This window comes from Nocardia sp. NPDC055321, from assembly GCF_053645575.1.
Map to the genome: position 1 here is coordinate 1 of NZ_JBSHMS010000002.1, position 56851 is coordinate 56851.

Annotated in this window: 52 protein-coding genes, 4 tRNA genes and 1 pseudogene (1 of these 57 cut by a window edge); 27 read left to right on the top strand and 30 right to left on the bottom strand. The window is 69.4% G+C overall.

All coding sequences use genetic code 11. The features are described from left to right. Positions 1-180: 180 nt before the first annotated feature. The 4 genes from ACWIGI_RS02620 to ACWIGI_RS02635 form a co-directional block, all read right to left on the bottom strand. Positions 181-2142 carry an ABC transporter ATP-binding protein gene (locus ACWIGI_RS02620; protein ID WP_454200602.1) on the bottom strand — a complete coding sequence of 654 codons (1962 nt, stop codon included), beginning with the start codon at positions 2140-2142 and terminating at the stop codon, positions 181-183. Continuing rightward, positions 2139-3872 (bottom strand): ABC transporter ATP-binding protein, encoded by a 1734-nt coding sequence (locus tag ACWIGI_RS02625; protein WP_454200603.1) that lies wholly within the window; start codon positions 3870-3872, stop codon positions 2139-2141. The genes ACWIGI_RS02620 and ACWIGI_RS02625 overlap by 4 nt, the downstream gene beginning before the upstream one ends. Before the next feature lie 62 nt (positions 3873-3934). Then, the gene (locus ACWIGI_RS02630) at positions 3935-4450 is read right to left on the bottom strand and encodes an RrF2 family transcriptional regulator (protein ID WP_454200604.1); all 516 of its coding nucleotides are present in this window, start codon (positions 4448-4450) and stop codon (positions 3935-3937) included. Positions 4451-4484: 34 nt separating this feature from the next. After that, a complete protein-coding gene (locus tag ACWIGI_RS02635) occupies positions 4485-5069 on the bottom strand; it encodes a TetR/AcrR family transcriptional regulator (protein WP_454200605.1) in 585 nt (194 codons plus the stop codon). Between the two features lie 202 nt (positions 5070-5271). Here ACWIGI_RS02635 and ACWIGI_RS02640 point away from each other — a divergent pair, with 202 nt between their 5' ends. Next, positions 5272-7578: an MMPL family transporter gene (locus ACWIGI_RS02640; protein ID WP_454200606.1), complete on the top strand. Its 2307-nt coding sequence runs from the start codon at positions 5272-5274 to the stop codon at positions 7576-7578. 82 nt (positions 7579-7660) lie between these two features. On the opposite strand, the gene acpM is transcribed toward ACWIGI_RS02640, so the two are convergent. Further along, positions 7661-7972, bottom strand: coding sequence for a meromycolate extension acyl carrier protein AcpM (acpM, locus tag ACWIGI_RS02645; protein WP_454200607.1), 312 nt, complete (start codon positions 7970-7972; stop codon positions 7661-7663). 71 nt (positions 7973-8043) lie between these two features. Here acpM and ACWIGI_RS02650 point away from each other — a divergent pair, with 71 nt between their 5' ends. Next, positions 8044-8964: a MerR family transcriptional regulator gene (locus ACWIGI_RS02650; RefSeq protein ID WP_454200608.1), complete on the top strand. Its 921-nt coding sequence runs from the start codon at positions 8044-8046 to the stop codon at positions 8962-8964. A gap of 37 nt (positions 8965-9001) precedes the next feature. On the opposite strand, the gene ACWIGI_RS02655 is transcribed toward ACWIGI_RS02650, so the two are convergent. The 4 genes from ACWIGI_RS02655 to ACWIGI_RS02670 all read right to left on the bottom strand — a co-directional run bounded on the left by ACWIGI_RS02655 (position 9002) and on the right by ACWIGI_RS02670 (position 10933). Next, the gene (locus ACWIGI_RS02655) at positions 9002-9541 is read right to left on the bottom strand and encodes a hypothetical protein (protein WP_454200609.1); all 540 of its coding nucleotides are present in this window, start codon (positions 9539-9541) and stop codon (positions 9002-9004) included. 246 nt (positions 9542-9787) lie between these two features. Continuing rightward, positions 9788-9875, bottom strand: a tRNA-Ser gene (locus ACWIGI_RS02660). Positions 9876-9929: 54 nt separating this feature from the next. Further along, complete coding sequence (locus tag ACWIGI_RS02665) at positions 9930-10385, bottom strand: nucleoside deaminase (RefSeq protein ID WP_454200610.1); 456 nt, start codon at positions 10383-10385, stop codon at positions 9930-9932. Positions 10386-10393: 8 nt separating this feature from the next. After that, positions 10394-10933, bottom strand: a complete 540-nt coding sequence (locus ACWIGI_RS02670) for a tRNA adenosine deaminase-associated protein (protein ID WP_454200611.1) — start codon at positions 10931-10933, stop codon at positions 10394-10396. A 58-nt stretch (positions 10934-10991) separates the two neighbouring features. On the opposite strand from ACWIGI_RS02670, the gene ACWIGI_RS02675 reads away from it, so the two are divergent. Continuing rightward, the gene (locus tag ACWIGI_RS02675) at positions 10992-11939 is read left to right on the top strand and encodes a prephenate dehydrogenase (protein ID WP_454200612.1); all 948 of its coding nucleotides are present in this window, start codon (positions 10992-10994) and stop codon (positions 11937-11939) included. A gap of 16 nt (positions 11940-11955) precedes the next feature. Here ACWIGI_RS02675 and ACWIGI_RS02680 read toward each other — a convergent pair whose 3' ends face one another. Continuing rightward, on the bottom strand, positions 11956-12558 hold the full coding sequence (locus ACWIGI_RS02680) for a putative glycolipid-binding domain-containing protein (RefSeq protein ID WP_454200613.1): 603 nt from the start codon (positions 12556-12558) through the stop codon (positions 11956-11958). A 166-nt stretch (positions 12559-12724) separates the two neighbouring features. Between ACWIGI_RS02680 and ACWIGI_RS02685 the strand changes: the two genes are divergently transcribed. The 4 genes from ACWIGI_RS02685 (at position 12725) to ACWIGI_RS02700 (ending at position 15967) form a co-directional block, all read left to right on the top strand. After that, positions 12725-13867, top strand: a complete 1143-nt coding sequence (locus ACWIGI_RS02685) for a DNA cytosine methyltransferase (RefSeq protein WP_454201009.1) — start codon at positions 12725-12727, stop codon at positions 13865-13867. A gap of 135 nt (positions 13868-14002) precedes the next feature. Next, positions 14003-14488, top strand: a complete 486-nt coding sequence (locus ACWIGI_RS02690; protein ID WP_454200614.1) for a very short patch repair endonuclease — start codon at positions 14003-14005, stop codon at positions 14486-14488. 22 nt (positions 14489-14510) lie between these two features. Next, positions 14511-15254: a DUF998 domain-containing protein gene (locus ACWIGI_RS02695; RefSeq protein WP_454200615.1), complete on the top strand. Its 744-nt coding sequence runs from the start codon at positions 14511-14513 to the stop codon at positions 15252-15254. Further along, positions 15251-15967: a maleylpyruvate isomerase family mycothiol-dependent enzyme gene (locus ACWIGI_RS02700; RefSeq protein ID WP_454200616.1), complete on the top strand. Its 717-nt coding sequence runs from the start codon at positions 15251-15253 to the stop codon at positions 15965-15967. The genes ACWIGI_RS02695 and ACWIGI_RS02700 overlap by 4 nt, the downstream gene beginning before the upstream one ends. Before the next feature lie 141 nt (positions 15968-16108). On the opposite strand, the gene ACWIGI_RS02705 is transcribed toward ACWIGI_RS02700, so the two are convergent. From ACWIGI_RS02705 to ACWIGI_RS02715, 3 genes are all read right to left on the bottom strand, one after another. Beyond that, positions 16109-16181 (bottom strand) — tRNA-Arg (locus ACWIGI_RS02705). Between the two features lie 40 nt (positions 16182-16221). Next, positions 16222-16311, bottom strand: a tRNA-Ser gene (locus ACWIGI_RS02710). Positions 16312-16399: 88 nt separating this feature from the next. Next, positions 16400-17131, bottom strand: coding sequence for a dienelactone hydrolase family protein (locus tag ACWIGI_RS02715; RefSeq protein ID WP_454200617.1), 732 nt, complete (start codon positions 17129-17131; stop codon positions 16400-16402). 215 nt (positions 17132-17346) lie between these two features. Here ACWIGI_RS02715 and hisC point away from each other — a divergent pair, with 215 nt between their 5' ends. Further along, positions 17347-18420, top strand: coding sequence for a histidinol-phosphate transaminase (gene hisC / locus ACWIGI_RS02720; RefSeq protein WP_454200618.1), 1074 nt, complete (start codon positions 17347-17349; stop codon positions 18418-18420). Positions 18421-18468: 48 nt separating this feature from the next. On the opposite strand, the gene ACWIGI_RS02725 is transcribed toward hisC, so the two are convergent. From ACWIGI_RS02725 to ACWIGI_RS02750, 6 genes are all read right to left on the bottom strand, one after another. After that, a complete protein-coding gene (locus ACWIGI_RS02725; RefSeq protein WP_454200619.1) occupies positions 18469-19527 on the bottom strand; it encodes an alpha/beta hydrolase in 1059 nt (352 codons plus the stop codon). 22 nt (positions 19528-19549) lie between these two features. Then, positions 19550-20599: a HoxN/HupN/NixA family nickel/cobalt transporter gene (locus tag ACWIGI_RS02730; RefSeq protein WP_454200620.1), complete on the bottom strand. Its 1050-nt coding sequence runs from the start codon at positions 20597-20599 to the stop codon at positions 19550-19552. A 135-nt stretch (positions 20600-20734) separates the two neighbouring features. After that, a tRNA-Ser gene (locus tag ACWIGI_RS02735) sits at positions 20735-20819 on the bottom strand. 78 nt (positions 20820-20897) lie between these two features. Then, positions 20898-21308 (bottom strand): MarR family winged helix-turn-helix transcriptional regulator, encoded by a 411-nt coding sequence (locus ACWIGI_RS02740; RefSeq protein WP_454201010.1) that lies wholly within the window; start codon positions 21306-21308, stop codon positions 20898-20900. 162 nt (positions 21309-21470) lie between these two features. Beyond that, on the bottom strand, positions 21471-22649 hold the full coding sequence (locus ACWIGI_RS02745; RefSeq protein WP_454200621.1) for an alpha-hydroxy-acid oxidizing protein: 1179 nt from the start codon (positions 22647-22649) through the stop codon (positions 21471-21473). An 83-nt stretch (positions 22650-22732) separates the two neighbouring features. Further along, the gene (locus ACWIGI_RS02750) at positions 22733-22870 is read right to left on the bottom strand and encodes a hypothetical protein (RefSeq protein WP_379008043.1); all 138 of its coding nucleotides are present in this window, start codon (positions 22868-22870) and stop codon (positions 22733-22735) included. Positions 22871-23027: 157 nt separating this feature from the next. On the opposite strand from ACWIGI_RS02750, the gene ACWIGI_RS02755 reads away from it, so the two are divergent. Further along, the gene (locus tag ACWIGI_RS02755; RefSeq protein WP_454200622.1) at positions 23028-24014 is read left to right on the top strand and encodes an NAD(P)H-quinone oxidoreductase; all 987 of its coding nucleotides are present in this window, start codon (positions 23028-23030) and stop codon (positions 24012-24014) included. 10 nt (positions 24015-24024) lie between these two features. On the opposite strand, the gene ACWIGI_RS02760 is transcribed toward ACWIGI_RS02755, so the two are convergent. Beyond that, complete coding sequence (locus ACWIGI_RS02760; protein WP_454200623.1) at positions 24025-25230, bottom strand: cysteine desulfurase-like protein; 1206 nt, start codon at positions 25228-25230, stop codon at positions 24025-24027. Positions 25231-25337: 107 nt separating this feature from the next. Here ACWIGI_RS02760 and ACWIGI_RS02765 point away from each other — a divergent pair, with 107 nt between their 5' ends. The 7 genes and pseudogenes from ACWIGI_RS02765 to ACWIGI_RS02795 all read left to right on the top strand — a co-directional run bounded on the left by ACWIGI_RS02765 (position 25338) and on the right by ACWIGI_RS02795 (position 32420). Then, positions 25338-25931 (top strand): bacterial proteasome activator family protein, encoded by a 594-nt coding sequence (locus ACWIGI_RS02765; protein ID WP_454200624.1) that lies wholly within the window; start codon positions 25338-25340, stop codon positions 25929-25931. 232 nt (positions 25932-26163) lie between these two features. Then, complete coding sequence (gene wzm / locus ACWIGI_RS02770; protein WP_454200625.1) at positions 26164-26988, top strand: galactan export ABC transporter permease subunit Wzm/RfbD; 825 nt, start codon at positions 26164-26166, stop codon at positions 26986-26988. A gap of 7 nt (positions 26989-26995) precedes the next feature. Next, the gene (wzt, locus tag ACWIGI_RS02775) at positions 26996-27811 is read left to right on the top strand and encodes a galactan export ABC transporter ATP-binding subunit Wzt/RfbE (RefSeq protein ID WP_454200626.1); all 816 of its coding nucleotides are present in this window, start codon (positions 26996-26998) and stop codon (positions 27809-27811) included. Then, positions 27808-28722, top strand: a pseudogene (glfT1, locus tag ACWIGI_RS02780) (galactofuranosyltransferase GlfT1); the annotation flags it as partial. The gene wzt and the pseudogene glfT1, both read left to right, overlap by 4 nt. Before the next feature lie 328 nt (positions 28723-29050). Further along, positions 29051-30193: a ribosome small subunit-dependent GTPase A gene (gene rsgA / locus ACWIGI_RS02785; RefSeq protein ID WP_454200627.1), complete on the top strand. Its 1143-nt coding sequence runs from the start codon at positions 29051-29053 to the stop codon at positions 30191-30193. Between the two features lie 356 nt (positions 30194-30549). After that, positions 30550-31776: a sensor histidine kinase gene (locus tag ACWIGI_RS02790; protein WP_454200628.1), complete on the top strand. Its 1227-nt coding sequence runs from the start codon at positions 30550-30552 to the stop codon at positions 31774-31776. Beyond that, complete coding sequence (locus tag ACWIGI_RS02795; protein WP_454200629.1) at positions 31764-32420, top strand: response regulator; 657 nt, start codon at positions 31764-31766, stop codon at positions 32418-32420. The genes ACWIGI_RS02790 and ACWIGI_RS02795 overlap by 13 nt, the downstream gene beginning before the upstream one ends. 43 nt (positions 32421-32463) lie before the next feature. Here the strand turns inward: ACWIGI_RS02795 and ACWIGI_RS02800 are convergent, their stop codons facing one another. Both ACWIGI_RS02800 and ACWIGI_RS02805 read right to left on the bottom strand, forming a co-directional pair. After that, positions 32464-33996, bottom strand: coding sequence for an alpha/beta hydrolase (locus ACWIGI_RS02800; protein ID WP_454200630.1), 1533 nt, complete (start codon positions 33994-33996; stop codon positions 32464-32466). 87 nt (positions 33997-34083) lie between these two features. Further along, positions 34084-35265 (bottom strand): serine hydrolase domain-containing protein, encoded by a 1182-nt coding sequence (locus ACWIGI_RS02805; protein ID WP_454200631.1) that lies wholly within the window; start codon positions 35263-35265, stop codon positions 34084-34086. Between the two features lie 272 nt (positions 35266-35537). On the opposite strand from ACWIGI_RS02805, the gene ACWIGI_RS02810 reads away from it, so the two are divergent. Next, on the top strand, positions 35538-36386 hold the full coding sequence (locus ACWIGI_RS02810; protein ID WP_454200632.1) for an SDR family oxidoreductase: 849 nt from the start codon (positions 35538-35540) through the stop codon (positions 36384-36386). Between the two features lie 96 nt (positions 36387-36482). Here the strand turns inward: ACWIGI_RS02810 and ACWIGI_RS02815 are convergent, their stop codons facing one another. Both ACWIGI_RS02815 and ACWIGI_RS02820 read right to left on the bottom strand, forming a co-directional pair. Next, positions 36483-38387 carry a glycosyltransferase gene (locus ACWIGI_RS02815; RefSeq protein WP_454200633.1) on the bottom strand — a complete coding sequence of 635 codons (1905 nt, stop codon included), beginning with the start codon at positions 38385-38387 and terminating at the stop codon, positions 36483-36485. 178 nt (positions 38388-38565) lie between these two features. Continuing rightward, positions 38566-39099 carry a GtrA family protein gene (locus tag ACWIGI_RS02820; protein ID WP_454200634.1) on the bottom strand — a complete coding sequence of 178 codons (534 nt, stop codon included), beginning with the start codon at positions 39097-39099 and terminating at the stop codon, positions 38566-38568. Positions 39100-39178: 79 nt separating this feature from the next. On the opposite strand from ACWIGI_RS02820, the gene ACWIGI_RS02825 reads away from it, so the two are divergent. The 3 genes from ACWIGI_RS02825 to ACWIGI_RS02835 all read left to right on the top strand — a co-directional run bounded on the left by ACWIGI_RS02825 (position 39179) and on the right by ACWIGI_RS02835 (position 43014). After that, positions 39179-40159, top strand: coding sequence for a glycosyltransferase (locus ACWIGI_RS02825; protein WP_454200635.1), 981 nt, complete (start codon positions 39179-39181; stop codon positions 40157-40159). A gap of 122 nt (positions 40160-40281) precedes the next feature. Beyond that, the gene (locus tag ACWIGI_RS02830; protein ID WP_454200636.1) at positions 40282-41874 is read left to right on the top strand and encodes a DUF2142 domain-containing protein; all 1593 of its coding nucleotides are present in this window, start codon (positions 40282-40284) and stop codon (positions 41872-41874) included. A gap of 63 nt (positions 41875-41937) precedes the next feature. Further along, on the top strand, positions 41938-43014 hold the full coding sequence (locus tag ACWIGI_RS02835; protein WP_454200637.1) for a hypothetical protein: 1077 nt from the start codon (positions 41938-41940) through the stop codon (positions 43012-43014). Between the two features lie 12 nt (positions 43015-43026). Here ACWIGI_RS02835 and rfbB read toward each other — a convergent pair whose 3' ends face one another. Continuing rightward, on the bottom strand, positions 43027-44031 hold the full coding sequence (rfbB, locus tag ACWIGI_RS02840) for a dTDP-glucose 4,6-dehydratase (RefSeq protein ID WP_454200638.1): 1005 nt from the start codon (positions 44029-44031) through the stop codon (positions 43027-43029). Positions 44032-44465: 434 nt separating this feature from the next. On the opposite strand from rfbB, the gene ACWIGI_RS02845 reads away from it, so the two are divergent. Continuing rightward, positions 44466-45164 (top strand): hypothetical protein, encoded by a 699-nt coding sequence (locus ACWIGI_RS02845; RefSeq protein WP_454200639.1) that lies wholly within the window; start codon positions 44466-44468, stop codon positions 45162-45164. A gap of 118 nt (positions 45165-45282) precedes the next feature. On the opposite strand, the gene ACWIGI_RS02850 is transcribed toward ACWIGI_RS02845, so the two are convergent. Continuing rightward, on the bottom strand, positions 45283-46272 hold the full coding sequence (locus ACWIGI_RS02850; RefSeq protein WP_454200640.1) for an alpha/beta hydrolase: 990 nt from the start codon (positions 46270-46272) through the stop codon (positions 45283-45285). Positions 46273-46529: 257 nt separating this feature from the next. On the opposite strand from ACWIGI_RS02850, the gene rfbA reads away from it, so the two are divergent. Beyond that, a complete protein-coding gene (gene rfbA, locus ACWIGI_RS02855; RefSeq protein WP_454200641.1) occupies positions 46530-47429 on the top strand; it encodes a glucose-1-phosphate thymidylyltransferase RfbA in 900 nt (299 codons plus the stop codon). A gap of 2 nt (positions 47430-47431) precedes the next feature. Continuing rightward, the gene (locus ACWIGI_RS02860) at positions 47432-47992 is read left to right on the top strand and encodes a dTDP-4-dehydrorhamnose 3,5-epimerase family protein (protein WP_454200642.1); all 561 of its coding nucleotides are present in this window, start codon (positions 47432-47434) and stop codon (positions 47990-47992) included. Positions 47993-48104: 112 nt separating this feature from the next. Here the strand turns inward: ACWIGI_RS02860 and ACWIGI_RS02865 are convergent, their stop codons facing one another. Then, the gene (locus ACWIGI_RS02865; RefSeq protein WP_454201011.1) at positions 48105-49514 is read right to left on the bottom strand and encodes an MFS transporter; all 1410 of its coding nucleotides are present in this window, start codon (positions 49512-49514) and stop codon (positions 48105-48107) included. 165 nt (positions 49515-49679) lie between these two features. Between ACWIGI_RS02865 and ACWIGI_RS02870 the strand changes: the two genes are divergently transcribed. Beyond that, positions 49680-50078 carry a MarR family winged helix-turn-helix transcriptional regulator gene (locus ACWIGI_RS02870; RefSeq protein ID WP_454200643.1) on the top strand — a complete coding sequence of 133 codons (399 nt, stop codon included), beginning with the start codon at positions 49680-49682 and terminating at the stop codon, positions 50076-50078. 7 nt (positions 50079-50085) lie between these two features. Here ACWIGI_RS02870 and ACWIGI_RS02875 read toward each other — a convergent pair whose 3' ends face one another. Together ACWIGI_RS02875 and ACWIGI_RS02880 are read right to left on the bottom strand one after the other, a co-directional pair. Then, complete coding sequence (locus ACWIGI_RS02875) at positions 50086-50958, bottom strand: helix-turn-helix domain-containing protein (RefSeq protein ID WP_454200644.1); 873 nt, start codon at positions 50956-50958, stop codon at positions 50086-50088. Positions 50959-50999: 41 nt separating this feature from the next. After that, a complete protein-coding gene (locus ACWIGI_RS02880; protein ID WP_454200645.1) occupies positions 51000-51584 on the bottom strand; it encodes a DUF4282 domain-containing protein in 585 nt (194 codons plus the stop codon). A gap of 349 nt (positions 51585-51933) precedes the next feature. Here ACWIGI_RS02880 and ACWIGI_RS02885 point away from each other — a divergent pair, with 349 nt between their 5' ends. Continuing rightward, complete coding sequence (locus ACWIGI_RS02885) at positions 51934-52416, top strand: hypothetical protein (protein ID WP_454200646.1); 483 nt, start codon at positions 51934-51936, stop codon at positions 52414-52416. A gap of 240 nt (positions 52417-52656) precedes the next feature. Here the strand turns inward: ACWIGI_RS02885 and ACWIGI_RS02890 are convergent, their stop codons facing one another. Further along, the gene (locus ACWIGI_RS02890; protein WP_454200647.1) at positions 52657-53202 is read right to left on the bottom strand and encodes a LuxR C-terminal-related transcriptional regulator; all 546 of its coding nucleotides are present in this window, start codon (positions 53200-53202) and stop codon (positions 52657-52659) included. Positions 53203-53351: 149 nt separating this feature from the next. Between ACWIGI_RS02890 and ACWIGI_RS02895 the strand changes: the two genes are divergently transcribed. Beyond that, complete coding sequence (locus tag ACWIGI_RS02895) at positions 53352-55793, top strand: molybdopterin-dependent oxidoreductase (RefSeq protein WP_454200648.1); 2442 nt, start codon at positions 53352-53354, stop codon at positions 55791-55793. Positions 55794-55809: 16 nt separating this feature from the next. Beyond that, on the top strand, positions 55810-56851 hold the 5' portion of the coding sequence (locus ACWIGI_RS02900) for an adenylate/guanylate cyclase domain-containing protein (RefSeq protein WP_454200649.1). The gene runs 986 nt beyond the window's last position; the window shows 1042 of its 2028 coding nt (coding positions 1-1042); it begins with the start codon at positions 55810-55812; its stop codon lies off the right edge, out of view.

The following is a 56851-nucleotide window of genomic DNA, read 5'->3' on the forward strand; positions in this document are numbered from 1 at the left end:
GCAGCCCGGTTCTTCCCTCCCTCCGCTCCTCCGCTTCGCTCCCCCGCTCCACTCAGTCCAGAACCGGGCGGGCCGCGAACTGCGAGGTTGGGGTTCCCAGGGCAACAGAGTTGCTCTCGAGGCACCCCGCGCGAACGGCCCCCGCCCGCACTTGTGTGTGCGGGCCGTCCGCCCGAAGCCTCAGGACTTGGTCAGCTCCACCGACTCGGCCGGTTCGTCGTCCTCCTCGATCGCCGCGGCGAACTGCGCCTGGTACAGGCGGTAGTACGGGCCGTGGTTGGCCAGCAGCCGATCGTGCGTCCCCGTCTCGACGATGTGCCCCTTCTCCATGACGACGATGAGGTCGGCGTCGCGGATGGTCGAGAGCCGGTGCGCGATCACGAAGCTCGTGCGATCGCGGCGCAGCGCCGCCATGGCGTGCTGCACCAGCAGCTCGGTGCGGGTGTCGACCGAGCTGGTCGCCTCGTCCAGGATGAGGATCGACGGCTTGGCCAGGAACGCGCGCGCGATGGTGATGAGCTGCTTCTCGCCGGCGCTGACGCCCGAGCCCTCCTCGTCGATCATGGTCTCGTAGCCGTGCGGCAGCGCGTGCACGAAGCGGTCCACATACGCCGCCCGCGCGGCCTCGATGATCTCCGCCTCGGAGGCGTTCGGATTGCCGTAGGCGATGTTCTCCCGGATCGTGCCGCCGAACAGCCAGGTGTCCTGCAGCACCATGCCCATGCGCGAGCGCAGTTGATCGCGGCTGATACGCGTGATGTCGACGCCGTCGATGGTGATGGCGCCGGAGTCGACCTCGTAGAACCGCATGAGCAGGTTCACCAGCGTGGTCTTGCCCGCACCGGTCGGACCGACGATGGCCACCACGTGACCGGGCTCGGCGACCAGCGACAGGCCCTCGATGATCGGCGTCTCGGGCTCGTACCGGAAGGACACGTTCTCGAAGGCCACCCGGCCCCGATCCAGCGGTCGCGGGTCCTCGATCTCGGGATCGGGGATCTGCTCGTCGGCGTCCAGGATCTCGAAGATCCGCTCGGCCGAGGCCACGCCCGACTGCAGCAGATTGATCATGGAACCGATCTGCGTGAGCGGCTGGGTGAAGCCGCGCGAGTACTGGATGAACGCCTGCACCTCGCCCAGGGACAGCTGGCCCGAGGCCACCCGCAGCCCGCCGACCACGGCGATCAGCACGTAGTTCAGGTTCCCCAGGAACATGATGGTCGGCATGATCAGGCCGGAGATGAACTGGGACTTGAACGAAGCCTGATACAGCTTGTCGTTGGTCTCGTCGAAACGCTGCCCGACCTCGCGCACGCGGCCGAACGCGCTCACGACCTCGTGCCCGGTGAACGCCTCCTCGACCTGCGCGTTGACCTCACCGGTGGTCTTCCACTGATCGACGAAGTGCGGCTTGGAACGCTTGGCGATCAGGGCGGTGGCGATGACGGCCAGCGGCACCGTCGCCAGCGCGATCAGCGCCAGCAGCCACGAGATCCAGAACATCATGCCCAGAATGCCGATGACCGACAGCACCGAGATGAGCAGCTGACTCATGGTCTGCGACAGCGATTGCGCCACATTGTCGACGTCGTTGGTGACGCGGCTGAGCACGTCGCCGCGCGGGGCGGCGTCGAAGTAGCTCAGCGGCAGGCGATGGATCTTCTCCTCGATCTCGTTGCGCAGCCGCTTGACCGTCCGGTTGATGACGACGTTGAGCAGGTACGCCTCGAGCCAGCCGAAGACCGACGAGCCGATGTACAGCGCCAGCACGAGGGCCAGGACGTTGCCGACGGCGTGGAAGTCCACGCCGACACCGGGAATCACGTTCATGCTGGCGAGCATGTCGGCGAAGGTGTTGTCGCCGTTCGCGCGCAGCGACTCGACGGCCTGGTCCTTGGTGGTGCCCGGCGGCAGGCCCTGGCCGAGCTGTTTGCCGACCACGCCGTCGAAGATGAGGTTGGTGGCCCGGCCCAGGATCTGCGGACCCAGCGTGTTGAGCACCACCGAGGCCACGGCGAGCACGAAAACGATTGTCAGATAGAAGCGTTCGGGCGCCAGCCGGCGTAGCAGCCGCTTCAGCGAGGGACCGAACGACCGCGCCTTGGCATCGGGCGCACCGGGATTCGGGGCTCCGGGCCTCATCGCACTTCCTCCGCGCTGAACTGCGACTCCACGATTTCCCTGTACTCCGAACAGTCCCTGAGCAATTGCTCGTGGGTGCCGATGCCGGCCATCGCGCCGTCCTCGAGCACCACGATCTGATCCGCGTCCCGAACGGTCGAGATGCGCTGCGCCACGATGATCACCGCGGCGTCCGCGGTCTCGGGCCGCAGCGCGTCCCGCACCCGTACGTCGGTGGCGACGTCCAGCGCGGAGAAGCAGTCGTCGAACAGGTAGACGCGCGGTTTGCGCACCAGCGCGCGGGCGATGGCCAGGCGCTGCCGCTGTCCGCCCGATACCGTCGTACCACCCTGCGCGACAGGGGTTTCCAGCCCCTGCGGCATCTCCCGCACGAAGTCCGCGGCCTGCGCTATCTCCAGCGCGTGCCACAGTTCCGCGTCGGTCGCGTCCGGCTTGCCGTAGCGCAGGTTCGAGCCGATCGTGCCGGAGAACAGATACGCCTTCTGCGGGACCAGGCCGATCTGATTGCGCAGCAGCTCCAGATCGAGATGGCGCACGTCGGTGCCGCCGACGTAGACCGCGCCGTCGGTGACGTCGATCAGTCGCGGGATCAGATTGACCAGCGTGGTCTTGCCCGATCCGGTCGCGCCGACGATGGCGGTGGTCGTGCCCGGCTCGGCGCGGAAGCGGATCGCGCGCAGCACCGGCTTCTCCGCACCCGGGAACTTGAACTCCGCGAAACCCAGTTCCACCGCGGCCGGATCGTCCCGGAACGGCTGCGGCTCTTGCGGTTCGGCCACCGAGGACTCGGTCTCGAGCACCGCGGCGATGCGCTCGGCGGAGACCGTCGCGCGCGGGGCCATCATGGCCAGGAACGAGGCCATCATGACCGCCGTCAGGATCTGCATGATGTAGGACAGCATCGCGGTGAGCGAGCCGATCTGCATGGTGCCGTCGTCGACCGCGTGGCCGCCGAACCAGATGACCCCGACCGCGGTGACGTTGGAGATCAGCATGACCAGCGGGAACATCAGCGCCATGTAGCGGCCCACGAACAGCGACTGCTCGGTCAGCTCGGAGTTCGCGACGCCGAACCGCCACGCCTCCTGGCGTTCGCGCACGAAGGCCCGGACCACGCGGATACCCGTGATCTGTTCGCGCAGCACCCGATTGACCACGTCGATGCGCTCCTGCATGCGCCGGAAACCGGGCACCATGCGGGTGATGATGAAGGCCATCGACAACCCGAGCGCCGGCACCGCGATGAGCAGCAGCCACGACAGCGCCATGCTCTCGCGCAGCGCCATGACGATGCCGCCGACGCACATGATGGGCGCCATCACCAGGATGGTCGCGCTCATCAGGATGAGCAGCTGCACCTGCTGGACGTCGTTGGTGTTGCGGGTGATGAGCGAGGGCGCGCCGAAGACGCCGACCTCGCGCGCGGAGAAGGTGCCGACCCGGTGCAGCAGGGCCGCGCGCATATCGCGGCCCGCACCCATCGCCGCCTGCGAGCCCAGGAAGACCGACAGGCCCTGGGCGATGATCTGCACGCCGGTGACCCCGAGCATGAGCAGCCCGGTGCTCCAGATGTAGCCGATATCGCCCTTGGTCACGCCGTCGTCGATGATGTCGGCGTTGAGGCTCGGCAGGTAGAGCATGGCGATGACCGAGATCAGCTGAAGCACTACGACCCCCGCCAGCTGGGGGCGGTAGGGCGCCAGATAGGTGCGGAGAAGTCTGATCAACATGATATTCGCAGGCTACCGGTAGGGGGTGCGGCCCGGAACGATGGTTTCGCGCGCGCCCGTGGCTATATGTCCGATTGGTCCAGATCGGGCCAACTCTGCGCGGCGTTCCCGCCGGTCGCCCTCGTGCGGCGCGTCCACGCGTCCGGATCGTGCAGCAGCTCGTCCAGGAAGGACGGAAGCAGATCGTGCGCGATGTCGGCGATGGTCACCCGTTCCAGTACGGAACGGATGTTCACCCGCAGGCCGATCCACACCCGCTGCAGGGGTTCGGCCGCACCCGCGTAGTCCACGTCCTCGGGCCGCTGCCCGCGCACCGAGGCCAGCGGGCCCTCGACCGCGCGGATGACGTCGGCGATGCTGATCTGGGCGGCCGGACGGCCGAGGCGATACCCGCCGTCGGGACCGCGGCGGCTGGTGACCAGACCGCCCTTGCGCAGATCGGACACCACCGATTCCAGCACCTTGGGCGGGATGTCCTGCGCGTGCGAGATGGCGTCGGCCTTCACCGAATCCGACTGCGCCTTCGCGATTTCCACGAGGGTGCGCACCGCGTAGTCAACCTTCGCGGTGATGTGCACGGGTCCCCCTCACGAAACGAGTCGTCACTTTCTATCACTCCGGGCGCAGCACGCCGAGTGCGGCGTCGAGCAATACACGTTCGATGAGATCGGAGGAGGCGTCGGGCACGCTGTCGCCCGAGACCAGGGCCGCACCCAGCACCTGAACCGCGGCGTGCGCGCGCAGCACCGCCTCGTCACCGGCGGCGGGGCCGGCCAGCCAGGTGCACAGGCGGCGGCTCATCTCGATCAGATCCGGGTAGCGGTCCCCGAGCGCGTTGAGGATGGCGACGGTGTCGCGCATGCAGAGGGTGCCCGCGGTGCGGTGACTCAGGCTCGACCGCAGATGTTCGGTGAGCACGGCCCGCACGTTGTCGACGGAATAGGAACGCGCGTCCAGGCTTTCGACCAGGGTCCGCATGTCGTCGACGACGGGCTCGATGATCGCTTCGAGCAGATCGACCTTGGAGGCGTAGTGATAGTAGAGGGAGGCTTTTGTGATTCCCACCGCATCCGCGACCTCGCGCAGGCTGCTCTGCTCGAAACCTTTGCTGGCAAATAGCTCGATCGCAGCGTCCCGAATAGCGATTTTCGTGCTTCTACCTGCGGTGACAGTATTCGCCGCGCTTCGGACCACCATCCGATCATCCTCTCACCACATGCCGGGGAGCGAGCATCGTCGCTCATAATCGAGGTTGTTCCTCCGCTTAACTCCTCGGTAGTCTACCTACCGCACGGTAGGCAAATTTTCATGTGGAGGCGGGGAGCGTACCGACAAAGCTCCCGCGGCAGTGCTGTCTACCGCACATCAGCACAAACACCAGCGCCCAGGAGAACCCGTCGTGTCCGTATACCTGTACCGGTGGGGCAAATTCGCCTTCCGCCGCAAATGGATCGTCCTGCCCGTATGGCTCGTACTGTTCGTTCTGCTCGGCGGCCTCGGCGGGCAGCTGAAAGAACCGATGAGCAATGACTTCAGCATGCCGGAGCTGCCGTCCGCTCGTGCCAACGAAATTCTCGACAAGCACTTCCCGGGCGCCTCGGAGGCGTTCAAGTTCGAGGCCGTGACCGGCACCTACGTCATTCAGGCGCCCGAGGGGCAGAAGCTCACCGACAAGAAGAACGTCGACGAGATCAACGCCCTGATCACCCGGATCAGCGAGCTCGGCATCGTCGCCAAGGACAAGCCGATCGCGAACCCGGTCACCGAGGCGCGGGAGATGGGCTGCCTCGTGGACAAGCCCGACCTGTCCAAGTGCACCGCCGCGCCGCTGAACGTGCTCAACGCCGACCAGCCGAACACGGTCGCGACGCTGAACGTTCCGTTCACCATCGCCAAGTTCAACGACATCACCGACGAGAACCGCGAACAGGCCTACGACGTGGCCCAGGTCGCGCGGGACAACGGCCTGACCGTGGAGCTGTCCGGCTCCATCGCCATGTCGCAGGAACAGCCCAGCGGTAAGTCCGAGCTGATCGGCATGGCCGTCGCGCTGGTGGTCATGATGATCGCCTTCGGCGCGATCGTCGCCTCGTTCGTCCCGATCGTCACCGCCATCATCGGACTCGGCGCGGCCACCTCCCTGATCTTCGTCGGCACCTCGATCATCGAGGTCCCGAGCTTCACCACCTTCCTCGCCTCGATGATCGGCATCGCGCTGTCCATCGACTACGCGCTGTTCATCGTCTCCAGATACAAATCCGAACTGGCCGTGCAGGATTCACCCGAGGAAGCCGCGGGCGTCGCCCTGGGCACCGCGGGTTCGGCGGTAGTGTTCGCCGGTCTGACCGTCATCATCGCCCTCGGCGGCTTGAGCATGGTCGGCGTCGAGTTCATGACCTTCATGGGTCTGGGCGGCGCCATCGCGGCCGCGTTCGCGGTGCTGACCGCCATCACGCTGATGCCGGCGCTGATCGGCGCCATCGGCAACAAGCTGTTCAAGCCCAAGCTGCCGCTGGTCGCCAAGCACGACACCGAGGACGACAACTACGTCAGCAACGGCACCCGCTTCGCCCGCCTGATCGCCAAGGCCCCCGCGCTGACGCTGGGTCTGAGCGTGATCGTGCTGGGTCTGCTGGCCGCCCCGGCCGCCGGCCTGCAGCTCGGCCTGCCGGGCGATGACAGCCTGCCCACCACGAGCACCGTCCGCAAGGCGTACGACGTGCGCACCGAGGGCTTCGGCGAAGGCAGCAACGGCGTGCTCATGGTCGTGGTCGACCTCGCCGACGTCGCGCCGGACCAGCGCGAGCCCGCGGTGAACGCGCTGCGCGAGAAGCTCGAGGGCTACTCGGGCATGGCGTACGTGACCGAGCCGCAGCTCAGCAAGGACGGCGCGGGCGCGATGCTCAACGCGGTGCCCGAGCGCGGCCCGAACAACCAGGACACCAAGGATCTGGTGGCCGAGGCCCGCGACGCGGAAAGCACTCTCGCCGAACAGTTCCCGGGCATGGCCTACGGCATCACCGGCACCACCGCCATCTACGCCGACGTCGACCACGTGCTGCTGAGCAAGATCGTTCCGTACCTGGCGCTCGTCGCCGGCGCGGCCTTCATCCTGCTCATCCTGGTGTTCCGGTCCATCCTGGTACCGCTCACCGCCGCGCTCGGCTTCCTGCTCTCGATGGCGGCCACCTTCGGCGCGACGGTGCTCATCTTCCAGGAGGGCGCGCTCGGCCTGATCTCCGATCCGCACCCGCTGGTGTCGTTCCTGCCGATCATGTTGATCGGCTTGGTCTTCGGCCTGGCCATGGACTACCAGGTGTTCCTGGTGACCCGCATGCGCGAGGAGTTCGTGCACGGCAAGTCGCCGAAGGAAGCCATGATCAGCGGTTACCACCACGGCGCCCGCGTGGTCGCCTCGGCGGCGATCATCATGATCTCGGTCTTCGGCTCCTTCATGATGGAGTCCGATCCCACCGCCAAGACCTTCGGCTTCGCCCTGGCCGCGGGCGTGCTGCTGGACGCCTTCATCGTCCGCATGATCCTGATCCCGTCGCTGCTGGTCCTGATGGGCAAGTGGGCGTGGTGGATTCCGGCGTGGCTGGATCGCATCCTGCCGGACATCGACGTCGAGGGCACCAAGCTGCGCGAACTCCAGCGCAAGCCCGACGCCGTCGTGCTGGAGAAGGATCCGGCCCCGGTCGGCTGATAGCGACAACCGAAAACCACTCGGCCCCCGTCCTTTCCGGACGGGGGCCGAGTGCCGTTTCGGATAGGCCCCGACGCGCACGCTATCGATCGAGCTGTCCCCGATCGAGTTTCGCCGCCATCCGCGCCGCCAGCTCGGGTTCGGCCGCCGCCATGCGCTCGACGTACGCGACCGCGTCGCCCACGCCGCGCAGGCTCGCCATGTCCTCGTCGGGAATGCTCACCCCGTACCTGTCCTCCAGCTGCACGGCGATTTCCACCAGCGACAGCGAATCGATCTCCAGATCGTCGGCGAAGGACTTCTCGATCGTGACCTCGGCGGCCTCGATGCCGGTGACCTCCTCCACGATCTCGGCGATGCCGGCGATGATCTCTTCCCGGATGGTTGTGCTCACGATTTCCTTTCGGCCGTACCGGTTTCCGCCGCTACGCTAGGAACTCCAGCGGGGTGGAGGTGCAACAGCTTGTGACGGACGGCACACGGGTAACGCCGCGGATCAGCATCGGGGAACTGGCGCGCGACACCGGACTCGCGGTGCGCACCATCCGGTTCTATTGCGACGAAGGACTTCTCGACTCCGAACGCAGTTCCGGCGGGCATCGGGTCTTCGAGGCGGACACCGCGATCGAACGCCTGCGCCTGGTGCGGCGCCTGCGCGCCCTCGGACTCGGGCTGACCGCCATCGCCGCCGTACTGGGCGGCGAGGTGTCGATCGCCGAGGCGGTGGCCGCCGAAACCGCGCGGGTGGACGGCGAATTCCGGGCCCTGGCCTGGCGCCGGGCCGCGCTGCGGGCGATGGACGCGGCCGCGCCCGAACAGCGGGACGCGCGGCTCGCGCTCCTGGAACTGGCGGGCGACGGCGCGGCCGCACACGAACGGATCGTCCACTTCTGGCAGCGCGCGCTGCCCCGGATTCCCCGGCACGAGATCGACGCCTGGGTGTGCTGGAACGTCCCGGAGCCGCCCGCAGAACCGTCGGTCGCCCAGCTGCTGGACTACGCCGAACTGACCGCGCTCGCCTGCGACCCGGAGCTGAACGACGCCGTGCGGCAGCAACTCTGGCGCGCCGAACCGGCGTCGGTGCGCGATCCGCACCGGCTCTACGACGCCGTCGGCGCGGTCATGTGCGATGTCGTGCACCGCATCGCCGACGGGGTCGAACCGCGCGCGGGGGCCGAGCTGGACGACTTCGTGCGGGCACACGCGCACGCGCACGGAGAACGCGACTCACCCGCCTTTCGCGCGCGGCTGGCGGACGGGGCCGCGGACGGCGATCCGCGGGCGCGGGACTTCTGGGCGCTGACCGCCCGGCTGCTCGACGACCGGGTCACCGTGGGGACCGCGCACGGCTGGCTGCGGGCGGCGCTGGCCGGGGCCACGCGCTGACTCGGTCTCGCCCGCGGATCGATTCGCGCGCGCGGCGTCAGTCCTGCTCGCCGGGCTTGGGTTCGCGACCGGCCTCGGGCTCGGTGGCGGGGCTGATGCGGCGGGGTTTGGCCATGCGGCGGATGCCACCGAAGGACGTGGCGTCCTCACCGGATCGCTTCCGGCGGAAGGCGGTGAGATCGATGACGCCCGCGTCCTGGTCGGCGGCGGACCCGGCGGGCGCGCCGGGGGCCTCGGGTGCGGGAAAGCCGGGCGGCGGGGAAGCCGCGGGCCACCAGCCGGTCTCGCGCTGCAGTTCCGAGCGCGTCACGGGGCGGGTCGGGGCGGGATCGTAGAGCGGTACGCCGTCGGGCCGCCACGGCTGGCGGGGAGGCTGCGCGGGCTCCTCGGTCATGCGCCGGGGCCGGCGGGGCAGGCGGGTCAGCTTGGCCGCCGCGCCGTCATCGTCCGCGGCGGGCGGTTCCGGCTCGGCCGGACCGGTTTTCGCGGCCTCGAGCCGTTCGAGCTTGCGGCGTAGTCGTTCCACCGCGTCGAACCTGTTCGCGTCGGGGTCCGGTGCCGAACCCCGTCCCGGCATCTCCCACTCCGACATCGAACTAGCCGCTCGCGGGGGCCGTGGCATCGGTCGGCACCGCGGCCGCCGATACCCCGGACTGCTGTCTGAGTGTGCTGATCGTCTTCGTCATGTCCGTATTCTCCCTCAGCCCGGCGACACCGGAGTTTCCGCCGATCCGAGCGATCGGGTTCCGCGCCGAAATCGGGCATCCGGCATCCAGCATAGGAAAAGCCCCCCACCTGGCCAGCAGGTGAGGGGCTTTCGCAGCGGTGGCGGAGGGATTTGAACCCTCGGAGGGGGGTTACCCCTCACACGCTTTCGAGGCGTGCTCCTTAGGCCGCTCGGACACGCCACCGCCGGTGACTTTACCGGACCGGGCCGCGAATACCGAAATCGGCTGGAGAGAGGGCTAAAGACGCTGCGATCGGAAGAAATCGTCCAGGAGAGAGACGCATTCGGCTTCCAGGATTCCGCCGCGCACCTGAGGCCGATGGTTGAGACGTCGGTCACGCACCACGTCCCAGAGCGAACCGACGGCGCCGGTCTTGGGTTCCCAGGCGCCGAAGACGAGTTTGCCCACGCGGGACAGCACCAGCGCGCCCGCGCACATCGTGCAGGGCTCGAGGGTCACCGCGAGGGTCGCCCCTTCCAGCCGCCAGCCGTCGCCGGCGACCCGCGCGGCCGCGCGCAGGGCCAGCACCTCGGCGTGCGCGGTGGGATCGCCCAGGGCCTCGCGGGCGTTGGCCGCGCGCGCGAGTTCGGTGCCGTCGGCGGCGAACACGACCGCGCCGACCGGCACGTCACGATCACCCGCGGCGGCCGCGGCGGCGATGGCGGCGCGGATCATCTCCTCGTCGGAGCGCATGGGCGTGCTCAGCGCGGGAGTTTGTCCAGCACGGCCGACAGCTCGTTCGCGAAGCCGAGACGCTGGGCGATCATGCCGAGCTGTTCGTCCGGGTAGAGGTCGGTCTCGGCGAGGATGACGCTCAGCACCGGTTCGGGCAGGCCGAGGTCGGACAGCACGCCGAGATCGCCCTCCTCCCACGGATCGATGTCGTCGAGTTCGTCCGGATCGATGTCCGGGATCTCGATGTTCAGTTCCTCGAGGACATCGGCGGCGATGTCGTAGTCGATCGCCGCGGTCGCGTCCGAGAGCAGGATGCGGCTGCCGGTGGGACCCGGTCGCAGGATGACGAAGAACTCGTCGTCGATATCGAGCAGGCCGAATACCGCGCCGGAGGCCCGCAGCTCCCGGATCTCGTCCTCGGCCGCGGACAGACTGTGCAGCGCCGCCGCGCTGAGCGGCGTCACCTTCCAGTTGGCTTCTTCGCGGACCACCGCTACTGCGAACCCTTCCACGTCGTCGTAGTCGTCCGACGTCGCCCTGTTCGTGCTCGAGCGCTGTGCTGCCATGGGCGCAACGGTAGTCCGCTTCGGGGGAAATGTTGAAGTCGTATGCCAATCTGATCGCATGACGGGCGATCCGAAAGCTGCGGTGTGTGTCCTGGGCGCCGGTTTGATCGGCGGGTCGGTGCTGCGCGCCGCGACCGCCGCCGGATACGAGGCGTGGGGATACAACCGGTCCGAGGCGGGCGTGCGCGCCGCGCGAGCCGACGATTTCGACGTGCTCGGCGATATCGAGACGGTGCTGCGCCGGGCCGCGAAACAGGACGCCCTCATCGTCGTCGGCGTGCCGATGCCCGCGGTCGATCGGATCCTGTCCGATGTGCGGATCTTCGCGCCCGAGTGCGCGCTCACCGACGTGGTCAGCGTGAAGGCGCCGGTCGCCGCGGCCGTGCGCGCGCACGAACTCGGGGCCCGCTACGTCGGCGGGCACCCCATGGCCGGGACCAGCGAGTCGGGCTGGGCCGCCACCACCCCGGACCTGTTCCAGCGCGCCGCGTGGGCGGTGAGCGTGGACCCGGACGTGCCGCGCGACACCTGGGAGCGGGTCACCCGGCTGGCCCTGGACTGCGGGTCGGTCGTCGTGCCGGTGCTGTCGGAGGAACACGATCGCGCGGTCGCCCGGATCTCGCATCTGCCGCACGTGCTGGCCGAGGCGCTCGCCATCGCGGGCGCGAACGGCGGTCCGCTGGCCCTGGGCCTGGCGGCCGGATCGTTCCGGGACGGCACCCGCGTCGCGGGGACCGCGGCGGACCTGGTGCGAGCCATCTGCGAACCGAACGCGGCGGCCCTGCTCGACGTGCTGGACGACACCCTGCGGGTGCTGACCGACGCGCGCGAATCACTGCGCGCCACCGGAACCATCACCCAGCTCGCGGAGGCCGGGCACGACGCCCGGGTGGACTACGAGGACAACGAGCGCTTCGCCATCACCGATATTCGCCCCGGCGACCCGGATTGGCGTGAGCGCCTGGCCGACGCCGGGCGCAGCGGCGGGGTCATCGAAGCGCTCTGACTGGTTCGCGCGGGGGTCAGACCCGTTCGGCGAGACCGGGATAGTCGAGCACGAAACCGTCGGTGTCCACCGTGACGGTCGCGCTGGACACCGGCGACAGCACGTGGATGCCGTCCGCGCCGCTGCTGTAGGTGACGCTGGCCTCCTGCACCAGCAGGTCCGGCAGGCGCACGTAGACGACGGGGACCTGCACGTCCTCGCTGGCGTGCGCCAGCCCGTACCGGCGGATCGGCAGGGTGTTGAAGAAGGGGCTCAGCACGACGTCCACGTCGAGCGCGCCGCCGAAGGTGGAGCGCACGTGGGTGTTTCCCGCGTCGATGAGCCAGTAGTTCTCCTCGTCGCGGGCGATCGAGGCGTGTCTCTCCCCGGTGGCCAGGGTGCTGCGCAGCGAGAGCCGCCGCGTCACCCCGTTCTCGTCGGTGACCAGGTCGTAGGAGGCGCTGAAGGCGGGGTGCTCGGCGCATTCCCCGGCGATGATGCGGCCCGCGGCGCGAATTCGATTGCCGCTCAGCACTACCCGTACCGATTCCATCCGGGACGCGTTGTGCGCCCGCCAGGTCAGAATCGACGGCCAGGTGGCCGCCGCCGGTTTCGAGTCCTCGCTTCCGCTCTCCGTCACGCCTATCACCGTACGTGCAGGTGTACTCGGTCCGGTGACCACGCGCGGGCCGGAGTAGTCCGTTGTGCCTGGTGTTGCGGGAGAGCGGTACGGGGACACTCGAGTAACGTATTCGCGGGCATACGGGGACACAGGGTCGGAAGGGAATGTTGTGGCTGGCGCGCGGATGGTCGGGCTGTTCGCCGGGATCGGCGGACTCGAGCTCGGACTCGCCGCCCACGGCTGGCACAGCGAGCTGCTCTGTGAGATCGACGCCGGGGCGCAGGCGGTGCTCGCCGCGCGTTTTCCCGGGGTCGAGTTGCACTCGGATGTGAAGCGCCTGCGCGCGCTGCCCGCCGGCACCGAGCTGGTGGCCGCCGGCTTCCCGTGCCAGGACCTGTCCCAGGCCGGGCGGACCGCCGGAATCACCGGCGCCCGTTCGGGATTGGTGGACGAGGTGTTCCGCCTGGTACGGCGCAGACGCGGTCCGCGCTGGCTGCTGATGGAGAACGTGCCGTTCATGCTGCAGCTCGGCGGCGGCGCGGCCATGCGGCACATCACCGCCGCGCTCGAGGAGCTCGGCTACACCTGGGCGTACCGGGTGGTCGACGCCCGCGCGTTCGGGCTGCCGCAGCGCCGTCAGCGGGTGCTCATGCTGGCCTCGCGCACCGAGGATCCGCGCCCGGTGCTGTTCGGCGCGGACGCCGGGCCGCGCACGGTGGGCGATCCGGACAACGACCCGTGCGGCTTCTACTGGACCGAGGGCAACCGCGGGCTCGGCTGGGCCGTCAACGCGGTGCCGACCCTCAAGGGCGGTTCGGCGCTGGGCATCGCGAGCCCGCCCGCGGTGCGGCTGCCCTCCGGTGAGCTGGTCACGCCCGGCATCACCGACGCCGAGCGACTACAGGGCTTCGACCGGGATTGGACGACCCCCGCGCTGGAGGTGCCGGGCGTGCGGGCGGGTCATCGCTGGAAGCTGGTCGGCAACGCGGTGAGCGTGCGCATGGCCGAGTGGGTCGGCGCCCGCCTGGCCGATCCCGCCGACGACGATTTCCCCGAGGGCGCGCCGCACATCCGCCGGGCCTGGCCGGACGCGGCGTGGGGCCGTGACGGACAGGTGTACCGGGTTCCGGTGTCCACCTGGCCCGTTCACGCACCGTACGAGGATCTGCGCTGGTTCCTGGACGACGTCCGACTGCTCTCGGCGCGCGCGACCGCAGGCTTCCTGCGCCGCACCACCATGGGGACGCTGCGCTTTCCGCCGGGTTTCATCGCCGATGTGGAGAATCACCTCGATCGCATGGGCGGCTTCCCGCGCGAGGCCGCCTGACCCGCGTCTCGCGCGACCGGCCGGCACTTGCCCGGCTCCCGCGGCGCGTGTACCCAGGAGTGGCCCCCGCCGTCGCGGGGCCCGTGCACGCAGGAGCCCAATGACCCACACCCACGACCCGAGCGGCCCGGCGCGGTGAGCGCGCGTCCCGGTACCGACGCCGCGACCAGTGCGCGCATGGCCAAGCAGAAGCGGGCCGGAACCAAACCCGAGGTGGCCCTGCGGCGGGAGCTGCATCGGCGGGGCGCCCGGTACTTCGTGGATCGCGCGCCGCTGCCGAAGCTGCGCCGCCGGGCCGATCTGGTGTTCCCGCGCCGCAAGGTCGCGGTGTACGTCGACGGCTGTTTCTGGCACAGCTGTCCCGAGCACGCGACCTTCCCCAAGAACAACGCCGAGTGGTGGGCCGAGAAGCTGGCCGGGAACGTGGCCCGCGACCGCGACACCGACGCCCGGCTGGCCGCGGCGGGCTGGACGGTGGTGCGCGTGTGGGAGCACGAGCCCGCGACGGCGGCCGCCGATCTCGTCATGCGGATCGTGACCGGCGCGGCCGGGGGCGCCGCCGGCGGCGTGGGCAACAATGGAGTGACTATCGGACAGGCCGACCAGTCCGGACGGGAGTGACGCCAGCGAAAGCGAGACGGCTATGCAGCCCACCGAGCGACTACCTGCGAAAACAGACTCCACGGCGGTGGTTCCCGCCACCTCGCGCACGCGCCGCGCCCTGCAGTGGGCCGTGGTCGCGTTCATCGCCCTCGCGGGCGTCACCTACTCCTCCTGGGTGCTGGAATTCGTGCTCCCGATCGACGCCGACCCCACCGACACGTTCCTCAGCCAGCTCGCCGAGGAGGGCGCGCCCTACAACTGGGTCTTCACCACCGGCGACACCGTCACCGGCGCGCTGCTGGCCCTGGCCGGGATCGGCGGCCTGTTCCTGTTCCGCCCCCGCCGGCGCTGGTTCACCATCGGCTGGGTGGCGCTGACCTGCTTCGGCCTCGCCACCATCGCGGACGCGCAGTGGTCGCTGAAACCCGCGGACCCGAACTCCCCGCGCCCGGACGGCGGGCTGTTCCCGCAGTTGCACCAGGTGCACGCGCTCACCAGCAGCGTGTCGGTGTTCGCGATCTTCATCGCCATGGTGGCGTTCACGGTGGGCGCGTTCAAGTACCGAAAGTGGCCGGTACTGCGGCACACCGGGCTCTGGATCCTGATCGTGGGTTCGGCGGTGACGGCGTGGATGCTGATCGCCGACAACCTGCCCGGCGACTACGGCCTCGGGATAGCCCAGCGCATCCAGGTCGGCGCGATGTCGCTGTGGTTGATCGCGCTGGCTGTGCAAATCGCTGTGGCCGAACGAGATTCGCCGACTCCCGTTAGGGTCGGCTGGTGACCAGCGAAGCACCGGAACTCACCGAGATGGCCGAACAGCTCGACACCGTCGCGGCCGCGACCGCCCGCCTGCTCCACACCGCCGAACAGCTGCGCGACGCGGATCTGGTCGACCCCTCGCTCCTGCCCGGCTGGACCCGCGGCCACGTCCTGGCCCACCTGTCCCGCAACGCCGACAGCCTGGTGAACCTGCTGCTGTGGGCGCGCACCGGCATCGAAACCCCGCAGTACGCAAGCGCGTTCCTGCGCGAGGCCGACATCGAGGCGGGCGCGCCCCGGCCGCTGCGCGAACAGTTGGAGGATCTGACCGCCGCCTCCGAGCGCTGGCTGTCCCTGGCGCGCGTGCTGCCCGCCGATCGCTGGCCGACCGTGGTCCGCAATCGCGCGGGCGGTGAGATGCCCGCGACCCGGGTGCCCTGGATGCGCCTGCTGGAGGTCGAGATTCACCATGTGGACCTGAATAGTGGTTACACCCCGGCTGATTGGCCCTCGGCCTTCGTGGACACCCTTTTGCCGGTCGCGGTGGCGGACCGGGCGGCCGGCGCGGGCCCCGGCTTCACGGTGCGGGCCACCGACACCGGCTACACCGCCACGGTGGGCGAGCCCGCGACCGAGATCGCCGGCCCCGCCGCCGCCCTGGCCGCCTGGCTGATCGGCCGCCCGCCCGGCGCGGACCTCACCGGCGAGCTGCCGGACCTGACCGCCTGGAAATGAGCCCGCCGCCCCGGCGCCCGGCCGGAACGTGAGTATCGACACATTCCGGCCCCCGCGCCGAACCGCTTGCCCGGCAAGCGAGTCCGCGAGATTCCCACAACGACAAAGGTCCCGCACCTACCGGTGCGGGACCTTTTGCTGTGCGCCCGAAGGGATTCGAACCCCTAACCTTCTGATCCGTAGTCAGATGCTCTATCCGTTGAGCTACGGGCGCATGGTTATTCAGTTGGTCTTGCAGCCCGGCGAACCGGGCTTGGCGGAGGCGAGAGGATTTGAACCTCCGGTCCCCGTGAAGGGACAACTCATTAGCAGTGAGTCCCATTCGGCCGCTCTGGCACGCCTCCTGGAGCCTTCTCTTACGAGGGCGCCGGTCCTTTCGAACCGCCGGGACGAAAGATTACACAGGGGTTGACCAATAGGCAAAACGGCTGGTCAGCGCAGGTGACTGTCGAACCAATCGAAGATTCTGGCCTGCGCGTCGAGCACGCTGTCGTCCTCGCGCGCGGCCGGATCGAAACCCGGATGGTCGGGGCGGTGCGCCAGACCCGGGTAGGTGACGACCAGGGTCGCCACGTCCGCGCGGGCAGCCGAGTCGCGCAGGCGGTCGACCTCCTCGGGCGGGGTGCGCGGATCGTCGGCGCCGAAGAGCGCGAGCCAGGGGGCCTTGAGCCCGGGCGCGGCGGCCGCGAGGGCGACGGCCTGCGGGGTGAGGGGGACGTCGATCCCGGGTGCGGCGATGCTGACCGCCGCGCCCAGGCGGCGGTTGGTGGCGACCAGGGCGGCGGCGGTGCCGGCGGAGTCGAAGCCGATGACCCCGACGCAGTCCTGGAAGACCCCGCGACCGGTGAGCCATTCGAAGCAGGCGTCGAAATCGGCGAAGAGATCGGCGCCGAAAACCTGGTCGGGATACGCGCCGTTGATCGGGGCCGAGTTCGCCGAATCCGTTGCCGCTCGCGGTTCCTCCCGATGGAACAGGTCCGGCGCGATGACGGTCCAGCCGTCGTCGGCCAGCGATCGCATGAGTTCCAGCAATGGGTCGGTGAATTCGCGCGATTCGTGCAACACCACGATGCCACCGCGCGCGTAACCATCCGGTTCGATCACGGTGAGAGGCACTCCGGTCGTGTCGTGCACGGGCGCCAGATCTCGGTAAATGCCCGCCATGGAGCCAGCGTAGTTGCGCCAGATAAATTCGCGATAAATCTTTCGACAGGTGCTGGGATCCGGCGGAATTCCGCTACCGCCGATATCGCGGCAACATTTCAGCGGCGTTGCCGCGAGGATGCCGGAGCGCCCCGGCGCCACCCGCGCGGCGCCGTTCGCACCCGGTCCGAACACCACCCGGATATCGGCCGGACACCGCGACATAGGGTGGAGGGGTGAGCGCGCACATCCGTCCGGACCTCGAAGCCATTCCGGCGTACGTCGCTGGCCGCAGCAACCCCGGGGCGGTGAAGCTGGCCAGCAACGAAACCACCTTCCCGCCGCTGCCGTCGGTGGCCAAGGCCATTGCCGAGGCCGCCGAAGTCGTGAACCGGTATCCCGATAATCAGGCCGTCGAATTGCGCACGGCCATCGCGGAATTCCACGGCGTCGGGGTCGAGAACGTCGCGGCGGGTTGCGGAAGTGTCGCCATCTGCCAGGAACTGGTGCAGATCACCTGCCTGTCTCCCGAGGACGAGGTGCTGTTCGCCTGGCGCTCGTTCGAGGCGTACCCGATCGTGACCCGGGTGGCCGGGGCCAAGGCCGTGCAGGTTCCGCTGAACAGCGAGCACACCCACGATCTCGATGCCCTGGCGGCGGCGGTGACGCCGAACACCCGCGTGGTGTTCGTGTGCAACCCCAACAACCCCACCGGGACGGCGCTGGGCCAGGCCGAGCTGGCGCGCTTCCTGGATCTGGTGCCGGCGAACGTGCTGGTGGTGCTGGACGAGGCGTACTACGAATACCTGCGGCTGCCCGATCAGCCCAACGGCGTCGAACTGGGCCGGACCCGGCCGAATGTGCTGGTGCTGCGCACGTTCTCGAAGGCGTACGGCCTGGCCGGGCTGCGCGTCGGGTACGCGGTCGGCGATCCGGCGGTCATCACCGCGCTCATGAAGGTGCATATCCCCTTCAGCGTGAACCGGCTGGCGCAGGCCGCGGCCATCGCCTCCCTCGAGGCCAAGCACGAACTGCTGGAGCGGACGAACGCCGTTGTGGCCGAGCGCGATCGGATGCGCGCGGCGCTGCTGGCGGCGGGGTACCGGGTGCCCCCGAGCGAGGCGAACTTCGTCTGGCTGCCGCTCGGGGCGGACAGCGTGGCGTTCGGCGAGGCGAGCGCGGAGGCGGGCGTGCTGGTGCGGCCCTACGGCACCGACGGCGTGCGAGTCACCGCGGGCGATCCGCACGAGAACGACCAGTTCCTGGCCTTCGCCACCGATCCGGCCGTCGCGGCGCGATTCGCGGGCTGAGCGGGCCCGCCGGGTCGCGCGGACCGGCCGGCGGACGGGATCGGCGCGTTAGCCGATCCCCAGCCCCGCCGCCAGCGTCGGCCACGAGCGCGGCAGTTCCTCGGCCCAGTACGGCCAGGAATGCGTGCCGGTCAACCGCCGGTTGACCGTGGCCGGAATCCCGAGCTGCCCGAGGCGTTCGGCGAGCTGCTGGGTGCACATGTCGGAGCCCGCCTCGATCGGCCCGCCGAACATGATGGCGCTGCGCATTTCCGGGTTGGCCGGTGTGTCGTACTGCCCGGGCAGCCCGCTGCCGGAGGACAGGTAGATGGCCTTGCCGCGCAGGTGATCGGCCTGGCTCAGGACGTCGTGGGCGGCCCACGCCGGGTCCTCCGCCGGGCCGAACATGTTGTCCGGGTTACCGCCGAAGGTGCCGATCACCGCGCGGGCCTGCGCCTGGCCGAAGTCCGAACTCATTGCGTAGCAGCCACTGTGCGCCGCCACCGCGCGGTACAGGTCCGGGAAGCGCACGGCGAGCATCATGGCCGCCTCCGCGCCCATGGAGACGCCGGTGAGCGCGTTCACGCCGTTGCCGGCGAAGCGGGCGTCCAGCAGCGGCGGGAGTTCCCGAGTGAGAAAGGTCTCCCAGCGGTTGGTGCCGAGCTTCTCGTCGGGCTGCTGCCAGTCGGTGTAGTAGCTGGCGGGCCCGCCCAGGGTGAAGACCACGTTGACGTTCTTGTCGGCGAAGAAGTCCACCGCGCCGCCGAGCTGGGCCCAGTTGTTGGCGTCGGGGGCGGCGGCACGGCCGTCGAGCATGTAGACGGTCGGGCGGGGTCCGGTGCGTTCGGCGGGCAGCAGCACCTGCACGTCGACCGTGCGGGCCATGGCCGGGGACGACACCGAGACCCGGAGTAGGCGGTCCCCGATGTTCTCCACGCGGCGGATGGCGGCGCGGGTGGGGTGGGTGGGATCCAGTCCGGGTGGGGGTTCGTCGTTGGATCCGGAACCGCCGACGGGCGGGGGTTCGGCGAGCGAGAGCGGAGAGGTGAGTACCGCCGCACCGGCGAGAAGTGCGGCGCTGGCAAAGGCGCCGACGAGGCGACGCCGTACATGACGGCGGCTGTCCACCCGGCCATCCTGCCAGAAAAGCTCAATCGGCGGCGAGGTCCCGCTCCCAGCGAGTCTCCACATCGGTGAAGCGCCACACCGCGATTGCCACCGCCCAGGTGACCACGAACAGGCCGACGATCACGAATCCGAGGTCGCCGAGGTCGAGATTTCCGATCCAGGCGATGAAACCCGAAGTGATGTCGAGTCGTTCGACGAAAATCGAGAGAATCTCCTGCACGCCGATGAGCAGCGCGACGGCCACGGACAGACCGGTGATCACCAGGTTGTAGTAGATCTTGCGCACGGGGCGGGCGAAGGCCCAGTCGTAGGCGTAGCTCATGAACGACCCGTCCAGCGCGTCGAAAAGCGTCATACCGGCCGAAAACAGAACGGGCAGTACGAGAATCGAGTACCACGGCAGTCCGGTCGCGGCCGCGCCGCCCGCGATGACCAGCAGTCCCACCTCGGTGACGGTGTCGAAGCCCAGGCCGAACAGCAGGCCGACCGGATACATCTGCCACGGCTTGCGGACCAGGCGCACCACCGGGCCCAGCACGCGATTGAGCAGGCCGCGATTGTCGAGTTCCCGCTCCAGGCGCGCCTCGTCGAGTTCACCGCCGCGCATGCGCCGGAACACTTTCCAGATTCCGATGAGCGCGAGCAGGTTCAGCAGGCCGATGGCGATCAGGAACAGCCCGGACACGCTGGTGCCCCACAGACCGGTCCAGGTCTGCAGCGCCGAGTTCTCGTCCTCGAGCGGGCCGATCAGCGCCCGCACCCCGAGCGCGAGCAGGCCGACCATGACGAAGACGATGGTGGAATGCCCGAGGGCGAACCAGAATCCGACGGTGTGGGTGCGCTCGCGGCCGTGTTCGGCGACGAGTTTGCGCGTGGTGTTGTCGATCGCCGCGATGTGATCGGCGTCGAAGGCGTGCCGCATGCCGAGGGTGTACGCGGTGACCCCGAGCCCGACCCCGAACACCGCGCCCTGCACCTGGTAGTGCCCGGGCACCACGAACAGCAGCAGCGTGCCCCAGCCCAGAACGTGCAGCGCCGCCACGGCGAGCCCCATACCTACCCAGCCGCGCATGCGAAACCTCGATACCTCGTCGAACGGAAACGGACGGCGGCACCCGCGCGAAACGCGATGTGCCGCCGTCCGTATCGATTCTCGGCCCGGGCCGAGCGATCCGCGATCCGAAACTCGAAATCGCCGATCGGGCTGCGGAAGCGGAGGGATTTGAACCCCCGGTTGCTTTCACAACGCTCGCTTTCAAGGCGAGTGCATTCGGCCGCTCTGCCACGCTTCCAGGCGCTCGATCCTAACAAGCTCACCGCCACGGGTCGCGCCGGTGTTTGCCGGGGGTCGGGCGCGCGGGTGCGCCCGCTCAGTCGGCGCGCCGGTCGGAGGCGATGTTGACCACCTCCAGCGCCCCCGCGACGGCGGCGAGCTGCTGCGGGGTGAGCATGTCCACGAAGTAGCGCCGGACCGCGGCGACGTGGCCGGGCGCGGCGGCGCGCAGGCGGCGCATGCCCTCGTCGGTGAGCTGGGCCAGCACCCCGCGCCCGTCCTCGGTGCAGGCGGTGCGCCGGACCATCTGCTGGGTCTCGAGCCGCCGGATCTGATGGGTGAGACGGCTGCGGGAGGAGAGCACGCCGTCGGCGAGATCGCTCATGCGCAGCGACCGGCCGGGCGCCTCGGACAGTTTCACCAGAATCCGGTAGTCGGCCAGGGACAGCGCACTGTCGCGCTGGAGCTGCCGGTTGAGGTCGGCCATCAAACGCTGACTGCCGTCCATGTACGCCCGCCACGCGCGCTGCTGTTCCGGGGTGAGCCACCTCGGTTCGGCCGCGACACGGCCCCCGGGTTCGACAACCACCGGCTCAGTGTAGCCAAGCGAATCGGCCCGACCGCCCCGAGCTGCGAAAACAGCACGCCCGGAACCCTTCTCGCGTGAGTGTCACACCCTACTCGAGCTGATCATGGTGCGGCTCAGGTCGGACAGGGTGGTGCAGCCCGACAGCCCCATGGCCGAATCGAAGTCCGCGAGCAGGGCGCGCAGCGCGTGCCGGACGCCGTCCCGGCCCGCGATGCCGAGCCCGTACGCCCAGGGCCGGCCGTACAGCACGGCCTTCGCGCCCAGCGACAGCGCGATCATGACATCCGAGCCGCCGCGTACCCCGGAATCGAAGAGCACCTCGGCGCGATCGCCCACGGTGGCGACGATGGTCGGCAGGGCGTCCAGGGCCGCGATGGCGCCGTCCACCTGCCGGCCGCCATGGTTGCTCACGATCACCGCGTCCGCGCCCGCGTCCACGCACCGGCGGGCGTCGTCGGGGTGCACCACGCCCTTGACGGCGATGGGCAGCGCGGTCCAGTCGCGCAGGCGGGAGATGTCGGCGGGCCGCAGGCCGTGGTTACCGAACAGGCCGATCCAGGTCAGGATGGCCGCGCGCATGGCGTCGTCGCTCTCTTCCGGCGGCGCGGCCAGCTTCGCGCGAAAGACCGGATCCGCCAGGTAATTGGCGATGCCCTGCCCGTGCAGGAACGGCAGATGCCCGAGTTCGAGGTCGCGGGGCCGCCACCCCAGCGCCGGGGTGTCGACGGTGACGACGATCGCCTTGGCCCCGGCCTTCTCGGCGCGTTCGACGAACGAGCGCGCCAGCTCGGTGTCGTCGGGCCAGTACAGCTGGTACCACCACTCCCCCGCGGCCGCGCCCGCTTCCTCGATGGTCGTGGAGGCGGCGGTCGAGAGCACCATGCCGATGCCGAGTTCGCGGGTCGCCTCGGCGACCACGGCCTCGCCGCGGTCGTGCAGCAGTCCGAGCACCCCGATGGGCGCGGTGAGAACGGGCGCGGCCAGCGTGGTCCCGAGCACCTCGAGGGAGAGATCGCGCGCACCGGGCGCGCTCGCGCCGCGCAGTACGCGGGGCATGAGCCGGTATTTCTCGAAGGCGGCGATGTTGGCCGCGGCCGTGCGCTCGGTCGACGCGCTGCCCGCCACGTAGGCGAAGGCCGCCGGGTCGAGCACCTCGCGGGCCCGTCGCTCCAGACCCGCCGCGGTCATCGGGAGGGCGGGCAGCGTGCCCGCGAGCCCGGCGAGATAGATCTCGTTCTGGAAGTCGACGAAACTGCTCATTGCGCAAACGCTAGCGCGTGCCACCCGTGCGCGCGGACGGTCGGAAATACTTTCCCGGAGCGTAACTTCCGGAAAGGTTCCGGTTATCGGCCGCGGCGCGGATCACGGTCGTTGGCGCGCACGCGAACGAGCGCGCGCGGCTGGTCCGCGGCGATGAAACCGGAAATGGCCATGGCGGCCAGCAGTGTCATGGCACCCAGAGCGGTCAGAAAGCCGATCATGGATTCTCCTTTCAGGGGCATTGATTCCACGGCGCCGCACCAGCGCGTCCGGCATCGTGTCCGACTCCACGGTGTACCACGAAGCTGACAGGATGCTGTGCGCTCGCCGAGGACGGCCTGACAGTAATCGCCCGGACGCCGTCGTAGGCTCGTTTTCATGTATGCGGTAGCGCTCGACGGTTTCGGCGATCCCGAGGTCATGACCTGGACGCAGGTCGCGGACCTGCCCGCGCCCGGTCCCGGGGAGGTGATTGTCGAGGTCGCGGCGGCGGGGGTGAATCGGGCCGACCTGCTGCAGCGGCGCGGGCTGTATCCGCCGCCGCCGGGCGCGAGCGAGACGCTCGGGCTGGAGTGCGCGGGCACGGTGGCCGCGGTCGGGCCCGGGGTCACCGCACCGCGCGTCGGCGACCGCGTGTGCGCGCTGCTGTCCGGCGGCGGGTACGCCGAACGCGTCCTGGTGCCCGCGACGCAGGTGCTCCCGGTGCCCGCCGATCTGGATGTGGTTGCGGCGGCAGCGCTTCCGGAGGTGGCGGCCACCGTCTGGTCCAATCTGGTCATGACCGCGGGCCTGCGCGCCGGGCAGTTGCTGCTGGTGCACGGCGGCGGTAGCGGGATCGGCACCCATGCCATCCAGGTGGCGCGGGCGCTGGGCGCGCGGGTGGCGGTGACGGCCGGGTCGGACGGCAAGCTCGCGCGCTGCGCGGAATTGGGCGCGGACATCCTCATCAATTACCGCGAACAGGATTTCGTGGACGTGCTGCGGGCCGAAAGTCCCGGCGCCGACGTCATTCTCGACAATATGGGCGCGGCCTATCTGGACCGGAATGTGCGGGCGCTCGCCGAGAACGGGCAGCTGGTGGTGATCGGCATGCAGGGCGGTGTGAAAGCGGAATTGGATCTGGCGACCCTGCTGGGCAAGCGCGGCACCGTGCACGCCACCAATCTGCGCCGCCGCCCGGCGACCGGTCCCGGCAGCAAGGCCGAGATCATCGCCGAGGTCCGCGAGCACCTGTGGCCGCTGGTCGCCGCGGGCGCGGTGGCGCCGATCATCTCCGCGGAGCTGCCCATCACCGAAGCGGCACAGGCGCATCGGCTGCTCGACTCGCCCGAGACCGTCGGCAAGGTGGTGCTGCGCGTCGGGTGAGGTCGGGTGACTACTTCTCCAGCGCGGTGAGCGCGCGGCCGAGCTGATCGATCTCGAACTTGGTCGTGTACGGCGCGAGGCCGATCGTGACCGCGCCGCCCTCGTCGTTCACCCCGAGCGCGTCCAGCAGGCGGCTGCCACCGTGCGAGCCGCTCAGCGTGCCGATGCGGGCGTCGGCGAGGGTGGCCGAGACCTTCTCCGCCTGCATGCCGGCGAGGGTGAAGCTGACGGTGGGGATGCGGGTGGAGGCGCGGCCGATCACGGTCAGGTTCGGGACCTGGTCGAGCACTGTCATCAGGTGTTCGAAGAGCTGGTCGTGATAGTCCTGCAGCGAGGTGATCGACATCTCCAGGCGTTCGCGCCGGGTGCCGGTGGCGCGTTCGTCGAGCCCGGCCAGGTAGTCGATGGACGTGGTCAGGCCCGCCAGCAGCGCGTACTGGTGACCACCGACCTCGAGGCGTTCGGCGCCCTTGGCGTAGGGGTTGAGCGACATCGACGGGATGCGGTCCAGGAACGCGGGGTCGCGGAAGACGAGCGCGCCGATCTGCGGGCCGCCCCACGCGGGTGCGCTGAGCGCGATCACGTCGGCGTTGAGTTCGTCGATGTCGATGAGCGCGTACGGGGCCGCGCCGAAGCAGTCGGCCACCAGCAGGCCGCCGACCTCGTGGACGCGATCGGCCGCGACCCGCACCGAGGGCGCGGAGCCCACGATCGGGGAGGCGGCGGTCAGCGCGACCAGGCGGGCGGTGGGGCCGATGAGCTCCTCGAACTGCCAGGCCGGCATTTCACAGGTCTCGATCTCGACCTCGGCCCAGCGCACATGGGCCCCATAGCGATTGGCGATGCGCAGCCACGGTGCGACATTGGCCTCGTCATCCAGACGCGACAGCACGATTCCGGTGCCCAGACCCAGCCGGGAGCTCAGCGATTCGGCGAGCCAGGCCAGCAGGACCGCGCGATCCGGGCCGAGCACCACGCCCGCCGGATCACCGCCGACCAGATCCGCGACGGCTTCGCGGGCGGCGTCCAGGATGGCCGCACTGCGCCTGGCGGCGCCGGTCCGATTGGTATGCGAGAAGGCGGAGGTCCGGAATCCCGTTGATACCGCGCGGGATACCGAATCCGGAACCAGCATGCCCGCTTGCGGGTCGAGGTGGATCCAGCCGTCGCCCAGGGACGGTATGAGGCCCCGCACCCTTGCGACGTCGTAAGTCATGCTGGTCACTCTAAAGGGAACGGGCACGCCGCGGTAACGGTGTGGGGTGTTTGCTGCACTCACCAGGGCGTGAAGCAAAGGCGACCCCGTTGCGACATGATAGGGGCATGACGGAATCGGATGGGGCGCCGGAATCCATTGTCGTGATCGGCCCCGAGGGCAAGCCGCTGATCGTTCCGGCGAACGCCGGGCGCGGGGGCGAATCGGTGGAGTTCACGGGGCAGGTCGTGGGTGACGAAAACCCCGGCGAATCAGGCGAAAAGGAAGAATCGCTCGCCGATATGGTGGAGCAGCCCGCGAAGGTCATGCGTATCGGCACCATGATCAAACAGCTGCTCGAGGAGGTCCGGCACGCGCCGCTGGACGACGCCAGCCGCACCCGGCTGCGCGAAATCCACAAAACCTCCATTCGCGAACTCGAACAGGGCCTCGCCCCCGAACTCCGCGAAGAACTCGAACGCCTCGCCCTGCCCTTCAGCGACGACGTCATCCCCTCGGACGCCGAACTGCGGATTGCCCAGGCCCAGTTGGTCGGCTGGCTCGAAGGCCTGTTCCACGGCATCCAGACCGCCCTGTTCGCCCAGCAGATGGCGGCCCGCGCGCAACTGGAACAGATGCGCCACGCACTGCCGTCCGGCGCGAGCACGATCGACCCGCAAGGCCACGGTGGCCCCACCAGCGGTGGTGGGCAATACCTCTGAGCAACCCCACCTGAGCTACCCCCACAACAAGGTTCGCGGCCGTCTCGTTCTGGACTGAGTGGAGCGGGGGAGCGAAGCGGAGGAGCGGAGGGAGGGAAGAACGAGACTTCGGGGCCGCGAACCACGCCGGAGCGGAGCGGAGGCAAATCGCACTGAGCTAAGGTCGGGTGCTGTGCCTGCTGCTGCTCCCCCCGACTCGGCAACGACCGAGGTACAACCGGACAATGATCCGGTGGTGCTGAAGTCCGATTCCCAGTCCTTCGGTCGCGCGTTCAAGGACTTTCGTGACGGCTTCTCCCAGCGCGAGTTGTGGTTGGCGCTGGGGTGGCAGGACATCAAGCAGCGCTATCGCCGCTCGGTGCTCGGCCCGTTCTGGATCACCATCGCGACGGGTCTGCAGGCCGCGGCCATGGGCGTGCTCTATGCCACCCTCTTCGGGCAGTCGCTGACCTCGTATCTGCCCTATGTCACGGTCGGGCTGATCGTCTGGAACGTGATCTCGGCCAGCATCCTCGAGGGCTCGGACGTGTTCATCGCCAACGAGGGGCTGATCAAACAGCTGCCGTCGGCGCTGAGCGTGCACGTGTACCGCATGGTGTGGCGGCAGTTCCTGTTCTTCGCGCACAACCTGATCATCTACGTGGTCATGCTGGCCGCGTTCAGCATCTGGCGCGATCTGGACTGGACGGTCCTGCTCGCGATTCCGGGTCTGCTGCTGCTGTTCCTCAACGCGCTGTGGGTGACCATCGCCTTCGGCATCTTCAGCACCCGCTACCGCGACCTGGCCCCGATTCTGAGCAGCACCACGCTCATGCTCTTCGTGCTCACCCCGGTCATGTGGAAGACCACCGCGCTCACCGGCACCGCCAGCGATCGCGCCAAACTGGCCGAGCTGATCCCGACCTACCATTACCTGGAGATCGTGCGCGCGCCGCTGCTCGGGGATCCGATCGTGCTGCGCAGCTGGCTGGTGGTCCTGGCGATCACCGTCATCGGCTGGATAGTCGCCATACTTGCCATGAAGCAGTACCGTTCCCGCGTCCCCTACTGGGTGTGAAGGCTCAATGACCGACCATGTGAGTATCGAGACCCAGAACGCGTGGGTGGAGTTCCCGATCTTCGACGCCAAATCCCGGTCGCTGAAAAAGGCGTTCCTGGGCAAGGCCGGTGGCGCCATCGGACGCAATCAGTCCGACGTGGTGGTCGTGGAGGCGCTGCGCGAGATCAACCTTTCCCTGAAGGAAGGCGATCGGGTCGGTCTGGTCGGCCACAACGGCGCGGGCAAATCGACACTGCTGCGGCTGCTTTCGGGCATCTACGAACCGTCCCGGGGCAGCGCGCGGATTCGCGGCCGCGTCGCGCCGGTCTTCGATCTCGGCGTCGGCATGGACCCCGAGGTGTCGGGCTACGACAACATCATTATTCGCGGTCTGTTCCTCGGGCAGACACGTAAGCAGATGCTCGGGAAAATCGACGAGATCGCCGAATTCACCGAATTGGGTGAGTATTTGGCCATGCCGCTGCGGACCTACTCCACCGGCATGCGCGTACGCTTGGCGATGGGCGTGGTCACCTCCATCGACCCCGAAATCCTGCTGCTGGACGAGGGGATCGGCGCGGTCGACGCCGAATTCATGAAGAAGGCGCGAGTTCGCCTGCAGGAGCTGGTGTCCCGCTCCGGCATTCTGGTCTTCGCCAGCCATTCCAATGAATTCCTGGCGCAGCTCTGCGATTCGGCTATGTGGATCGATCACGGTCAGGTACGCATGCATGGCGGCATCGAGGAAGTGGTGCGCGCGTACGAAGGCCCGGAGGCGGGCGATCACGTGGCCCAGGTGCTGCGGGATCTGGAACGTGAACCCGAACGGAATCCCGCATGACCGAGCAGATGACCCCCAACTTCGGTGCCGACGCGCGGATCGTCGCGATCGTCGTCACCCATAAACGCCGCGAACTGCTGGCCGAATCGCTGAAGGTGCTCTCCACCCAGACGCGGGCCATCGATCACCTCATCGTCATCGACAACGGCAACGAGCCCGAGGTCGGCGAGCTGGTGCGCAACCAGTCCATCGAATCGACCTACCTGGGTTCGGAACACAACCTCGGCGGCGCCGGCGGTTTCGCGCTCGGCATGCTGCACGCGCTGACCATGGGCGCGGACTGGGTGTGGCTGGCCGACGACGACGGCAGGCCCGAGGGTCCGCGGGTGCTGGAAACCCTGTTCGACTGCGCGCAGCGGCACGGGCTGGTCGAGGTGTCTCCGGTGGTCGCCGATATCGACGATCCCGATCGGCTGGCCTTCCCGCTGCGCCGCGGCGTGGTGTGGCGGCGGCTGCGCTCCGAGCTGGGCGACGAGGATTTCCTGCCCGGTATCGCCTCGCTCTTCAACGGCGCGCTGGTCTCGGCGCAGGCCGTGGACGTCATCGGCGTCCCGGACCTGCGGCTGTTCGTGCGCGGTGACGAGGTCGAGGTGCATCGCAGGCTGGTGCGGTCCGGGCTGCCGTTCGGCACCTGTCTGCAGACCGCCTACCTGCACCCCAACGGTTCGGAGGAGTTCAAGCCGATCCTGGGCGGGCGCATGCACACCCAGTACCCGGACGACCCGGTCAAGCGGTACTTCACCTACCGCAACCGCGGCTACCTGATGGCCCAGCCCGGGATGCGCAAGCTGCTGCCGCAGGAACTGGCCCGGTTCGGCTGGTTCTTCCTGATCCAGCAGAAGGATCCGCAGGGGCTCATGGAGTGGCTGCGCCTGCAGCGGCTGGGTCGGCGCGAGCAGTTCCACAAGCCGGAGCAGACCCCGCCGCAGGAGCGGTCGGCCGCGCCCGAACCGAGCCGGGCCGAACCGGACAAGGCCACATCCTGACCCTGTCGCCGGGGCGAAAGCCCAGGTAGGAAAATCGGTTGCGCACCCGCGACCGACCTGACAGGGTGGTGACGTTCTTATTCGGCTCGCGGTCGCCTCGGTGACCGCCCAGGGAAGAGAAGGAGGTGGATCTACGTGTTTACGACAGTGCGGATTGTCGTGCCTGCGCGAGCCCTCGCCGCGCGCGTATCCACCTCGAACCCCCTGCGCTGAGTCCGAATGACGGGCTCGGCCCGTCGAAGGACCCCCCATCATGTCTCTGGTCGATCTCGACCTGCTCAATTCCTACGGCTGGACCGCTTCCGTAGCGACCGATTACCTTCCGCTGCTCGATGATTCGGTGATTCCGGCGCGCGTGCTGCGCATGGATCGCAGCGAATGCGATGTGGCCGTTCCGTTCGCCACCACCCGTCTGCCCGACGCCACCGCGCGTATCGTGCGCGCCCGCTGCCCGCGCTCGGATTCCGAGGTCAGCGGTCTGTGCACGGGCGACTGGGTCGCGCTCGGCAGTGATTCCGGCGCGGCGCCCACCACCCACCGGCTGCTCACCGACGCCGTGGTGCGGCGACTGCTGCCGCGCCGCACCGCCATTGTGCGAGCGGCGGTTTCGGGTCACTCCGACGCCCGGGCGCGCTCGGCGAGCCAGGTGCTGGCCGCCAACGTGGACACCGTCCTGCTGTGCTCGCCCGGTGACGGCGACGTGGATCTCGGGCGGATCGAGCGCATGCTCGCCCTCACCTGGGAATCCGGGGCGCAGCCGGTGGTGGTGCTGACCAAAGCCGATCTGGCCGAGGATCTTTCGCTGGATCAGGTGCGCGCGGTCGCGCCCGGGGCCACGGTGGTCGCGGTGAGCGCCGCCTCCGGTCTCGGTATGGAGGTGCTGACGGCGCTGCTGGAGGGCACCGTCGCCCTGCTCGGACCGTCCGGCGCGGGCAAGTCCACCCTCGCCAACGCGCTGCTCGGCGCGGATGTGTTCGCCACCAACGCCGTTCGCGAAGGCGACAAGCGCGGGCGGCACACCACCGTGCACCGCGAGCTGCGGCCGCTGCCCGGCGGCGGGACCCTCATCGACACCCCCGGCCTGCGCTCGATCGGGCTGTGGGATGCCACCGAGGGCCTGGGCCGCACCTTCAGCGAGGTGGAATCCCTTGCCGCGCAGTGCCGTTTCAGCGACTGCTCGCACATCGGGGAGCCGGGCTGCGCGGTGCTGGCCGCCATCGAGTCCGGGGAGCTGCCCCAGCGCAGGCTGGACAGCTTCCGCAAACTCACCCGGGAGAACGAGTGGATGGCGGCCCGCACCGATTCGCGGGCCCGCGCCGAACGCGAGAAGCAGTGGCGTGACATCAGCAAGGAACAGCGCCGCATGTACCGCCAGCGTCAGGGCGGCCGCCGCTGATCCGGCGCGGCCGCGCCCCGGCCCCGTTCTCGGCTCGGGAGCGCGGGCGGAGGCGCGGTCGCGGCGGTTCGCCGAACGGCCGAGCAGGAAGCGGGCGATCCGGGCGACCGCCCGCGGGCTCGGCGGAGCGGCGGTTCCGGCGGTGGCAACCGGGGCGGCAACGAATACGACAACGACGGTGCGGGTGCTTCCGCCCCGGGTCGTGGCCCGGGCTGAGGTTCGTGACCGCCGGGCGCGGGTGTGCCCGCGCGCCGACTTCCGCGGCATGCGGAGAATGAGAGCGTGAACGGTGCTGGTGTGGCGCGACGGGTTGAAACGAGCGTTCCAGTTATGGGCCGATGAGGCCGGGACGATGGGTGTTGGGACGGCTGCGGGGACTGCCCGCGGCGGTGGGGTACTTGGCGATGGGTGGGCTGACCGCGCTGCTGTCGATGTTCGCGGTGGTGGGACTCGCGGTGGTGGGCGCATTCTGCCTGATCGGGCTGGGTATTCCGGCGGTGCCGGAGGCGGTGCGGCTCGTGCGGCGGCTGGTGGCCGTCGACCGGCGGCAGGCCGCGCGCTATCTGGGTGAGCCCATCGCGGCGCCCTACCAGCCCATGACCGGTTCGCTGCGTGACCAACTGGCCACGGTCGCCCGGGATCCCGCCAACCTGCGGGACCTCGGGTGGCTGGTGCTGCACGCGGTCACCGGAACCCTGGTCGGGAGCGTCGCGATCCTGCTGCCCGTCGCCGTGCTGAACCAGGCGCTGGTCCCGGTCTACTGGCGGCTGACGCCGCCGGGATCGGTGACGAACTTCGGGTTCACGGTGACCTCGTGGGGCACGGCGGTCGCGGCGGCCCTGATCGCGGCGCCGCTGGGCTGGCTCGCCCTGCAGACGCCCGCGGTGGCCCGGCTGACGGCGCGGACCGCGGCGGCGCTGCTGGCCCCGGCCGACGGGGCCGAACTCGCGCACCGGGTGGCCGAGCTGACCGCGACCCGGGCGGCGGCGCTGGACGCGCACGGGGCGGAGCTGCGGCGGATCGAGCGGGATCTGCACGACGGGGCGCAGGCCCGGATCGCGGCGGTGATCATGCAGCTGGGGCTGGCCGAGCAGCTGCGCGGCGCGGATCCGGCGGCGGCGGACGCCATGGTGCGCACGGCCCAGGACACCGCGACCGCCGCGCTGGCTGAACTGCGCGACGTGGTGCGCACCGTGTATCCGCCGGTGCTGGCCGATCGCGGATTGGCCAGCGCCGTCTCGGCCTTGGCGGCCCGCTCAGCCATCCCCTGCGTGGTCGATATCGAGCCGGGTGCGCGGCGGCCCGCCGCGGTGGAGGCCGCGGCCTACTTCGTCATCGCCGAGGCGCTCACCAACGCCACCAAACACTCGCGGGCCGAGCATGTTTCGGTCCACCTGGGCGGAACGCCCGAACTGCTGGTGCTGACCATCACCGATGACGGGGTCGGCGGGGCGCACGAGACCGAGGACGGCGGGCTCGCCGGCATCCGGCGGCGGGCACGGGCCCTGGACGGGGACATGCGGCTCACCAGTCCCGCCGGTGGCCCTACTGTGGTGCGCGTGGAGTTGCCATGCGGGTCGTGATCGCCGAGGACGACGCCCTCCTGCGCGAGGGTCTGGTCCTGCTGCTGCGCACCGCCGGTATCGAGGTGGTGGCGGCGGTCGACAATGCCGGGGACTTCCTGACCCTGGTGACCGCCGACCGCCCCGACGCGGTGGTGGTGGATGTGCGCATGCCGCCGACCTTCACCGACGACGGGCTGCGAGCCGCGGTGCGGGCCCGCGAGATTCACCCCGGACTGCCGGTGCTGGTGCTCTCGAACTGGGTGGAGGACAGCTATGTCGCCGAACTGCTGGGCGACGGTTCCGGCGGGGTCGGGTATCTGCTCAAGGAGCGGGTCGGCAGGGTCGACCGCTTCCTGGAGTCCCTGCGCCGGGTCGCGGACGGCGGCACCGCCATGGACCCCGAGGTGATCTCGCAACTGCTGGTCCGCCGTAGGGCGGACGACCCCCTCGCCGCGCTCACCCCGCGCGAGCGCGAGGTGCTGGCCCTGATGGCCGAGGGCCTGGACAACGCGACGATCGCCGCCCGCCTGGTCGTCTCCGAAGGCGCGGTCCTCAAACACATCCGGAGCATCTTCGCCAAGCTGAACCTGCACGCCGACGAGGTCGGCCACCGCCGCGTGCTGGCGGTGCTCGCGTATCTCGGTGCCGCGCCGCGCCTTTGAGCGCCACCGCGGCCCGCCCTCCGAGGGGCGGGCCGCGGACCGGTCAGTTTCCGGACTCGTCGTCCCGGCAGGTGATGTCGGTCGCGGGGAGGGTGCCGTCGGCGAAGTAGGTGTTGATCGCGCCCCAGGCGCAGGTGTTGCGGTAGCGGCCGTACACGCTGTGGATGTCCACGTTCTCGAGGGTCACCAGGCGGGAGCCGGTGAGCGCCTTGCGCATCGCCACGCCATTGGCGTACGTCGTGCGGGTGTCGCCGGTGGCCTGGATGACCAGGGCGGGAAGCGCGTTGCCGATCGTCGTCGGCTCCTCGGCGGGGGCGGGCCAGAACGCGCACGGGGTGATGTTGTTGGCGAAGGCGCCGAAGATCGGCTGGGTGGCCCGCGCCGCCTCGATGTTGCGCCAGTACCACGACGGATCGCGGGGCACACCCACATCGCCGCACATGATGGTCATCTGCGCGGACATGTTCTCCGGCTTGCCGTTCAGCATGCGATCGATGGTCGCCGCCAGTTCGGGATCGGGCGTCACCGCCTTGCCCGCGGCGGCGTCGAGGTAGAGGCGCACGTGCGCGGAGGTCGTCGGATAGTTGCGCGCGTCGTCGAGCACGGTGAACAGCAGCATCGGCAGCCAGTGCTCGTCCACGTCGAATTCGCCTATCCGGAGCGGCTTCTCGGCCGCGCCGCGAATCATGGACTCGACGGTGGCGCGGACCTGCGCACGGGTCGCGCCGAAGTGGTACTCGCCGTCGCGGGCCGCGGCCCAGTCCGCCCAGCGGTCCAGGGCCGCCTCGTTGGCGGGGCCCATGTCCTGCATCATCCCGACCGCGCCGTAGCGCTCGGGATCCACCGCGCTGTCCAGCACCATGCGGTCGCTGCGCTCGGGGTACATCTGCATGTAGACCGCGCCCAGGTACGTGCCGTAGGAGGTGCCGAAGTAGTTGATGCGCTCCTGCCCCAGCACGCCGCGCACCACGTCCATGTCGCGGGCGGTGTTGCGGGTGGAGATCGAGGCCAGCCGATCACCCTGGTTCGCAACGCATTCGGCGGCCAGCCGGCCCTGGGTCACGACCGACTCGGCGAACCCCGTGCCGTCCACGCCCGCCGATTGCAGGCCGAAACCGGTGGTCCAGCCGCAGTCGATCGGCGTCGACCGGCCGACCCCGCGCGGGTCCATGCCGATGAGGTCGTAGCCCGCGCGGACCTCGGGCGTCATGGCCGGGAGCAGACGGATGAACTGGTCGAGCCCGGATCCGCCGGGGCCGCCGGGGTTGGACAGCATGACGCCGCGGCGCTGCGCGGGATCGGTGGCGGCGATGCGGGAGATGGCGACGGTCATCGTCTTCCCCTGCGGCTCCGCGTAATTCACGGGAACGGTGATGTCGGCGCACTGCGCGCCCACCTCGTCCAGCGCCTGCACACCGCAGCCCACCCAATTCGGGTGCTGCCCGTAGTAGCGGCCCAGGTCGGCCTCGGTGGCGGCGGCCGGCGGCGCGGCGACCACCCGGTCCACCACCACCGCACCGGTGACGGCGGCCAGCGCGGTGGCGGCGGCGGTGATGAAGAGCTTTCCGCTGTGCAAGATGAATTCCTCTCGGGGGCAGGGCGAATGACGCGCGGGCGGGGAAGCACGCCGGGCGCGGGGAGTGGGGCGGCGGAAGCGCCGGGGTCAGGAACAGAGCGCGGTATCGAGTGCCGCGGTCACCTTGTCGGCCTGCGCCTCGCTGACCGGCAGCTGATTGACGATGACGGTCACCGCGGTGCCCGCGGCGGTGACGCCGTTGCGGGTCTCGAACCCGGGGATGCTGCCGCCGTGACCCCAGACCTCCGCGCCGCAGGACACGGGTTGGCGGATCAGGCCGAGGCCGTAGCCCGCGCCGGGCATGCGGTCGAACGGCACGGTCACCCGCATCTCGGCGAGCAGGTTCGCGGGCAGCAGTTCCCCCGCGAGCAGGGCGCGGAAGAAGCGATTGAGATCGGCGCCGGTGGCGACCATGGCGCCGGCCGCGCCACCCCAGGACGGGTCGAGATCGGTGAAATCGACGCGCTCCCCGGAACTTTCCTCGTATCCGCGCGGATGCGGACCGCGGATGACCTGTTCGCCGTCCGCCGGGAAGTAGGTGTCGCGCAGGCCGAGCCGATCCAGTACGCGGGTCTGGATCTCGGCGGCGACGGGTTGTCCGGTCACCTGCTCGACGAGCATCCCGAGCAGGATGTAGTTGGTGTTCGTGTACACCGAGCGCGCACCGGGCTCGTATTGCGGCGGCAGGCTCATGGCGATGTCCACCAGCTCGCGCGGGGTGAAGTGCCGGGACCGCAGCTCGGCCGCGTCCCCTCGCAGCTGCGGCGAATTCGGCTCGTGTGCCGCCGCGGGATCACCGCTCGCCAGATAGTCCGGCAGCCCGGTGGTGTGCTGGAGCAGCTGCCGCACGGTGATCCGGGTGCCGTCGTTGCCGTTGCCGCGCACCACGCCCGGCAGGTACTTCTCCACCGGATCATCCAGGGCCACCGCGCCTTCGGCGACCAGCTGCATGATCACCACGGCCACATACGTCTTGGTGTTGCTGCCGATCCGCACGCGGGCGTCGGCGGCGAACTCCGCGCCGGTGCGCAGATCGGCCCGCCCGGCGGTGCGCACGCGCTGTCCGCCGGCGTCGGTGATCACCACCTGCACGCCCGGGAACCCGGCATCCACCACCGCGGCCAGGGCCGCGCCCAGCGCGTCGTCCCGGTCCCGGGCGGCAGGCGCGCCGGCCGGGTCCGCACTCGCGCAGGCGGCCGTCGCGAGCACGGCCAGTACGCCGATCACGGCTGGCGCGCGGCGCGCGCGGTACCCCCGAAATGTCGTCATGAGAAGGCGTTCCTCCTGTTCGGACCGGTTTTCCCGGCTCCATCGAGCCTAGGAATCCGGGGCCGCGATTCCGATGCCGCACACGCCCTTCTCTGCGGTGGCGCGGACCGGACGGCCGAGGTAGCGCAGGCACTACCCCCGACACCCATATGCACCTAGTTGCATAGTGGCCGAATTCGGCCTACTGTCCGGATTGGAGGGTTTTCGCTCCGTTCGCGCACGGACGCGCGGATCATCGAACCCGGGGCGAAAGCAGAGAGCAGGGAGCCGAGATGACCGAAGCACTCAAGCCGCTGGCGGGCCGGACCATGATCATGTCGGGCGGCAGCCGCGGCATCGGGCTGGAGATCGCCAAGCGCGCGGCCGCCGACGGCGCGAACATCACGCTGATCGCCAAGACCGATCAGCCGCATCCCAAGCTGCCGGGCACGATCCACACGGCGGCAGCCGAATTGGAGTCCGCGGGCGGCACGGTGCTCAAGTTCGTCGGGGACGTGCGCGACGACGGCGCGGTGGCCGAGGCCGTGCAGCGCACGATCGCCACCTTCGGCGGGATCGACATGGTGGTGAACAACGCCTCGGCGATCGACCTGTCCCCCACCGAGATCCTGCCGATGAAGAAGTACGACCTCATGCAGGACATCAACTGCCGCGGCAGCTTCCTGCTGTCCAAGCTCAGCATCCCGGCGCTGCGCGAGTCCGCGCAGACCGGGCGCAATCCGCACATTCTCACCCTGTCGCCGCCGCTGAACCTGGACCCGAAATGGGCGGGCGGCTCGCTCGGCTACACCATCGCCAAGTACGGAATGTCGCTCACCACACTGGGATTGGCCGAGGAGCTGCGCAAGTACGGCATCGGCGTGAACTCGCTGTGGCCGCGCACCACGATCGCCACCGCCGCGGTGCGGAACCTGCTCGGCGGCGAGGAGATGGTCGCCACCTCGCGGACGCCGGACATCTACGCGGACGCCGCGTACCTGGTGCTCACCTCGCCGGCCAAGGAGACGACCGGCAACTTCTTCATCGACGACGACGTGCTCGCCGCGCACGGCATCACGGACCTGGACAAGTATCGCGTCGTGCCGGGCGACGGCCCGCTGTCCACGGATCTGTTCCTGTAGACGGGTTTCCGCGGCATACGCTCCGAATACCGCTGCGGTACAACGCGAAAGAACCCGAGAGCGATCTCGGGTTCTTTCGTTCCGCCGGGCCGGGCGCTACTTTCCGGAATCGATCCCGTACAGCCGCTCCCAGTTCGCGCGGCTGGTGAGCTCGGGCATGGCGGCCCGCCAGCGCCGCTGCAGATCGGGCAGTTCCTTGCGCAGCTTCTTGAGTACCCGGTAGGCGCGGATCAGCAGCTTGCGGGCGGTCTCCTTGTCGCGGTGGCGAACTCGCACACCCGACTGCGAGGCATCGGTGACCACGACGTCGCCGAACAGGCCGACGTGCCACCAGTGCGCGTCCTCGCGGGTGACCGCCACCGGACCCGGGATCACCCGGCCGGTCCACTGGTTCAGCGCCCGCTTGAACAGGATCAGCAGCGGGCGGCTGGGCTCGCCGCCGGCCCGGCGCACGTGCAGGTGCGCGTTGGGAATCGGCGAGGTCGCTGCCGGATGCTTGATGGTCTCGGCGTACTCGTTGCGTGAGCCCCGGGCCGCGGCCAGCGCGGCGATGCCGCCGTCGCGCAGGATCTCCGGGCCCTTCAGGTAGTCCTCGATGCCCTGCAGCGTGGTGTGCGCCAGCCCGTACTGCATCCCGACCAGGTACTCGCCGATCTCCCGGAAGAGCTGGCGGGTAACGGCTTTGGGATCGAGCTCGGTGTGCAGCGAGGAGACGATGAGCGAGTTACGGGAGGAGAAGTAGCGCGCCCAGTCGTCGAAGTCCTTCCAATAGAAGTCCGCGTGCCACACCGCCGCGTTCGGCATGGTGACGGTCACGAAACCGTTCTCCCGTGCGCGCAGGCCGTATTCCACGTCGTCCCACTGGAAGAAGATCGGCACCGGCAGCCCGATGCGGGCGACCACCTCGGCCGGGATGAGGCAGGTCCACCAGGCGTTGTAGCCCGCGTCGACGCGGCGCTCCTGATGCTTCTTGAGCATGCTGGTGTTGCGCAGCGCCTTGGCCACCTTCTGGCCGTGCCGCAGCTTGGCCAGATCGGTCTCCTCCGCGCCGACGTTGAGGAAGTCGGGGTTGTAGAGGAAGAGCATCTGCGCGCCGACCAGGGTCGGCTCGACGGTCATGTTCGCGAAGGCGTTGAGCCGCAGCACCGTTTCCGGTTCGCACAGGATGTCGTCGTCCATGAGGATGACGTCGGCGTGCTCGTTGGCCGCGGAGACCTCGTAGAGGCCGCGGGTGAAGCCGCCCGCCCCACCGAGATTCGGCTGGCGCAGGTAGCGCAGCTTGTCCCCGAGCACCGGCGCCGTCTCCTGGAAGACCGGCTGATCCTGCACCAGATCGCTGCCCTGATCCACGACGTACACCGCGTCGATGGCGGACAGCACGGTGGCGTCCGAGGCCAGCGCGGCGACCGTGTTCGCGCAGTCCGGCGCGCGGTTGAACGTGCAGATCGCGATGGCGACCGGCCGCACCGTCTCGGGCGCGGGTGCGCTCCAGGCCAGATCGGAGACCAGGACGTCGCCGCCGATGGCATCGAATTCCAGCCACAGCGCGCCGCCGTCGATGTACATGTCCAGCGCGGTGCTCAGCACCACGCGGCCGTCCTCGCGGGTCTCCGCGGTGGCGACCACCCGCCGGTGCCCGGCGATGTCCGAGGCGGCCAGGCGCACCTTGGTGCGGCCGCCCACCTCCAGGGTCATCGCGACCTCGACGGCGGTGACGGTGGTCCAGCGCTGCCAGTAGCTGGCGGCGAACCGGCCGAAGTAGGTGTTCGTGGTGGCGGTGGCGCCCTTGTCCAGGCGCAGGCTGAAGCGCTCGCGATGCGCCTTGCCGCCCTTCACCACCGCGTATAGATCGTCGCTGATCCGGGGAGCCGGTCCGGTGAACAAACCGCGTTGCAGCACCAGCCGCTCGGGCGCGACATGATCCGCCCGCAGCGTCGCGGGGGCTCCGGCGGTCTGCCGGTCATTGATTTCGGTCACGGCTTGGCCAGCCGACGCATCCATGAATCCCTCGACATCGCTCGAAAACTTTCAGATACCGGCAATACCCTGACGTGGACCAACACCCACTGTCACGCACGGCGCGCAGAGAATAACAGTATTCAATTCTCTCCGCTGCGCTGCGGCGGGGTCACGGCCGCTTCGTCCCGTACGCGCCCCAGGGTTCGCCACGTCGCGCCACTCAGTCCAGAACCCGGGCGGGCTGCGAACTTTCGTCGTTTTCCGGTGTTCCGGTGAAGACGAATTTGTCGTAGGCCCAGTAGCGGAACAGCACCGCGACAGCCTGGCCGACCAGTGTTCCGGAGATGTTGTCCGCCAAGGGACTCGACAGTTCGAGCACGTATCGGGAGAACCCGAGGCAGCTCAATTGCAGGCCGATGGCGATCACATTGAACACCGCGTACAGGACGTATTCGCGGGCCGCGGATCCGCCCTTCTTGTGCGCGAAGGTCCACCATTTGTTGCCGAAATAGGTGACGACCGTGGCGACGCCGATCGCGATGATCTTCGCGACGATGGGCCGGTCGAACAGCACACCCTCCCCGCCCCAGAACACCAGCAGGTTGTAGGTGCCCGCGTCCACGGCCAGGCCGATCAGACCGACCACGAGAAAGGCGCTGCCCTGCTTGAGGGTGGTGCGCACCTTGTCCGCGAATGACACGGGGACGGTATCGGCGGGGCTGGGATCGACGGCCGCCGGCTCACTGCTGGACACTCGGCGACGGTACCCCAGCCATCTCGGGTACCCTCCCCGTGTTCGTATTCGCCTACCGATCACATCGAGGATTGACCGGGTGGACCCCACCGAGCTTCGCATTGCCGCAGTTGTCCCCTGCCACAACGAAGAGGCCTCGGTCGCGAAGGTCGTCAGCGACCTCAAAGCCGCCGTGCCCGGAATCGTCGTGTACGTCTACGACAATCGCAGTACCGACGCGACCGCCGAGAAGGCGCGCGAGGCGGGCGCCATCGTGCGCCACGAATATCGCAAGGGCAAGGGCAATGTCGTCCGTCGCGCCTTCGCCGATATCGAGGCCGACATCTATTTGATGATCGACGGCGACGACACCTACGACGCCGCCGCCGCACCGCGGATGATCGAGGCGCTGCTGTCCGGTCCGTACGACCACGTGCTGGGCGTGCGCAGAGAATCGGCGGGCGAATCGGCCTACCGGCCCGGCCACGAGACCGGCAACAAGGTGCTCAACGGCGTGGTCGCCCAGGTGTTCGGCGAGAACGTCGAGGACATGCTCTCCGGTTACCGCGTCTTCTCGCGGCGGTTCGTGAAGAGCTTCCCCGCGGTGTCGCGCGAATTCGAGATCGAGACCGAACTGACGGTGCACTCGCTGCACCTGCGCGTGCCGCAGACCGCGGTGCCGGTCGGGTTCAAGGACCGGCCCGAGGGCAGCGAGTCGAAGCTGCGGACCTATCACGACGGCTTCAAGATCCTGCGCCTGATCATCGGGCTGGCCCGGCACGAGCGGCCGGTGGCCTTCTACGGCCTGTTCGGCACCCTGGCCTGGATCCTGTCGATCGTGCTCATCACGCCGATAGTGATCGAGTTCTACCGGATTCACGAGGTACCGCGCTTCCCCACGCTGTTCCTCGGCTTCACGCTGCTGCTGCTGGGCAGCCTGGCCTGGACCGCCGGCCTGGTGCTCGACGGCATCCGCCGCTCCCGGCACGAGGCCGCGCGCCTGATGTACCTGCGCTACTCGGCCGTCGGCGCGGCCGCCGAGCACGAGGCGCAGGACTGCTCGGGCGGTAGCAGGCGATGACCGTTCGCACCGAGCCGGACGCCACGCGACCCGGGGAGGAGCCGAGCGAATCCGCCACTCCCGCTGCGGGAGCCCGGCCCCTTACCGAGCAACCGGGCGAGCGTCCAGCACAATCGGACACCGTGGGAACAGAATCGAGCGCCGCCGGCACCGTCGCCGCGGCCGAGACCGGCGCGGCTACCGCCCCGAACGGGACCGAGTCCGGTACGAGAACGACCGGCGCGGAATCGACGACGGAAGCGAGCGGCCGCGCGGCCGCGTTCGCCCGGATCGAGCAGCGCTTCGGCGCGGCCACCGTGGCCTTCCTGGTACTGGCCGGCATTTTCGGCGCCGTGTTCTCGGTGCTCACCCCACCCTTCTGGGGACATGACGAGATCACCCAGTTCGGGCGCGCCTACCAGGTCGCGCAGGGGCAGATCACCCCGCAGCAGATTCAGGACGACCGCGGGCCCGCGTGGGGCGGCGACGTACCGATCAGCGTCGACGCGCTCATGTCGTTCGCGTTCGACGACTACCGCAACAACACCGACGAGCCCGACCCGATGGTGGTGGACCGCGCGGCCTACGACAAGCTCGGATCGCTGCCGGTGTCCACGGCCACGACGCAGGTGTGGTTCACCAACACCGCCGCCTACTCCCCCGTGCCGTATCTGCCCGCCGCCGCGGGCATTCGGATCGCCGAGGCGCTCGACCTGAACGTGGGCGGCCTGGTACTGGCCACCCGCTGGGCCGGGCTGCTCGCCTACCTGGTGATCGTCGGCTTCGCGGTGCGTGTGCTGCGCGGGCACCGCGTGCAGTGGCTTGCGCTGACCGTCGCCGTCCTGCCCATCGCGGTGTTCCAGGCGGGCACCGTGACCGCCGATACCGTGACCAACGCGCTCGCCCTGCTGGTCTCGGCCTTCATCGTCAAGGGCGTGTTCCTCGGGCAGCGCCTGTCCCGGCCGGAAACGGTGTTCGCGCTGACGGCCACCGTATTGCTGCCGGTCTGCAAACCGACCTACGTGCTGCTGGCCATGCTCACCGTGCTGATTCCCGCCGGGCGCTTCGGTTTCGGCGATCCCGACCGCCCGGCGCTCTGGCAGCGGGCGCTGCCGTGGGTGTGCGCGGTCGTCGGCGGCGGGGTGTTCGCGGTGTGGATGAAGATCGCGGCGCCGACCGGCGACGGCATGAGTCTCATGCGCCCGCAGGAACAGTGGGGCTCGGTGCGCCCGGGGGATCAGCTGAAGGAGATCCTCGGCGATCCGATCCAGTTCCTGAGCGTGTTCGGCGACAGCATCGCCCGTCGCGACCAGCGCTGGTTCACCCAGTTCTTCGGCGAACTCGGCTTCGCGTACATCGACGTGCCGGCGCTGACCATCGTGGCCAGCCTGCTGGCCTTCGCGGTGAGCGTGGGCATCGCCGACCGCATGGTCGGGGACCGGCTGCGCGTCTGGCTGATCCTGCTCACCATGGTCGCCAGCGTCGCGATGATCTACGTGACCCTGTACATGTCCTTCACCCCCGTCGGCTATTTCATCATCGACGGCGTCCAGGGCCGCTACTTCGTCCCGCTCGCACTGCTCACCCTGGCGGTGTTCCTGCGCTGGATGCCGTTGCGGCTCACCGGCGCCGACGGCCGGACCCCGGTGCGCGGCCCGGCCATCGTCGTCACCGCCGCCACCGCGGTCGCGCTGCTGGCGGCGGTCGTGAAGTACTCCACCATCGTCTGGGGCTGACCTTCACGATTTCCGCACACGACCTCCACCGCACCACCCCCGAACGCTCGATAGCGTTCGACCATGAAGCGAAAAGGACGGCCGCGCAAGCTCTTCGCGGCCGTGGGGGCGAGATGGCACCGCTGGTCACGATGGCGCCGGGCCGGGGTGATCGTGCTGCTCGTCCTGGCCGCCCTGCTGACACCCGTCGGCGGGGCGGCGCTGTATCTGCGCCTGCAGTACACCGGAACCCCCGAGGCCGATGCCCGTACCCGCGGGCGCGACGCGCTCTGGCTCGGCCACGCCTGGGTGGACGGCCGTAAGTCCGAGGCCGACGTGACCGGACTCGCGGAGCTGTTGTCCGGCACCGGGATCAAGGACCTGTACGTGCACACCGGCCCGCTCGAGCACGACGGCACCCTGCCCGCGGACCTGCATCCCCGCGCCCGCTGGTTCACCGAGACCGCGCACCGCCTGCTGCCCGGCATCCGCGTGCAGTCCTGGCTGGGCGACATCCTCGCCCCGGAATTCGACGGGATGGACGTGGAGGACGCGGCCACCCGCGCCCGCGTCGCCGCCTCCGCGACCGGGGTGCTCGACCTCGGGTTCGACGGCATCCACTTCGATCTGGAACCGGTGCGGTCGGGGTCGCCCGGATTCCTGGCGCTGCTGGACCTGGTGCGCCCGATCACCGCCGGCCGCGGCGCCCTGCTCTCGGTGTCGGCGCCCGTGATCGATCCGCTGCCGGGCCTGCATTCGGTCGGCATCGCCGTGGCCGATCACGGGAAGTGGTGGTCGCAAAGCTATTTCGCGGAGGTCGCGCGGCGCTGCGATCAGGTGGCGGTGATGTCCTACGACACCGCCATGCCGGTGAAATCGCTCTACGGCGGATATCTCGCGCAGCAGACGCGACTGGCCATGGAGGTCACGCCCGCGCGGGTGGATCTGCTCATGGGGGTGCCCGCGTTCTGGGCGAACGATCTCGGGCATCGCGGGAACGCGGAAACCGTCGCGACGGCCATCCACGGTATCCGGCTCGGTTCGAGCCGGACCGACGGCGGGCGCGCGAACTTCGGCGTCGCGATCTATGTGGATTTCGCGGCGACGCCGCGGGATTGGGCGGAGTATCGGCGCGATTGGGGTGAGCTCACCGCGCGGTGAGCTCGTCCGGAATCAGAGGACTTTCTCCCCTGCGGCGGCATAGGCGTTCTCGGTGCGGGATTTCTGCGCGCGCCACCAGGGTTCGTTGGCGCGATACCAGGCGATGGTCGATTCCAGGCCCGCGCGGAAGTCGCCGAAACGGGGCGCCCAGCCGAGTTCGGTGCGCAGCAGGGTGGCGTCGATGGCATAGCGCTGATCGTGACCGGGCCGATCGGTGACGTGATCGAAATCGTCGGCCGGACGGCCGAAGCCCTCGAGAATCAACTCCACGACCGATTTGTTGTCGCGTTCGCCGTCGGCCCCGATGAGATAGGTCTGGCCGATGCGGCCGCGGTCGACGATGTCCCACACCGCGGTGTTGTGGTCCTCGACGTGGATCCAATCCCGAACCTGGTGTCCCGCACCGTAGAGCCGCGGGCGGATACCGTCGATGAGATTGGTGATCTGCCGCGGGATGAACTTCTCCACGTGCTGGTACGGCCCGTAGTTGTTGCTGCAGTTGGACAGTGTGGCGCGGACCCCGAACGAGCGCACCCAGGCCCGCACCAGCATGTCGCTGGACGCCTTGGACGCCGAGTACGGGCTGGACGGGTTGTAGGGCGTGGCCTCGCTGAACGCGGCCGGATCGTCCAGTGCCAGATCGCCGTACACCTCGTCGGTGGAGATGTGGTGGTAGCGCACGTCGTACTTGCGCACGGCCTGCAGCAGCGAGTAGGTGCCGACGATATTGGTCTGCACGAAGGGCCAGGGATCGGCGAGGGAATTGTCGTTGTGTGACTCGGCGGCGAAATGCACGACCACGTCGGCGGCGCCGACGAGTCGATCCACCAGCGCGCCGTCGGCGATGTCGCCGTGCACGAACTCGACGCGATCGGCGATCGGGGCCAGGGAGGCCCGATTTCCCGCGTAGGTGAGTTTGTCGAGCACAGTGACATGGACGCCGGGGCGCGTGGCCACGGTCTGATGAACGAAGTTCGCGCCGATGAATCCGGCGCCGCCGGTTACGAGCAATCGCACGGGGGCAACCCTACTCGGCGCGACCGCCACCGGGGCGCGGCGTCCACATTGCGAGCATTACACCGGTTACCGCTCGCGTGTGCGCGGAATCGGATACTCCGCCGAAACAAATTTCCGGGCGGCACGAATGCCCCATGTCCGGATTGCCCAATTTCTGGCGGGCGCCCGCAAATTCCACGTTAAATTCCCCGCACTTATCACACCCACGCTGTGACCTTTGTCACAACGACATAATTTGGTTACCGATCCGGTAGCCGACGGCGACTTCGGAAACACCTCGCACGCTGCAGATTTCCGAAACCTCCCGAAGCGGATGATCGCGATGGTGAACGGATTTTGAACGGACGGTCACGACCGGTTCACCGCTCGTTAGCTGAATTCGATTTCTATTCCTCTCGTCCCCCCGAGCTCTTCCCTGATGAGGTTTGCACCAAATGCTGATGAGGAAATTCGCCGCCACGTCGGCGCTGCTGATCGCCGCCATGGGCGTTACCGCCGGCACCGTGAACGCGGCTCCCGCCGCGGCCGAGGCCGAGGCGATCAACTACACGGCCACCAACTCCGAGACCAACACCATCATCCGCACCGACGGTGGCTCCATGGTCGTCGAGGACGGCGTTTTCAAGATCAAGGCCGCCAACGGCGCCGTCGTCGCGGGCACCGAGCTGAACTTCCGCGTGGACGACTACGTCTTCCCGATCGCGGCCGAGATCACCGACCGCACCGCGGTGCTGACCCCCGAGCTCGCGGTCGACAAGGCGGTCTACAAGCCGGTCGCCCTGCCCTACGAGAACGTCGCGCCGTGGAAGACCGAGTACGACCGTGAGCAGGCCGCCTTCAACCGCATGAAGGACACCATCGCCCTGGGCGCCACCGTCGGCACCCTGGTCGGCGGCCTCGGCGGCGCGGCCCTGGGCTGCATCATCGGCGGCAGCATCGGCCTGGCCGCCACCGGCGCGCTGCTCGCGATCTTCGGCGCCGGCCCGATCGCCGGCTGCGTCGTCGGTATCGCCACCGTCGGCTTCCTGGGCACCCTCGCCGGTCAGATCTTCGTGACCGCGCCGGTCGCCATCCTGGCCGCCGCGCAGTACTTCACCACCATCAACCAGCCGTTCACCGCTCCCGCCAAGTAATCTCGGGCGCCACACCGGCACAGTCGAAACCCCCGCACCGGACCACCCGGGCGGGGGTTTCGCCGTTCGTGCCGCCGATGCGGGCCCGGCCGCCGCGCGCGCCCGGGCCCCGGCCGCGTCACGCCGTGCGCGCCACGTCTCCGGCGTCGAGCCGCGCGCGCACGAACTGCGCCACGTGCGCGAGCGCGGCCCGGCTCTCGGGCATGTTCGGGAAGATCGACATGAACGCGTGCACCTGCCCGCGCCAGATCTCCAGTGTCGCGGGCACTCCCGCCGCGGCCAGGCGCTGGGCCATGATCTCGCTGTCGCGCCGCAGCACCTCGTCCTCGGCGACGATGAGCAGCGCCGGCGGCAGGCCGGCCAGCACGTTGTTGACCGGGGACAGCTCCGGATCGAGCCGGCCGTTCACCTCGGCGCCGATCTTGACCACCGACTCCAGGGCGGACAGCGGAATCAGCGCGTCCTTGCGCAGATTCGGGTGCGCGCGCTTCTCGGTGCAGTCCAGATCCAGTGCGGGACACAGGCCAACGAGTCCGGCGGGGACCGGCAGTCCCCGATCGCGCGCCCGCAGCGCGGTCGCGAAAGTCATGTAGCCCCCGGCGGAATCGCCCGCGAAGACCACCCGGGCCGGATCGGCGCCGTGCCGCAGCAGCCAGCGGTAGGCGGTCAGGCAGTCCTCGACGCCACCGGAGATGTCGGTCTCGGGCAGTTGGCGATACTCCACGCTCACCACCGGCAGACCGGTGCGGCGGGCGATGGCGGCCACCACGGGCCGATGGGTGTCCAGGCCGCACAGGAAGAACCCGCCACCGTGCATGTACATCACCGCGCCGTCGCGCAGCGAGCTGCGGGCGCCCGCGGGCCGCACGATCTCCATGCGGAAACCGTTGAGCCGCACCTCTTCGCGCTCCACGCCGCGCGGGGCGGGGCGCAGTTTGGCCAGGCCGTTCACCACGGCGGCGACGATGGGCATGTTCGAGGTGGTGACCGTGGCCATTTCTCCCATGGGCTTGACGATCCCGCGGCAAGCCAGCTCGAGAGCCTGTGAATAACGGCTGCTGCCATCCGGATTGATCACGGACGTACCGTCGTTGCTGGTCGCTGCCATAGCGCACCTACCTTCACCGCTGGGCGCGCCGAGCCGCTCGAACGGGCGTCCGACGAACAGCTCGGAACCCGGCGCGCGAGAGTCAGCGCTGACATCTCACATAGTGCTGTTTCAGAACACCACGGGAACGTGACCTACGCAACACTTATCGACAGATCCGCATGGCGGTAAACGCGTGTGATCGAATCGCCGTCCAGCTGGAATCGCGCCGTACCTCCCCGCACCCGCGCGCGACCCAACTGGCAGACTGCTGTGACATGCGTGGAATCATCCTGGCGGGCGGCACCGGGTCGCGTTTGCACCCGATCACACGCGGGGTGAGCAAACAGCTGGTCCCCGTCTACGACAAACCGATGGTGTACTACCCGCTGTCGACCCTCATGCTGGCGGGCATCCGGGACATTCTGGTCATCACCACCCCCGAGGACGCCGCGGCCTTCACCCGGCTCCTGGGAGACGGCAGCCAGTTCGGCGTCTCGCTCACCTACGTCGTACAGCCCGAACCGGACGGCCTGGCACGCGCCTTCGTGCTCGGCGCGGATCACATCGGCTCCGAACCCGCCGCACTCGTGCTGGGCGACAATATCTTCCACGGCCCGGGCCTGGGCACCAGCCTCACCCGGCACGCCGCCGTCGACGGCGGCGCGGTCTTCGCCTACCGGGTCTCGGATCCGACAGCCTACGGCGTGGTCGAATTCGCCGCGGGCAAGGCGATTTCCATCGAGGAGAAGCCGAAGAAGCCGCGCTCGAACTACGCGATCCCGGGGCTGTACTTCTACGACAACGACGTGGTGGCGATCGCGCGCGAGCTGAAGCCGTCCGATCGCGGCGAATACGAGATAACCGACATCAACCGGGCATACCTGGAACAGGGCAGGCTCCAGGTCGAGGTGCTGCGACGCGGTACCGCGTGGCTGGACACCGGCACCTTCGACTCGCTGCTCGATGCCGCCAACTACGTGCGCACCATCGAGGAGCGGCAGGGACTGAAGATCGGCGTACCGGAGGAGGTGGCGTGGCGGCAGGGCTACATCGACGACGAGCAGTTGCGCGCGATCGCCGAACCGCTGGTGCGCTCGGGCTACGGCGCCTACCTGCTGAACATCCTGGCCCAGGGCCGCGATCACGCCGGATTCGACAAGCGACAGGACGAGTGAGCATGCGGATACGGGAACTCGCGGTGCCCGGGGCGTGGGAATTCACCCCCGCCCTGCACGGCGACGAGCGCGGCGTCTTCGCCGAGGCGTTCAAGGCCTCGGAGTTCGAGAAGGCGGTGGGGCGGCCGTTCGAACTGCTCCAGGTCAACACCTCGACCTCGGCGGCCGGGGTGCTGCGCGGCATCCACTACACCGAAACCCCGCCCGGGCAGGCCAAATACGTGACCTGCACGCGCGGCGCGTTCCTGGACGTCGTGGTGGACCTGCGGCCCGGATCGCCGACCTTCGGCCGCTGGGACAGCGTGGTGATCGACGACGTCGAGCGCAAATCGGTGTACCTGGCCGAGGGACTCGGGCACGCGCTGCTCTCGCTCGCGGACGATTCCACGGTGATCTACCTGTGCTCGCTCGAGTACTCGCCCGAATTCGACAGGGACCTGGACGCTTTCGATCCGGATCTGGGCATCGAATGGCCTGCCGTGGGCCGGGACGGGGAACCGCTGACCTTCGTGCGATCGGCCAAGGACGCGGCCGCGCCGCGGTTCGCGGACCTGCGGCGCTGACCCGGCGTCCCGCCGGAACTCCGCGCACCCGAACGAACAACCGGGGCGCACCGTGTGATTACGGTGCGCCCCGGCGCTTTTCGCCGTTCCCCCGGGTGGGGGATGCTCGGACTCAGGAGACCAGTTCGACCTCGAGCTCACGCTCGGCCCGCCGCTCCGCCACCCGGCGCGCCCGCGCCTTGGGCAGGTACACGGTGAGCGCGACCAGCGCGCCGACGATCGCCACCCCGGCCGCGAACTGCAGGCCCGGCAGGTAGTTGTCGAGCACCGCGGCGGGATCGGCGTCCGCGCCGTGCACCGCGCCGGAGGAGATGATCGCGGTGGTCACCGCGAGCACGATGGCCGCGCCGACCTGCATGGCGGTCTGCAGCACGCCGGCGGCCAGGCCCTGCTCGTCGTCGTCGATACCGCTGGTGGCCTGAATGTTGATGGCGGGGAAGCCGACCCAGCCGATGCCGATCAGCAGGATGGCGGGCAGCAGCACCGTCAGGTAGTCCGGCGCGGTGTCCAGGCGCAGGTACATCAGGTAGCCGATGGCCATGACGGTCAGGGTCACGGCGATGATCGGGCCGGTGCCGAAGCGGTCGACCAGCTTGTCCGAGACGAAGGCCGAGGACACCACCAGGATGCCGACCGGCAGCAGCGCCAGCGACAGGTGCAGCGGGGTCCAGCCGAGGGTGTCCTGCAGGTACAGGGTGGTGATGAACTGCCAGCTGAAGAAGGATCCGGCCACGGCGATGATGGCCAGGCTGGCCCGCCACAGGGTGGGCTTGCGCAGAATGCCCAGGCGCACCAGCGGGTAGCGCACCTTCTTCTCGACCACGACGAAGGCGGCGAACAGGGCGATGGCGGCGAGGAAGGAAAGCACCGTGCGCGCCGAGAGCCACCCGGCCTCGGGTGCGGAGACCACGGTGTAGACGAGCAGCAGCATGCCGGCGGTGGACAGCAGCGCGCCGAACAGATCGTGACCGCCCTCCTCGGCGGGCTTGTCCTTGGGGACCAGGTAGAACGCCGCGACCAGGGCCGCGAGGGCGATCGGCACCGGGAGCAGGAAGGTCCAGCGCCAGCCGAAGCCGGTCATCAGCCCGCCGAACAGCAGGCCCATGGAGTAACCGCCCGCACCGAACACGGTGTAGATGGACAGCGCCTTGTTGCGGGCCGGGCCCTCGGCGAAGGTCGTGGTGATGATGGACAGGCCGGTGGGCGCGGTGAACGCGGCGGCCAGGCCCTTGATGAAACGGGTCAGGATCAGCAGCGGACCGGAACTGACCAGGCCGCCCGCCAGGGAGGCGATGGCGAAGACCGCCAGCGCGATGAGGAAGACCCGGCGGCGGCCGAGCAGGTCGGCGGTGCGGCCGCCCAGCAGCAGCAGGCCGCCGTAGCCCAGGACGTAACCGGAGACGAGCCACTGCAGGGTCGAGGTCTCGAGGCCCAGTTCCGAGCCGATGGACGGCAGCGCTACGCCGATCATCGAGACGTCGAGGCCGTCCAGGAACAGCACGATGCAGAGGGTGATGAGCATGCCCCACAGCCGAATCGGCCACTGCTGGGTCTCTGCCGCTGCGGTGCTCACTGCGGAGCGGATGTCTGTGGAAGTCACGAGCGAGGACATTACATGCGCGTGCATTAGTTGTCCAAACATTAAATGCGGTTGCATGATTATGGGCGGAGGTCTAGGATCGGGCGCATGCCGAAGTCGACAGTGCCGGTCGAACGGGCCGCTCCCAGCGGTCTCGTGTCCGAGTGGCGCGATCTGCTCGCCCGGCACGCGGCGACCTCCTGCGCCCTGGAGAAGGAGCTGCAGGGTCGCCATCGGATCGGGCTCAGCGAATTCGAAACCCTGGATCGCCTGGTCGACGCGGGCGGGGAGAGCTACAAGATGAGCGACCTGGCCGGTGACATCCACCTGAGCCAGAGCGCGCTCTCCCGCGCGGTGGCGCGCCTGGAGCGCGACGGTCTGGTCGCACGGACACTGTGCACGCAGGACCGCCGCGCGATTTTCGTCTGCCTGACCGACAAGGGCCGGGAAGTACACGGCGCGGCGGCTCCGACCCACCGCGCCGTGTTGGAAGAGACCCTCAGCTGACCCGAGGTCAGACCTCGGCGCGCAGGGTGTCTATCAGCGGCAGCGCGTCCACCGCGATGGACGCCACCGAGGCGAACGCCTCGCGATAGCGCTCCACGTCGGGCTCCTTGTCCAGGTAGGACGAGCCGGTGAGGGACTCCACGTACACCACCGGTGGTTCGTTGGCTTCATTTGGAGCCGTGGGGAATTCGAGCAGCACGAAGCGCCCGGCATCCATGCCGTGGTGGTACCCGCAGTCCGCGGGCAGCAGGCGCAGGCGCACGTTCGGCAGTTCGCCGAGTTTGCGCAGCCGGTCCAGCTGGCCGGCGGTCACCTCGTCGCCGCCGATGCGATGCCACAGCACCGCCTCGGAGATCACCACGTCCAGCTGCAGCGGCGCGTGCGCGCGGGTGAGCAGGGCCTGGCGGGCCGCGCGCACCCGTACGCGGCGATCCATCTGCTCGGCCGAGATGCCCGGATAGGCCGCGGCCAGCACCGCGCGCATGTACGCCTCGGTCTGCAGCAGCCCCGGCACCAGCTCGTTCTCGTAGGTGGTGAGCCGGGCGGCCGCCTCCTCGAGACCGATGTAGACCTCGTACCCCTCGTCGATCACATCGCCGAACTCGGTCCACCAGCCGCGCGCCTTGGTTTCCCGGGCCAGAGCGGTCAGCGGTGAAATGGCGTCCTCCGGAGCGCCGTAGATCCGGCACATCGCCTCGACGTCCAGGCTGCGCAGCGAAGTCTGGCCGGTTTCGATCCGCCAGATCTTCGCCTCGGACCACTCCAGCCGCTGTGCCGCCACCCTCGTGGTCATCCGTGCGCGATTGCGCAGGTCACGCAGCTGCCGGCCGAGTTGCCGCCGCGGCATCGTCGAGCCGGTGATCCCCTGTGGTAGTGCCATCCCTCCCCCTTACGAGTCATGCGAGGGAAATTGTCGCACAATTATTTCCGGGGCGAACGGCGTCGATAGCGCCAGAACTGCACGGCGCGAACGTCTTCCGACAGCTGGTTGACCGGTTCGGCCACATCGGAGAGCGCCTGGAACAGGTCGTCCGCCATTTCCGAGATGTGCTCGACCCGGGCGGCGAGCCGGGAGGCGTTCAGCACGAACTCCAGCAGCAGGCGCACCACCGCGGCGATGGTCAGACCGAGCGGTACCGCGAACACGAGCGCGAAGACCAGCCCGAGCCAGGTCGAAATCCGCCACAGCCCTACGGTTCCCACGATCGGGATCGCCACGGCCGAAGCCAGGCCGAGCAGATACGCCAGCGGCAGCAGCGTGCGCGTGGCGGCGTGGTGGAACTGGACGTCGAGCAGGCTCTTGGCCGCCGCCACGCTCCACGCGCCGAAAGCGCTTGGGCTGGCGAAGGGTTCGACCGGAGCTTCCTGCTCTTCCGCTTCGGCCGCCGCGCGCCTGGACATGCGCCGGGCGGCGGACTCCTTGAAGGCGGCCCAGCGGCCGACCTCGAACTCCTGTTCGTCGAACTCCTCGAGTTCGGCTGCGCTCGTGTTCGATTGGTCGGTCATGACGACGATCCTCTCTCCCCCAGACCATTTCGGTCACGGGAAGTGTCGCCGGTGTCGCACCGCGGCGGCTCCTCGACACAATGTGTTCTAGAACACTTCCCCGCATGGTGCGGGTGAATCGGGGCACGGGCCCGCCAGCCGCCTTGACGACATAACTGCTGGCAGTGGCCGTCAATCACGGTTTCGTCCCAACTGCGACACGGTCGCTTCGGAGCCAAAATCCTCGCAAAGTGCCGCTTCGACAGGCTCAACCGAACTCGGAGAGAAAAGAACATGTAACGGTTCGGACGTCCGGTTGCGATACGTCGCACAGAGCAGGACATAGATCTACCGGGGAATGGAGAAACCAGTGCGTACGACGTTTTCGTCTTCCGTCACGGCGGCAGCACTGGCCGCTTCTGCGCAGGAATACACGCAGCGCGGCTGGACGGTTGCCGAGACGGCCAACGGCATCAGCCTGGTCACCGACGAGAATCTGTCGGGCATCGAGCTCACGGGAGAGACCGCCGCGTTCGTGCGTCGCTTCCTGCGGGCCAATGACCTGACCGGCCCGATCATCGAGATCCCGGGGCCCGAGCGCCGCGAGATCCACCTGGTCACCGGCCTCCGCAAGGCCACCGCGGCCATCGAGGCGCTGCGCGCGGCGGGTGCGATCGTGCACACCGACGGCGCCGGCATCCCGCTGCCGCCCACCCAGCTCTTCGACGGTTCGGCCTGCTGGGGCGTGGCCCCGCACGAGGCCCGCTGGGTGCCGCCGATCGTCGCCATCGGGGCGGGCGTGCGCGCCGCCGCCAAGGGCGTCAAGCCGCAGGTGTCGCGTATCGCTTCCTGAGGCGATCGGCTGCCACCGGCAGTCGTAGCTTCCGCCAACTGAACAAGCCGCAAACCGCGAGTGCACCCCGGCGCCCGCGGTTTTTGGCGTATGCGGATACCGCGGGCGAAAACGACTCAGCGCCCGGGACTTTCGTCCCGGGCGCTGCTGTTATAGGTCGAGGCTACCAAGATCACGGCCGCCGCGGGGACCTTTCGCCGCGGACACGCCGCGGCGCGTGCGGATCCCCGGCGACGGCGCTCACGCGCTGCGCAGTACGCGGGCCGGGCGTGCGTCGTGATGCGCGAGATTCGCCCGGGGACCGTGGGGGTGCCCACCCTGGCGCAACAGCAGTTGCTCGAGCACCGTGGTGCGAGCCGCCCGGCGGTTGCGGACCCCGAGCTTGCGCAGGATGGCCGACACGTGATGGTCGACGGTGCGCACCGACAGCACCAGCGACGTCGCGATCTCGGCGTTGGTGAGCCCCGCGCACAGCAGGTTGGCCACGTCTCGCTGACGAGAGGTCAGGCGGTAGACCGCCGGCGGCTCGGCCGGCTCGGCCCCCGGCTCGTCCGGGAACAGCACCGCCAGATCCGGCGGGACCGCCCCGGTCACGTCGGGCTGCACCACCGCCGCCACCTCGGGCGGGACGGCCGCCAGCCCGTCCACGGGTGAGTCGGGTATGCGCACGAACAGACCGGGCTCGCCGCCGATGGTCAGCGCGACCACCGATCCGGCGCCCGCCTCGACCTCGTCGTACGCCTGGCGCAGTGCGTCCAGGGCCTGTGCTCGATCCAGAAACCGCATGTCCCGAGCCTGACCGGACCGGCGCGAGAAGTCTGTCCGCCCGCAGACGCGCCATCTGTCGGAAATCCGACACACCGGACACGACCCGTGTTCGAGGTGACTCGGGTCGCTCCTGTTTCGCCTCCCGCGTTCCCAGGCGATGATGAGGTATGACCCCCGTCACGAACAGCTCGCGGACGACCTCGCCCCGGGGCGCCGATCCCCTGCGGATCCTGCCGCGCACCTGCCCGCTCTGCGAGGCCGTGTGCGGGCTCGAGATCACCCTGGACGCCGCCGACCACATCACCGCCGTACGCGGCGACCAGGCCGACCCGTTCAGTCGAGGCTTCCTGTGCCCCAAGGGCGCGAGCCTCGGGCAGCTGGACGAGGACCCCGAGCGGCTCACCGCGCCGATGCTGCGGGACCGGGCCACCAACCGCTGGCGCGCGGTGAGCTGGGACGAGGCCTTCGGGGTGATCGCCGATCGGCTCCCGCCCGTCGCCGCCGAACACGGCAATCAGGCGCTCGGGCTGTATCTGGGTAATCCCAACGCGCACACCATCGCCGGGGCGCTGTACGTGCCCGTGCTGATTCGCGCGCTGGCCACCCGGAACCTGTTCTCCGCCAGCACCGCCGACCAGATGCCCAAGCAGGTCGCCAGCGGCCTGATGTACGGCGATCCGCTGACGGTGGCGGTGCCGGACCTCGATCGCACCGACTATCTGCTGATGCTCGGGGCGAATCCGCTCGAATCCAACGGATCGCTGTGCACGGCACCGGATTTCCCCGGCAGGCTCAAGGCGCTGCGCAAGCGCGGGGGCAAGCTGGTCGTGGTGGATCCGCGCCGCACCCGCACCGCGAAGCTGGCCGACGAGCACCTGTTCGTACGGCCGGGCAGTGACGCCTACCTGCTGTTCGGGATCGTGCGCACGCTGTTCGAGGAGAACCTGACCGCCGTGCGCGTAGGGGTCAGCGGCCTGGACGACGTGCGTTCGGCCGCCGCGCCTTTCACCCCCGAGGTGGTGGCCGAGCGCACCGGCGTCGCCGCCGGGACCCTGGTGCGGCTCGCGCGCGAGCTGGCGGCCGCGCCGACCGCGGCCGTCTACGCGCGGATCGGCACCTGCACCGCGGAATTCGGCACCCTCACCCAGTGGCTGGTCGACGTGATCAACGTGCTCACCGGGAACCTGGACTCGCCCGGCGGCGCGATGTTCGCCGAGGGCGCGGCGCTCGGGATCGTGCGCACCCGCCCGTTCCGGCTCGGGCGCTGGAGCAGCCGGGTCCGAAACCTGCCCGAGGCCATGGGCGAGCTGCCGGTGGCGACGCTGGCCGACGAGATCCTGACCCCGGGCGAAGGCCGGATCCGCGCCATGGTGACCGTCGCGGGGAACCCGGTGCTGTCCGCACCGAGCAGCGCCCGCCTGGACGAGGCGTTCGCCGGCCTCGACTTCATGGTCAGCGTCGACCGGTACCTGAACGAGACGACCCGCCACGCGGACGTGATCCTGCCCCCGCCCCGCATCACCCAGTCCCCCCACTACGACTTCGCGCTGCTGCAGTTCGCGGTCCGCAACTACGCCCGCTACTCCCGCCCCCTGGTCCCCCTGGCCGGCGCGCCCTCCGAGGCCGAGGTGATGGCCCGCCTGGCCCTGGCCATCGGCGGCCAGGAGCTCGCCCCCGGCATGGACCCGCTGGCCGTGGTCGACGAGATCGTCATCGCCGGCACCCTGCACAAGGCCGGGATGGCCGACCGCCGCGCGGAACTGCTGGGCGACAACACCACCGAGCAGCGCGTGGACCTGATGCTGAAGCTCGGACCGTACGGCGAGTGGACGCACGCGAACTCCGTCACAGCGAGTCCGGCCATCACCGGATCCGCCGGCACCGATGCGGCGAGTGCGACTACGCCCGCAAGCCCCGCGACCAGCGGCTCGGCTACCGATGCCGAGCGGCTGACAGCTGAAAAAACTGTCGCCGCAGCGGGTTCCGGTAACGGGGCCGCCCACCACGGCGAGTCGGCGAACCACGCGCACACGAGTGCGGACGAGACGACGGTCCCGCGAACCGACCTGAATCTGCAGGTGCTGCTGGACAATCCGCACGGGATCGACCTCGGACCCCTGCGGCCGCGACTGCCCGGACTGCTGCTGACCAAGACGCGGCAGGTCGACCTCGCGCCGGAGCCGCTGCTCGCGGACGTCGAGCGGCTGCGGGAGCGGCTGGCCGACCCGGCGCCCGCCATGGTGCTGGTGGGGCGGCGGCAGCTGCGGTCCAACAACAGCTGGCTGCACAACGTTCCGCCGCTGGTGGGCGGGTCGAACCGGTGCACGCTGCACATCCATCCGGAGGACGTGGCGCGGCTCGGGCTGGCGGACCGGGCGGTGGTGAAGTCGGCGGCCGGAGCCGTCACGGTGGACCTGGAACCGACCGGCGACATCATGCCGGGGGTGGTCAGCCTGCCGCACGGCTGGGGGCACACGGGCAGCGCGCAGACGGTCGCGCGCGAGCACGCGGGCGTGAACGCCAATGTGCTGACCGATGATTCGCTGGTGGACGCGCCGTCCGGGAACGCCGTGTTCAACGGCGTCCCGGTCACGATCACCCCCGCGTGAAACCGGTGCCGAGGGTATGTCCTATCTCCGAATACTGCTGTGGCTCGTGCACGTCGCCCTGCCCGCCGCCGGGCTGTGGCTGCTCGTGGCCAATCCGCACCTGGACCACGAGTACATGCACGGCGGGGTGCACTTCTGGCTGATCCTGGGCGCGGCGCTGATCTCGCTGGCGCTGGGCGTGCTGCTGCTGCGGGCCGCGCGCGCCCGGCGCGACATGCGCCTGATTCTGGTTTCGCTGGTGTTCCAGCTGAATTCGGGTTTCCTGGGCCTGCACGCGCTGGCCACGCCGGGCATCATCCTCACCGAGTCGAACGTGGGCTTCACCGTCGCGGTGCCGGTGGGGCTCATGCTCGGCGGGCTGGCAGCGCTGGCCTCGGTGGTGGAGTACGGCCCGACCGCCTGGGCGCATCGCTTCATCGACGTGCTCGCGGCGCTGCCGCTCACGCTCATGGGCGTCTGGGCGCTGCTGTCGCTGACCCGGGTGCCGCCGTTCGACGCGCATCCGAGCCCGGACGAGGTGCAGGGCCCGCTGGTGGCCGCGGCCTTCCTCGGCGGGGCCTGCTATCTGATCGCGGCGGGCTGCTACGCGTACATGTACCTGCGCAACCGCGGCACCGTATTGCTCAGTGTCCTCACGGCTTTCATCCTGCTGGCCGAGTCGCTGTTCGCGGTGGGCTTCGGGCGCAGCTGGCGGGTGACCTGGTGGGAGTGGCACGTCCTGCTGGGGATCGCGTTCCTGCTGATCGCGGTCAGCGCGCATCGCGCGTTCCGGCGCGAGGGGTCCGCGCGCGGGTTGTTCGACAGCGTGACCCAGCGCAGCACGGTCGCCGCCATCCAGCGCGACTACACCCGGGCGCTGGAGGAGATGGTGCTCGCGCTGGATCAGCGCGCCAGCGGAGGCGTCCGCCCCGACGAACCGCTCGGCGCTGTGGGACAGCAGCTTTCGCGCCGGTTCGGGCTCACCGAGCGTCAGGTGGCGGTGCTGCGGCAGAGCGCGCGGGCGGTCGGCGACGAACGCGAGCAGGTGCGCCGGCTCGGCGCGCTGGTCGCGGTCGGCG

Coding starts and splice junctions, on each gene's coding strand:
- ACWIGI_RS02620 (WP_454200602.1), bottom strand. CDS start 2,142: ATGAGGCCCGGAGCCCCGAATCCCGGTGCGCCCGATGCCAAGGCGCGG.
- ACWIGI_RS02625 (WP_454200603.1), bottom strand. CDS start 3,872: ATGTTGATCAGACTTCTCCGCACCTATCTGGCGCCCTACCGCCCCCAG.
- ACWIGI_RS02635 (WP_454200605.1), bottom strand. CDS start 5,069: ATGGTGGTCCGAAGCGCGGCGAATACTGTCACCGCAGGTAGAAGCACG.
- ACWIGI_RS02655 (WP_454200609.1), bottom strand. CDS start 9,541: ATGCCGGGACGGGGTTCGGCACCGGACCCCGACGCGAACAGGTTCGAC.
- ACWIGI_RS02665 (WP_454200610.1), bottom strand. CDS start 10,385: ATGCGCTCCGACGAGGAGATGATCCGCGCCGCCATCGCCGCCGCGGCC.
- ACWIGI_RS02670 (WP_454200611.1), bottom strand. CDS start 10,933: ATGGCAGCACAGCGCTCGAGCACGAACAGGGCGACGTCGGACGACTAC.
- ACWIGI_RS02675 (WP_454200612.1), top strand. CDS start 10,992: ATGACGGGCGATCCGAAAGCTGCGGTGTGTGTCCTGGGCGCCGGTTTG.
- ACWIGI_RS02685 (WP_454201009.1), top strand. CDS start 12,725: ATGGTCGGGCTGTTCGCCGGGATCGGCGGACTCGAGCTCGGACTCGCC.
- ACWIGI_RS02695 (WP_454200615.1), top strand. CDS start 14,511: ATGCAGCCCACCGAGCGACTACCTGCGAAAACAGACTCCACGGCGGTG.
- ACWIGI_RS02715 (WP_454200617.1), bottom strand. CDS start 17,131: ATGGCGGGCATTTACCGAGATCTGGCGCCCGTGCACGACACGACCGGA.
- ACWIGI_RS02730 (WP_454200620.1), bottom strand. CDS start 20,599: ATGCGCGGCTGGGTAGGTATGGGGCTCGCCGTGGCGGCGCTGCACGTT.
- ACWIGI_RS02740 (WP_454201010.1), bottom strand. CDS start 21,308: ATGGACGGCAGTCAGCGTTTGATGGCCGACCTCAACCGGCAGCTCCAG.
- ACWIGI_RS02745 (WP_454200621.1), bottom strand. CDS start 22,649: ATGAGCAGTTTCGTCGACTTCCAGAACGAGATCTATCTCGCCGGGCTC.
- ACWIGI_RS02750 (WP_379008043.1), bottom strand. CDS start 22,870: ATGATCGGCTTTCTGACCGCTCTGGGTGCCATGACACTGCTGGCCGCC.
- ACWIGI_RS02755 (WP_454200622.1), top strand. CDS start 23,028: ATGTATGCGGTAGCGCTCGACGGTTTCGGCGATCCCGAGGTCATGACC.
- ACWIGI_RS02760 (WP_454200623.1), bottom strand. CDS start 25,230: ATGACTTACGACGTCGCAAGGGTGCGGGGCCTCATACCGTCCCTGGGC.
- ACWIGI_RS02765 (WP_454200624.1), top strand. CDS start 25,338: ATGACGGAATCGGATGGGGCGCCGGAATCCATTGTCGTGATCGGCCCC.
- wzt (WP_454200626.1), top strand. CDS start 26,996: ATGACCGACCATGTGAGTATCGAGACCCAGAACGCGTGGGTGGAGTTC.
- rsgA (WP_454200627.1), top strand. CDS start 29,051: ATGTCTCTGGTCGATCTCGACCTGCTCAATTCCTACGGCTGGACCGCT.
- ACWIGI_RS02795 (WP_454200629.1), top strand. CDS start 31,764: ATGCGGGTCGTGATCGCCGAGGACGACGCCCTCCTGCGCGAGGGTCTG.
- ACWIGI_RS02805 (WP_454200631.1), bottom strand. CDS start 35,265: ATGACGACATTTCGGGGGTACCGCGCGCGCCGCGCGCCAGCCGTGATC.
- ACWIGI_RS02810 (WP_454200632.1), top strand. CDS start 35,538: ATGACCGAAGCACTCAAGCCGCTGGCGGGCCGGACCATGATCATGTCG.
- ACWIGI_RS02815 (WP_454200633.1), bottom strand. CDS start 38,387: ATGGATGCGTCGGCTGGCCAAGCCGTGACCGAAATCAATGACCGGCAG.
- ACWIGI_RS02835 (WP_454200637.1), top strand. CDS start 41,938: ATGAAGCGAAAAGGACGGCCGCGCAAGCTCTTCGCGGCCGTGGGGGCG.
- ACWIGI_RS02845 (WP_454200639.1), top strand. CDS start 44,466: ATGCTGATGAGGAAATTCGCCGCCACGTCGGCGCTGCTGATCGCCGCC.
- ACWIGI_RS02850 (WP_454200640.1), bottom strand. CDS start 46,272: ATGGCAGCGACCAGCAACGACGGTACGTCCGTGATCAATCCGGATGGC.
- rfbA (WP_454200641.1), top strand. CDS start 46,530: ATGCGTGGAATCATCCTGGCGGGCGGCACCGGGTCGCGTTTGCACCCG.
- ACWIGI_RS02860 (WP_454200642.1), top strand. CDS start 47,432: ATGCGGATACGGGAACTCGCGGTGCCCGGGGCGTGGGAATTCACCCCC.
- ACWIGI_RS02865 (WP_454201011.1), bottom strand. CDS start 49,514: ATGCTCATCACCCTCTGCATCGTGCTGTTCCTGGACGGCCTCGACGTC.
- ACWIGI_RS02870 (WP_454200643.1), top strand. CDS start 49,680: ATGCCGAAGTCGACAGTGCCGGTCGAACGGGCCGCTCCCAGCGGTCTC.
- ACWIGI_RS02875 (WP_454200644.1), bottom strand. CDS start 50,958: ATGGCACTACCACAGGGGATCACCGGCTCGACGATGCCGCGGCGGCAA.
- ACWIGI_RS02880 (WP_454200645.1), bottom strand. CDS start 51,584: ATGACCGACCAATCGAACACGAGCGCAGCCGAACTCGAGGAGTTCGAC.
- ACWIGI_RS02890 (WP_454200647.1), bottom strand. CDS start 53,202: ATGCGGTTTCTGGATCGAGCACAGGCCCTGGACGCACTGCGCCAGGCG.
- ACWIGI_RS02895 (WP_454200648.1), top strand. CDS start 53,352: ATGACCCCCGTCACGAACAGCTCGCGGACGACCTCGCCCCGGGGCGCC.